Annotated in this window: 60 protein-coding genes and 7 pseudogenes (2 of these 67 running past the window's edge); 18 read left to right on the top strand and 49 right to left on the bottom strand. The window is 65.7% G+C overall.

Annotated features, from left to right (window positions below):
• From ACTIF6_RS20675 to ACTIF6_RS20750, 16 genes are all read right to left on the bottom strand, one after another.
• On the bottom strand, positions 1-302 hold the start of the coding sequence (locus tag ACTIF6_RS20675) for a BMC domain-containing protein (RefSeq protein ID WP_291210662.1). It extends 328 nt beyond the left edge of the window; only the first 302 of its 630 coding nucleotides appear in the window; it begins with the start codon at positions 300-302; its stop codon lies off the left edge, out of view.
• 14 nt (positions 303-316) lie between these two features.
• Complete coding sequence (locus ACTIF6_RS20680) at positions 317-2,671, bottom strand: nitric oxide reductase activation protein NorD (RefSeq protein WP_439589771.1); 2,355 nt, start codon at positions 2,669-2,671, stop codon at positions 317-319.
• Positions 2,672-2,697: 26 nt separating this feature from the next.
• Positions 2,698-3,612: a CbbQ/NirQ/NorQ/GpvN family protein gene (locus ACTIF6_RS20685; protein ID WP_291210668.1), complete on the bottom strand. Its 915-nt coding sequence runs from the start codon at positions 3,610-3,612 to the stop codon at positions 2,698-2,700.
• A gap of 33 nt (positions 3,613-3,645) precedes the next feature.
• Entirely contained in the window at positions 3,646-3,858 is a 213-nt protein-coding gene (locus ACTIF6_RS20690) for a hypothetical protein (protein WP_291210671.1), read from the bottom strand.
• Complete coding sequence (gene parA, locus ACTIF6_RS20695) at positions 3,855-4,490, bottom strand: ParA family partition ATPase (RefSeq protein WP_291210673.1); 636 nt, start codon at positions 4,488-4,490, stop codon at positions 3,855-3,857. The genes ACTIF6_RS20690 and parA overlap by 4 nt, the downstream gene beginning before the upstream one ends.
• 2 nt (positions 4,491-4,492) lie before the next feature.
• Positions 4,493-4,753 (bottom strand): 4a-hydroxytetrahydrobiopterin dehydratase, encoded by a 261-nt coding sequence (locus ACTIF6_RS20700; RefSeq protein WP_291210676.1) that lies wholly within the window; start codon positions 4,751-4,753, stop codon positions 4,493-4,495.
• The gene (locus ACTIF6_RS20705) at positions 4,746-5,183 is read right to left on the bottom strand and encodes a ferritin-like domain-containing protein (protein WP_291210679.1); all 438 of its coding nucleotides are present in this window, start codon (positions 5,181-5,183) and stop codon (positions 4,746-4,748) included. Before ACTIF6_RS20705 ends, ACTIF6_RS20700 begins: the two co-directional genes overlap by 8 nt.
• 33 nt (positions 5,184-5,216) lie before the next feature.
• On the bottom strand, positions 5,217-5,567 hold the full coding sequence (locus ACTIF6_RS20710) for a BMC domain-containing protein (RefSeq protein ID WP_291210682.1): 351 nt from the start codon (positions 5,565-5,567) through the stop codon (positions 5,217-5,219).
• A 57-nt stretch (positions 5,568-5,624) separates the two neighbouring features.
• Entirely contained in the window at positions 5,625-5,921 is a 297-nt protein-coding gene (locus tag ACTIF6_RS20715; RefSeq protein ID WP_291210685.1) for a BMC domain-containing protein, read from the bottom strand.
• A 57-nt stretch (positions 5,922-5,978) separates the two neighbouring features.
• Positions 5,979-6,275, bottom strand: a complete 297-nt coding sequence (locus ACTIF6_RS20720; RefSeq protein WP_291210687.1) for a BMC domain-containing protein — start codon at positions 6,273-6,275, stop codon at positions 5,979-5,981.
• 98 nt (positions 6,276-6,373) lie between these two features.
• Positions 6,374-6,619 carry a carboxysome peptide B gene (locus tag ACTIF6_RS20725; protein ID WP_291210689.1) on the bottom strand — a complete coding sequence of 82 codons (246 nt, stop codon included), beginning with the start codon at positions 6,617-6,619 and terminating at the stop codon, positions 6,374-6,376.
• Positions 6,619-6,876, bottom strand: a complete 258-nt coding sequence (locus ACTIF6_RS20730) for a carboxysome peptide A (RefSeq protein WP_291210692.1) — start codon at positions 6,874-6,876, stop codon at positions 6,619-6,621. Before ACTIF6_RS20730 ends, ACTIF6_RS20725 begins: the two co-directional genes overlap by 1 nt.
• 25 nt (positions 6,877-6,901) lie before the next feature.
• Positions 6,902-8,389, bottom strand: coding sequence for a carboxysome shell carbonic anhydrase (locus ACTIF6_RS20735; RefSeq protein WP_291210694.1), 1,488 nt, complete (start codon positions 8,387-8,389; stop codon positions 6,902-6,904).
• A 26-nt stretch (positions 8,390-8,415) separates the two neighbouring features.
• Positions 8,416-10,740 (bottom strand): CsoS2 family carboxysome shell protein, encoded by a 2,325-nt coding sequence (locus ACTIF6_RS20740; RefSeq protein WP_305683765.1) that lies wholly within the window; start codon positions 10,738-10,740, stop codon positions 8,416-8,418.
• Between the two features lie 65 nt (positions 10,741-10,805).
• Positions 10,806-11,132 (bottom strand): ribulose bisphosphate carboxylase small subunit, encoded by a 327-nt coding sequence (locus ACTIF6_RS20745; protein ID WP_182120515.1) that lies wholly within the window; start codon positions 11,130-11,132, stop codon positions 10,806-10,808.
• Between the two features lie 54 nt (positions 11,133-11,186).
• Positions 11,187-12,608 carry a form I ribulose bisphosphate carboxylase large subunit gene (locus ACTIF6_RS20750; protein ID WP_182120516.1) on the bottom strand — a complete coding sequence of 474 codons (1,422 nt, stop codon included), beginning with the start codon at positions 12,606-12,608 and terminating at the stop codon, positions 11,187-11,189.
• Between the two features lie 156 nt (positions 12,609-12,764).
• Here ACTIF6_RS20750 and ACTIF6_RS20755 point away from each other — a divergent pair, with 156 nt between their 5' ends.
• The 3 genes and pseudogenes from ACTIF6_RS20755 (at position 12,765) to ACTIF6_RS20765 (ending at position 14,386) form a co-directional block, all read left to right on the top strand.
• Positions 12,765-13,679 (top strand): LysR family transcriptional regulator, encoded by a 915-nt coding sequence (locus ACTIF6_RS20755; protein ID WP_182120517.1) that lies wholly within the window; start codon positions 12,765-12,767, stop codon positions 13,677-13,679.
• Between the two features lie 6 nt (positions 13,680-13,685).
• Positions 13,686-13,862 (top strand): annotated as a pseudogene (locus ACTIF6_RS20760) (transposase); the annotation flags it as partial.
• 14 nt (positions 13,863-13,876) lie between these two features.
• Positions 13,877-14,386 carry a site-specific integrase gene (locus tag ACTIF6_RS20765; protein ID WP_371133054.1) on the top strand — a complete coding sequence of 170 codons (510 nt, stop codon included), beginning with the start codon at positions 13,877-13,879 and terminating at the stop codon, positions 14,384-14,386.
• Positions 14,387-14,532: 146 nt separating this feature from the next.
• On the opposite strand, the pseudogene ACTIF6_RS20770 reads toward ACTIF6_RS20765, so the two are convergent.
• Positions 14,533-15,012 (bottom strand): annotated as a pseudogene (locus ACTIF6_RS20770) (acetaldehyde dehydrogenase (acetylating)); the annotation flags it as partial.
• A gap of 8 nt (positions 15,013-15,020) precedes the next feature.
• Between ACTIF6_RS20770 and ACTIF6_RS20775 the strand changes: the two are divergent.
• The 5 genes and pseudogenes from ACTIF6_RS20775 (at position 15,021) to fba (ending at position 17,814) form a co-directional block, all read left to right on the top strand.
• Positions 15,021-15,302: a thermonuclease family protein gene (locus ACTIF6_RS20775; protein WP_182120518.1), complete on the top strand. Its 282-nt coding sequence runs from the start codon at positions 15,021-15,023 to the stop codon at positions 15,300-15,302.
• 41 nt (positions 15,303-15,343) lie between these two features.
• Complete coding sequence (locus ACTIF6_RS20780) at positions 15,344-15,502, top strand: hypothetical protein (RefSeq protein WP_371133055.1); 159 nt, start codon at positions 15,344-15,346, stop codon at positions 15,500-15,502.
• Between the two features lie 36 nt (positions 15,503-15,538).
• A pseudogene (locus tag ACTIF6_RS20785) lies at positions 15,539-16,351 on the top strand (type I glyceraldehyde-3-phosphate dehydrogenase); the annotation flags it as partial.
• A gap of 39 nt (positions 16,352-16,390) precedes the next feature.
• A pseudogene (pgk, locus tag ACTIF6_RS20790) lies at positions 16,391-16,906 on the top strand (phosphoglycerate kinase); the annotation flags it as partial.
• 2 nt (positions 16,907-16,908) lie between these two features.
• On the top strand, positions 16,909-17,814 hold the full coding sequence (gene fba / locus ACTIF6_RS20795) for a class II fructose-bisphosphate aldolase (RefSeq protein WP_246331037.1): 906 nt from the start codon (positions 16,909-16,911) through the stop codon (positions 17,812-17,814).
• Here the strand turns inward: fba and ACTIF6_RS20800 are convergent.
• From ACTIF6_RS20800 to ACTIF6_RS20915, 24 genes are all read right to left on the bottom strand, one after another.
• Complete coding sequence (locus ACTIF6_RS20800; protein WP_182120520.1) at positions 17,805-19,151, bottom strand: sensor histidine kinase; 1,347 nt, start codon at positions 19,149-19,151, stop codon at positions 17,805-17,807. The two genes, fba and ACTIF6_RS20800, sit on opposite strands and share 10 nt — an antisense overlap.
• Before the next feature lie 148 nt (positions 19,152-19,299).
• Positions 19,300-20,757 (bottom strand): nickel-dependent hydrogenase large subunit, encoded by a 1,458-nt coding sequence (locus ACTIF6_RS20805; protein ID WP_182120521.1) that lies wholly within the window; start codon positions 20,755-20,757, stop codon positions 19,300-19,302.
• A complete protein-coding gene (locus ACTIF6_RS20810; RefSeq protein WP_182120522.1) occupies positions 20,754-21,755 on the bottom strand; it encodes a HupU protein in 1,002 nt (333 codons plus the stop codon). The genes ACTIF6_RS20805 and ACTIF6_RS20810 overlap by 4 nt, the downstream gene beginning before the upstream one ends.
• 1 nt (position 21,756) lies before the next feature.
• A complete protein-coding gene (locus ACTIF6_RS20815; protein WP_291210716.1) occupies positions 21,757-23,199 on the bottom strand; it encodes a sigma-54-dependent transcriptional regulator in 1,443 nt (480 codons plus the stop codon).
• Between the two features lie 8 nt (positions 23,200-23,207).
• A complete protein-coding gene (locus ACTIF6_RS20820) occupies positions 23,208-24,959 on the bottom strand; it encodes an enoyl-CoA hydratase-related protein (RefSeq protein WP_291210719.1) in 1,752 nt (583 codons plus the stop codon).
• A complete protein-coding gene (locus tag ACTIF6_RS20825; RefSeq protein ID WP_291210721.1) occupies positions 24,956-25,435 on the bottom strand; it encodes a hypothetical protein in 480 nt (159 codons plus the stop codon). The genes ACTIF6_RS20820 and ACTIF6_RS20825 overlap by 4 nt, the downstream gene beginning before the upstream one ends.
• Before the next feature lie 26 nt (positions 25,436-25,461).
• On the bottom strand, positions 25,462-26,574 hold the full coding sequence (gene hypE, locus ACTIF6_RS20830) for a hydrogenase expression/formation protein HypE (RefSeq protein WP_291210724.1): 1,113 nt from the start codon (positions 26,572-26,574) through the stop codon (positions 25,462-25,464).
• On the bottom strand, positions 26,571-27,740 hold the full coding sequence (hypD, locus tag ACTIF6_RS20835; RefSeq protein WP_291210727.1) for a hydrogenase formation protein HypD: 1,170 nt from the start codon (positions 27,738-27,740) through the stop codon (positions 26,571-26,573). Before hypD ends, hypE begins: the two co-directional genes overlap by 4 nt.
• A complete protein-coding gene (locus ACTIF6_RS20840; RefSeq protein WP_182120526.1) occupies positions 27,737-27,985 on the bottom strand; it encodes a HypC/HybG/HupF family hydrogenase formation chaperone in 249 nt (82 codons plus the stop codon). Before ACTIF6_RS20840 ends, hypD begins: the two co-directional genes overlap by 4 nt.
• Positions 27,976-29,121: a Kae1-like domain-containing protein gene (locus tag ACTIF6_RS20845; protein WP_182120527.1), complete on the bottom strand. Its 1,146-nt coding sequence runs from the start codon at positions 29,119-29,121 to the stop codon at positions 27,976-27,978. The genes ACTIF6_RS20840 and ACTIF6_RS20845 overlap by 10 nt, the downstream gene beginning before the upstream one ends.
• A 13-nt stretch (positions 29,122-29,134) precedes the next feature.
• Positions 29,135-30,127, bottom strand: a complete 993-nt coding sequence (hypB, locus tag ACTIF6_RS20850; RefSeq protein ID WP_182120528.1) for a hydrogenase nickel incorporation protein HypB — start codon at positions 30,125-30,127, stop codon at positions 29,135-29,137.
• A 100-nt stretch (positions 30,128-30,227) separates the two neighbouring features.
• On the bottom strand, positions 30,228-30,569 hold the full coding sequence (locus ACTIF6_RS20855) for a hydrogenase maturation nickel metallochaperone HypA/HybF (RefSeq protein ID WP_182120529.1): 342 nt from the start codon (positions 30,567-30,569) through the stop codon (positions 30,228-30,230).
• Positions 30,562-31,746 (bottom strand): hydrogenase formation protein, encoded by a 1,185-nt coding sequence (locus tag ACTIF6_RS20860; RefSeq protein ID WP_182120530.1) that lies wholly within the window; start codon positions 31,744-31,746, stop codon positions 30,562-30,564. Before ACTIF6_RS20860 ends, ACTIF6_RS20855 begins: the two co-directional genes overlap by 8 nt.
• Positions 31,743-32,294 carry a [NiFe]-hydrogenase assembly chaperone HybE gene (hybE, locus tag ACTIF6_RS20865; protein WP_182120531.1) on the bottom strand — a complete coding sequence of 184 codons (552 nt, stop codon included), beginning with the start codon at positions 32,292-32,294 and terminating at the stop codon, positions 31,743-31,745. Before hybE ends, ACTIF6_RS20860 begins: the two co-directional genes overlap by 4 nt.
• A gap of 156 nt (positions 32,295-32,450) precedes the next feature.
• Entirely contained in the window at positions 32,451-32,681 is a 231-nt protein-coding gene (locus tag ACTIF6_RS20870; RefSeq protein ID WP_182120532.1) for a rubredoxin, read from the bottom strand.
• 24 nt (positions 32,682-32,705) lie between these two features.
• The gene (locus tag ACTIF6_RS20875; protein WP_182120533.1) at positions 32,706-33,587 is read right to left on the bottom strand and encodes a hydrogenase expression/formation protein; all 882 of its coding nucleotides are present in this window, start codon (positions 33,585-33,587) and stop codon (positions 32,706-32,708) included.
• Positions 33,588-33,611: 24 nt separating this feature from the next.
• A complete protein-coding gene (locus tag ACTIF6_RS20880; protein ID WP_182120534.1) occupies positions 33,612-34,112 on the bottom strand; it encodes a hydrogenase in 501 nt (166 codons plus the stop codon).
• Positions 34,113-34,139: 27 nt separating this feature from the next.
• The gene (locus ACTIF6_RS20885) at positions 34,140-34,445 is read right to left on the bottom strand and encodes a HypC/HybG/HupF family hydrogenase formation chaperone (protein WP_182120535.1); all 306 of its coding nucleotides are present in this window, start codon (positions 34,443-34,445) and stop codon (positions 34,140-34,142) included.
• A gap of 1 nt (position 34,446) precedes the next feature.
• Positions 34,447-35,118, bottom strand: a complete 672-nt coding sequence (locus ACTIF6_RS20890; protein ID WP_182120536.1) for a HyaD/HybD family hydrogenase maturation endopeptidase — start codon at positions 35,116-35,118, stop codon at positions 34,447-34,449.
• Between the two features lie 22 nt (positions 35,119-35,140).
• A complete protein-coding gene (locus ACTIF6_RS20895) occupies positions 35,141-35,512 on the bottom strand; it encodes a HigA family addiction module antitoxin (protein WP_182120537.1) in 372 nt (123 codons plus the stop codon).
• A gap of 149 nt (positions 35,513-35,661) precedes the next feature.
• A complete protein-coding gene (gene cybH / locus ACTIF6_RS20900; RefSeq protein ID WP_182120538.1) occupies positions 35,662-36,411 on the bottom strand; it encodes a Ni/Fe-hydrogenase, b-type cytochrome subunit in 750 nt (249 codons plus the stop codon).
• Positions 36,412-36,437: 26 nt separating this feature from the next.
• Complete coding sequence (locus ACTIF6_RS20905; protein WP_182120539.1) at positions 36,438-36,659, bottom strand: hypothetical protein; 222 nt, start codon at positions 36,657-36,659, stop codon at positions 36,438-36,440.
• Between the two features lie 148 nt (positions 36,660-36,807).
• Positions 36,808-38,667: a nickel-dependent hydrogenase large subunit gene (locus tag ACTIF6_RS20910; RefSeq protein ID WP_182120540.1), complete on the bottom strand. Its 1,860-nt coding sequence runs from the start codon at positions 38,665-38,667 to the stop codon at positions 36,808-36,810.
• Between the two features lie 20 nt (positions 38,668-38,687).
• On the bottom strand, positions 38,688-39,779 hold the full coding sequence (locus ACTIF6_RS20915; RefSeq protein ID WP_182120541.1) for a hydrogenase small subunit: 1,092 nt from the start codon (positions 39,777-39,779) through the stop codon (positions 38,688-38,690).
• 361 nt (positions 39,780-40,140) lie between these two features.
• On the opposite strand from ACTIF6_RS20915, the gene ACTIF6_RS20920 reads away from it, so the two are divergent.
• The 3 genes and pseudogenes from ACTIF6_RS20920 to ACTIF6_RS20930 form a co-directional block, all read left to right on the top strand.
• Positions 40,141-40,545 (top strand): type II toxin-antitoxin system RelE/ParE family toxin, encoded by a 405-nt coding sequence (locus ACTIF6_RS20920; RefSeq protein WP_291210742.1) that lies wholly within the window; start codon positions 40,141-40,143, stop codon positions 40,543-40,545.
• Between the two features lie 360 nt (positions 40,546-40,905).
• Positions 40,906-41,220, top strand: a complete 315-nt coding sequence (locus tag ACTIF6_RS20925; protein ID WP_439589772.1) for a hypothetical protein — start codon at positions 40,906-40,908, stop codon at positions 41,218-41,220.
• Between the two features lie 18 nt (positions 41,221-41,238).
• Positions 41,239-41,454 (top strand): annotated as a pseudogene (locus ACTIF6_RS20930) (ABC transporter substrate-binding protein); the annotation flags it as partial.
• A gap of 423 nt (positions 41,455-41,877) precedes the next feature.
• Here the strand turns inward: ACTIF6_RS20930 and ACTIF6_RS20935 are convergent.
• The 6 genes and pseudogenes from ACTIF6_RS20935 to ACTIF6_RS20960 form a co-directional block, all read right to left on the bottom strand.
• A pseudogene (locus ACTIF6_RS20935) lies at positions 41,878-42,312 on the bottom strand (tyrosine-type recombinase/integrase); the annotation flags it as partial.
• A 111-nt stretch (positions 42,313-42,423) separates the two neighbouring features.
• Positions 42,424-42,774, bottom strand: coding sequence for a hypothetical protein (locus ACTIF6_RS20940; RefSeq protein WP_439589773.1), 351 nt, complete (start codon positions 42,772-42,774; stop codon positions 42,424-42,426).
• A 22-nt stretch (positions 42,775-42,796) separates the two neighbouring features.
• The gene (locus tag ACTIF6_RS20945; RefSeq protein WP_439589774.1) at positions 42,797-43,189 is read right to left on the bottom strand and encodes a TerB family tellurite resistance protein; all 393 of its coding nucleotides are present in this window, start codon (positions 43,187-43,189) and stop codon (positions 42,797-42,799) included.
• 48 nt (positions 43,190-43,237) lie between these two features.
• Positions 43,238-43,504, bottom strand: a complete 267-nt coding sequence (locus ACTIF6_RS20950; protein WP_322316276.1) for a zf-TFIIB domain-containing protein — start codon at positions 43,502-43,504, stop codon at positions 43,238-43,240.
• A gap of 20 nt (positions 43,505-43,524) precedes the next feature.
• Entirely contained in the window at positions 43,525-44,241 is a 717-nt protein-coding gene (locus ACTIF6_RS20955; RefSeq protein ID WP_204735874.1) for a Bax inhibitor-1/YccA family protein, read from the bottom strand.
• A gap of 27 nt (positions 44,242-44,268) precedes the next feature.
• Positions 44,269-44,610: an HPF/RaiA family ribosome-associated protein gene (locus ACTIF6_RS20960; protein WP_204735873.1), complete on the bottom strand. Its 342-nt coding sequence runs from the start codon at positions 44,608-44,610 to the stop codon at positions 44,269-44,271.
• Positions 44,611-44,811: 201 nt separating this feature from the next.
• Between ACTIF6_RS20960 and ACTIF6_RS20965 the strand changes: the two genes are divergently transcribed.
• The 3 genes from ACTIF6_RS20965 (at position 44,812) to ACTIF6_RS20975 (ending at position 47,823) form a co-directional block, all read left to right on the top strand.
• On the top strand, positions 44,812-45,900 hold the full coding sequence (locus ACTIF6_RS20965; protein WP_439589775.1) for a DUF3616 domain-containing protein: 1,089 nt from the start codon (positions 44,812-44,814) through the stop codon (positions 45,898-45,900).
• Between the two features lie 211 nt (positions 45,901-46,111).
• Positions 46,112-46,630 carry a YqhA family protein gene (locus tag ACTIF6_RS20970; protein ID WP_204735871.1) on the top strand — a complete coding sequence of 173 codons (519 nt, stop codon included), beginning with the start codon at positions 46,112-46,114 and terminating at the stop codon, positions 46,628-46,630.
• 185 nt (positions 46,631-46,815) lie between these two features.
• Positions 46,816-47,823, top strand: coding sequence for a diacylglycerol/lipid kinase family protein (locus tag ACTIF6_RS20975; RefSeq protein ID WP_204735870.1), 1,008 nt, complete (start codon positions 46,816-46,818; stop codon positions 47,821-47,823).
• A 68-nt stretch (positions 47,824-47,891) separates the two neighbouring features.
• Here the strand turns inward: ACTIF6_RS20975 and secD are convergent, their stop codons facing one another.
• Together secD and ACTIF6_RS20985 are read right to left on the bottom strand one after the other, a co-directional pair.
• The gene (gene secD, locus ACTIF6_RS20980) at positions 47,892-50,444 is read right to left on the bottom strand and encodes a protein translocase subunit SecD (protein ID WP_439589776.1); all 2,553 of its coding nucleotides are present in this window, start codon (positions 50,442-50,444) and stop codon (positions 47,892-47,894) included.
• 922 nt (positions 50,445-51,366) lie between these two features.
• Positions 51,367-52,248: a LysR family transcriptional regulator gene (locus tag ACTIF6_RS20985; protein ID WP_439589777.1), complete on the bottom strand. Its 882-nt coding sequence runs from the start codon at positions 52,246-52,248 to the stop codon at positions 51,367-51,369.
• Between the two features lie 229 nt (positions 52,249-52,477).
• Here ACTIF6_RS20985 and ACTIF6_RS20990 point away from each other — a divergent pair.
• The 4 genes and pseudogenes from ACTIF6_RS20990 to ACTIF6_RS21005 all read left to right on the top strand — a co-directional run.
• Positions 52,478-52,825: pseudogene (locus ACTIF6_RS20990) on the top strand (TerC family protein); the annotation flags it as partial.
• Between the two features lie 151 nt (positions 52,826-52,976).
• The gene (locus ACTIF6_RS20995; RefSeq protein ID WP_439589778.1) at positions 52,977-53,453 is read left to right on the top strand and encodes a CopD family protein; all 477 of its coding nucleotides are present in this window, start codon (positions 52,977-52,979) and stop codon (positions 53,451-53,453) included.
• 99 nt (positions 53,454-53,552) lie between these two features.
• Entirely contained in the window at positions 53,553-53,747 is a 195-nt protein-coding gene (locus tag ACTIF6_RS21000) for a putative inorganic carbon transporter subunit DabA (RefSeq protein WP_204735866.1), read from the top strand.
• 217 nt (positions 53,748-53,964) lie between these two features.
• Positions 53,965-54,433 carry the 5' portion of a DUF456 domain-containing protein gene (locus tag ACTIF6_RS21005; protein WP_439589779.1) on the top strand. It continues 14 nt past the right edge of the window, so 469 of the gene's 483 nt are visible here — the first part of the coding sequence; it begins with the start codon at positions 53,965-53,967; its stop codon lies beyond the right edge, outside the window.

A 54,433-nucleotide genomic window follows, 5' to 3' on the forward strand; every position in this document is an offset into this window, starting at 1 on the left:
CCCTCCTGGGCACCGAGCTGCTCCAGCATGATGCGCCCGGCCTCCTGCACCTCGCTCTGGTTGCGGTAGTGAATTTCCATCGAGCCGAACGAGCGCTCCACGACCTGCTCGCCCATGCGCACATTGGTGCGCTTGAGCGCGATGTCGGACAGCCGGTGCACCGCCATGCCGGGCGCGACTTCGACCCACAGGCAGGCGTCGCCCGGTATCGGCAGAAAGCCCTGGGACGAGGTGGCCAGGTACGAGGCCAGTTGCGGCTGCAACGAGTCGATGAATACGAAGGCGCGCAGGCTGATGTCCATGGATCGCCTCGGCCTCAGCGGGTCAGGCCCATGTAGAGCAGCGGCAGCTTTTCGGGCAGGCGCTCCACATGATCGATGACGGTGAAATTCTTGGCGCCAAAAATGCGCGCCACGTACTGGTCGGCGTGCGGGTCCAGGCTCAGGGCATAGACGGTGATGCCATCGCGCGCAAGCTCTTGCACCGCGCGCTGGGTGTCCTGGCGCAGGTACTGGGGGTCGCGCACGTCGTTGTCGGCCGGTTCACCGTCGGTGATGATGAACAACACCTTCTTGCGCCTGGGCTGTAGCTTGAGCGCCGCGCCTGCGTGGCGCAAGGCCGCACCCATGCGGGTGGAGTAGGCGCCCTTCATGCCCGCCAGCCGCGCCTTCACGAGGGCGTTGTACGGTTGGTCAAAGTCCTTGAAGCGGTGGTAGTGCACATCGTGTCGGCCGTCGGAGCAAAACCCGTGCAACGCGAAGGGGTCGCCAATGCGGTCCAGAGCGTCCGACAACAGCACCGTGGCGGCGCGCGACAGGTCCATGATGCTGTAGTCCTGCCCGCGCACCTTGTCGTTGCACGACTCGGACATGTCCAGCAGCACCATCACCGCCAAGTCGCGCTCGCTGCGCTGGTTGCGCATCATGATGCGGGTATCGGGTTGCTGGCCCATGCGGATGTCGATCATGGCGCGCACGGCTGCATTGATGTCCAGCTCGTCACCGTCTTCGACCCGCCGGATGCGCTGCATGCCCTGCGGGATCATGGAACCGATCAGGAACTTCAGGCGCGACATCACCGGCTTGTGGTCGCTCTCAATCTGCTCGATCAGCGCCAGCTCGCCCAGCGGCGGCTGGCGCTCCAGCACCGTCACCCAGCTCGGGCGCTCTAGCTGGATCTGGTGGTCCCACTCGTGGTAATGCACCGGGTCGGCCACGGGCGGGCGGCCCTCCAGCGAATTGATGCTCACGCCTTCCTGGTCGAGGTAGAACTCGCTCGGCAGCACCCAGATTTCCTGCGCGTCATCGCCGGCAAATTCGTTGTTGGTCTCGTTGACCATCTCCATCAGGCGGACCTTCTTGCGCACCTGCTTCGGGGCCCAGGTGGCTTCCAGCGCCGCCGCCTCGTCGTAGGCCTCGGACGCCCAGACGGTGCGGTTGTCGTCGCGGTAGAGCGCGCGCAGGCCGTCGGTGCGCTGGTTGTATTCGGGCAGGTCCAGCGGGCCCAGGCTGTGCGCCAGGGCCACGCCGATGTTCCAGCTCAGCTGGTTGCTGGACAGGTCGGCCTCGGCCCGGAACAGCGCCACGCCTTCCTGCACCCAGGGGTGCGGGTCGCTCGACTGTTCTTCCAGCAAAGCCCGCGCCAGGCGGTTCAGCAGGTCGCCCAGACTGGTGGGCTCGGCCGCATCGGAGGGCGCGTGAAACACCAGCCAGGCTGCCCGCATGTTGGGAAACCGGCTGCAGGCCAGCGCCTCCACGCGCGCATCTTCCACCACCTCGATGATCGCCTTTTGCGTGTTGTTCAGCGTCTGCAGCGACAGCGGCGCCTGCGTGAACATCAGGTGCGCCGCGCAGTGGTTGACCACGGCGCGGTAGACCTCGACCCCCGCCACCACGCCGCCGTCCGGCGTGTCATCGCCCTGGGGGCGGAAGTCGTCGTAGGCATCGGCGATGTGGACACAGAAGCGCTCGATGTACGGCTTGAGCCCGTCGCGGTTTTCGTAGTCGCCGGCGGTCGGGCGCAGAAAGACGTCGCGACCCCACATGGCGCGCAGATAGATGTTCAGGCGGCGCTGCACGTCCACGAACAAGGTGCCCTTGCGCTCTTGCTGCAGCACCGACAACGCATCGCCGCTTTGCAGCGAGAAGTACCTGACTTGGCCCTCAAAGTCGGCCTTGTAGGCCTGCGCGCCCCACATCACCCAGCGCCGCAACCCGCCCAGCGTGAGCTGGGACAGCAGGCGGTCCAGGTTCTCCAGCATCGGGCGCAGGCCGCGTGGCGCCTGTGCCAACACGATGGACAAGACGTTCAGGTAGTGGCGAAACAGCTCTTCGTCACCCAGGCGGCTGGCCGCCAGCGGCGCCGTGCCCACGATCAGCGCGAGCACCGCACCGGAGGTCTTGGACGCCATGCCGAGCAGGAAGTTGACTACGTCGGGCAGCACATCCTCGCCGATGGCGCGTGCCACCTCGGGCATGGTCTGGATGAAGCTCACCACCAGTTCTTCGCCGCGCCCCAGCTGGTGCAGGGCCACCGCGCCCTTGAGATAGTTGTCCAGCCCGCGCGCCGAAAACACCCGCGCCGCTTCGCCCCAGGCCGCGCGCAGCACCTCCTGTGCGTCTTGCGGCAAGTCCGCCAGAAGCTCAGCGTGGTCGTCGAGGTGGATGGCCATGGGACGGGTGCGGTGCGGCTGCCGACTCAGAAGTAGGTGGTGACGGCCGCGTCGAGCGCGTCGCGCATGTCGGGGTCGTCGGTGATGGGGCGCACCAGCGCCACCCGGCAGGCGGCCAGCGCCGACACGCCTTGGGCAATCAGCGAACCCGCGTAGATCAGCATGCGGGTGGACAGGCCCTCGTCCAGGCCGTGGCCCTTGAGGTTGCGCGCGCGCTCGCCGATGTGCACCAGCTTCTTGGCCACATCCAGGCCCACACCCGACTCGTGCGCCACGATCTCGGCCTCGGTGTCGTGCTCGGGGTAGCTGAAATCCAGCGCGCCAAAGCGCTGCTTGGTGGACTGCTTCAAGTCCTTCATCAGCGACTGGTAGCCCGGGTTGTAGGAAATCACGATCTGGAAGTCGGGGTGCGCCTGCAGCAGTTCGCCCTTTTTTTCCAGCGGCAGCACGCGGCGCGCATCGGTCAGCGGGTGGATCACCACGGTGGTGTCCTGGCGTGCCTCAACCACCTCGTCCAGGTAACAGATGGCCCCATGGCGTGCCGCTACCGCCAGCGGACCGTCCTGCCAGCGCGTGCCCTGGGCATCCAGCAGATAGCGACCCACCAGATCGGAGGCGGTCATGTCTTCGTTGCAGGCCACGGTGATCAATGGTTTGTCCAGCTTCCACGCCATGTACTCGACAAAGCGTGTTTTGCCACAGCCGGTGGGGCCTTTGAGCATCATGGGCATGCGCACCGAGTACGCCGCCTCGTACAGCTCGACCTCGTCGGCCACCACCCGGTAGTAGGGCTCGCTGCGCACCCGGTGCGGCGCTAGCACATCAGCGTCTGTGGAGGTGGCCGAGGCCTGGCGCAGCGAGGCCTGGGGCGCCTGCTGGCTGGCGCGCGCCAGCGCTTCCTGGCGCGGCGAATAGGTTCTGGAGTAGAAATCGTTAGGCATGGAGGGTCCCCTCAAACATCGTTCAACCTGGGTTCAATCGGGCCACACGCGATCCGGGAAAGCGATGCCGCTGTGGGTCGGCGCCTGGGTGGCCACTGGCTTTGCGGCAACGGGCTTGGGCGCCGTCGCCTTGGTGGCGGTAGGTACCGGGGAGCGACCGGTTTTGGCGGTGACAGGTGCAACCGGCTGCGTGCGGGTCTTGGCCTGGCGCACGCTAGCCGAGAGCTTGTCTTTTAGGTTGGTCATGGTTCAAGAATCTCGTGGATGATGGCTTCGATGTCTGCGGCGGCGGGCGCGCCACGCCCACCCATCTGGTAGACCGACACGCCGTCCAGCGCAGCGGTGCGAAAGGCGGCACGGCGCCGTACGGTGGCCTGCAGAACCGGCAGTCCGAAGTCGGCCAGGGCTTCGGTCATGGCCCCGGACAACGCGCTCTGCGGCTCCATCTGGTTGAGCACGAGGTAGGCCCGGATCTGAGGCCGCAGGCGGCGCGCCTCTTCGATCTCCAGCGGCAGGCGCAGACTGGCCCACAGGTCCACCGGCGAAGGCAACACTGGAATCAGCGCCAGATCGCAGGCACGCAAGGCCTGCACCGAAGCATGGCTCTCCAGCGACGGTGGACAGTCCAGCACCACGTGGGCAAAGGCCCGAAACGTCTGGCGCAGGCTGCGCGCATCCCACTTTCCTTGAAGCTGCTTGACCGACACCGGAAACGGCGCACTGCCCTGGCTGGCCCACTGCACCGAAGAGCCCTGGGGATCGAGGTCGATCACCACCGTGTTGCCGCGCCGGGCCAGGCCGGCGGCCAGGTTCATGGCCAGCGTGGTCTTTCCCGCGCCGCCCTTCTGGTTGATGACCGCCGTGACCTGGGTCGGCATGGTCAGACGCCCGCAGGGTGGTACAAAGCGTTGATACGCACCGCAAGATCGGCATCGGCCAGACCGGCCGCGTTCGGATCCAGCGTCACGTTCACATAGGTGCTGCCAAAATTGATGTTTTGCGGGTGCACGCCCTGGGCCTCGGTCAGCGCCGACAACGCGTCCACGAAGTCACGCGTCTGACCATAGCGCTCGAAATCAAAGCGCCGGAACAGCGTCGGCTGCTTGCCGCGGGACTCCCAGCCATCGGGTTGCTCAGCCATGGTTGATTTGCTCCGTCATGAGGTGATCCATGTCGGCCAGATGCGCCATTTCTTCTTCAAGAATGGACCTCATCAGCTCGGCCACATCCCCATCGCGCACACGGGTGGCGTGCAACAGGGCTTCTTGGTACAGGTGCACCGCGTCGAACTCCATTTGCCGGTTGGCCCGCAACAATTGTTCAACCGTGCGCCCCAGCCGGACAGGTGCCAGAACGCTGGCGCTGGGGGCCACCCCCAGCAAAATCAAACGCTCCATGAGCCGCTCGGCATGCCCCAGCTCCTCGGCCGCTTCGCGCTGCAAATGCCCGGCCAGTTGCACCTCGCCCCAGAGTCGCGCCAACGCGCTTTGCGCCAGGTACTGCTGAACGGCACCGAGTTCATGCGTCAGTGCCCGACTCAGCCAGCCCAGGGTGCGGGGATCTGCGTTCATGGTCCAAGGGTGTCAGCGGCGACCGACAGGGCGTTAGCTGCGCACCATGGTGATTTCACCGTCGAGGCCACCACCTTCGCCATCGGGGGCGGTCGGCAGCATGCCTTCGACTTCGGTGTGCACGCGAGCGATGATGTGCGCGGCCACCAGGCCATCGCCCACGCGCTCGCAGGCGTCGGCACCGGCGCGCACCGCGGCGTTGACGGCACCGGTCTCGCCACGCACCAGCACCGTGACGTAGCCGCCGCCGACGAACTGGCGACCCACCAGACGCACCTCGGCGGCCTTGGTCATCGCGTCCGCCGCTTCAATGGCGGGCACCAGGCCGCGCGTTTCAATCATGCCCAGGGCAACACCGCTCACCGCAGCTCGTACATTGGCCATTTGGGTTCTCCATCGCTCCGCAGAGCATTGTTGTGGGTATCGGATCTGGGAGCCAGATCAGGGGGTCGGTGCGGACGGCAGCATGCCTTCCACTTCGCTGTGCACACGGGCGATGATGTGCGCGGCCACCAGGCCGTCGCCCACGCGCTCGCAGGCATCGGCACCGGCGCGCACCGCGGCGTTGACGGCACCGGTCTCGCCACGCACCAGCACCGTGACGTAGCCGCCACCGACGAACTGACGACCCACCAGACGCACTTCGGCGGCCTTGGTCATCGCGTCCGCCGCTTCAATGGCGGGCACCAGGCCACGCGTTTCAATCATGCCCAGGGCAATGCCTCTGTTGTCAGCCATGTCTATCTCCTCGTTGGGGGTGATGGGGGGTGCCCAGTCTGCGGGGGTGCAGAACGTTCAGGCGGAAGGCGTGGAGGGCAGCATGCCTTCCACTTCGCTGTGTACACGGGCGATGATGTGCGCGGCCACCAGGCCGTCGCCCACGCGCTCGCAGGCATCGGCACCGGCGCGCACCGCGGCGTTGACGGCACCGGTCTCGCCACGCACCAGCACTGTGACGTAGCCGCCACCGACGAACTGACGACCCACCAGACGCACTTCGGCGGCCTTGGTCATCGCGTCCGCCGCTTCAATGGCGGGCACCAAGCCACGCGTTTCAATCATGCCCAGGGCAATGCCTCTGTTATCAGCCATTTCAATACTCCTTCATGAACAAAAAGAACCAGAACTAAAACCAAACCACCTCGAAGTCTCAAGGCCTTCGTCTACCCCACCGCCCGTCCATCGCGGTCTCACGGATCCCACTGATCAATGATTCCGCAAATGGTCAGGTCGGTGATGACCTGCGGGTCGCTCATCGCCAGCCGCGCCGCGCTGCCGCTGGTGGTGAACACCCATTTGCCCTCCGGCACGCCCACCGCATCGGTGGCCACCGACAGATCACCCTGCTGACTCTGAAGCACCCGAAGCGAAGCCGAGCGCAAGCCCGGCACCCGGCGCGTGCACACCAACTCGTCTTTGACGCGCATGATGTCCATCAGACCGCCTCCCCTTGCCAGTGATCGATGATCCCGACGATGGTGAGATCGGACGGAAACTCGCGGCTCCCCGCAGCATCCCGCGCTGCCGACGAACCGACACAAATCACCCAGTCTCCGGGGATGCAACCCACGGCGTCCACCGCCACGCTGCGCGCGCCGCCCGCCTTGTCCTGCACCACCAGCAAAGGCCGGTGTCCAAACGCGTTGATCCGGTTTGTCGACACCAGCGTTTTCTCGACTTTCATGATCTTCATAAATGCCTCTTGTCGGCTGTGGACTTCAATGACCGCTGGTAACGGTGGACGCGTCGATCCAGGCGCAGCGCTCGCTGCCGTCCTGGTCGCTCACCGCCATCTGGCAATGCAGCAGACCCTGTGCATGCAGGGACGCGTAGCGCGACTCGATGGCCGACCTGACCCGCCGACAGCGGCTGATCGCGCGTTCGCGGGCACCGGGCACGCGGGACGCATAGTGGAAGTGCACCAGCACCGGCACCGGCAGGCCGCGGCTGACGTTGAGCCCGGTGAATATCTTGATGCCCACGTCCAGGTCGGGCGCTCCCTCTTCCACGGTGTCGAGGTGGGCGAAGTAAAACTTGTTGCGCAACTGCAGCTCGCTCATGGCCTCGCCCGCGCAAATGAAGCGTTCGTTGTGCCCGATGTCGGCGTAGCGGCCTTCGTGGTGCTGGATCACGTATTCGATCTGCGACAAGTTGGCCTCCAGCAGGCGCTCGACGAGCTGGCGCATGCCGGGACGCAGGCCGCCATCGCGCGCGGCGCTCTCCACGGCGCGGGCAATCGCCTCGCGCGCAGCGGGCGCGCTCAGGCCCAGCGTGTCGCGAAAGAGCTGCGCACTCTCCGCATAGCGCAGCGGGCAGTTGGCCGACTGCTCATCGGGCAGGTGCACGCGAATCGCATCGGTGTCGGTGTCCATGCCGATCAGCAGCGTCTCGGGCGCAGCGCCCCGGCCAAAGCTGTTGTCCACGGCGGCGCGCAGTTCATCGAGCTTGGCGGTTGCCGCCATGGTGGCCAGGTGGTCCTGGCTGCCGTGGGCGGCGCAGCCCTGGTGGCAGGGGTTGGAGGTGCTGTAGTGGTAGACCGCGATCTTCAAGTAGTTGCAGCTCTCGGCACCCACCATGCCACCGCTTAGACGTTCCAGCTCGCGGCGCGTCCAGTCGACCACGTCGGCCTCGACATCGAACAACGCACCGGCGTAAGCCTTGACGGTGACCGCGTCGTTCGGCGCAATGCGGAGCACGAATGGCAGCAGACCTTGCAGGCGACCGTCGGCACAGGGACTGAGATCCACCGTGTGGTAACCACACGAGCGCAGGAACGCTTCATTGATCGCCATGCGCTCCAGCCAGGGCGCCTGGTCGACCGCAGCACCTTCAATGCAGGCCTTGAAACTGCGAAAGATGCAGTGCGCATGCAGGGCACGCAGATCCAGACCGCTGATCCAGGCGTCGTTCAGCAGCGCTTGCGGCAGCGCATAGCCCAGCTGGGCTTGCGCCAACTGCTGGGCACGCACCGCGAAGTCCAGCTCATGCTGCAACGCGGACAAGGTCTTGAGCAAGCCACCGATAGGAGCGAAGCGCCCGCGCACCCGCTGCTCGTAGGCATACAGGCGCTCGTTCAGCGCTTGGTCCACCAACGCGTGTTCGCAGCGCTGGTTGGCACCCACGACACACGCCGGGTTGTCCAGGTCCTGCGGCTGGCGCAGGCCTGCGACTGAGCGCATGGCGGCAAGGCGTTTGAGCGTGTTCACCGTGGTGTCCCTGGAGCCTTGGGTACTCAACCGCGCGCGCCGCCCGACAGGGTCACGGCAGCACCCTTGGCGGTGTTGCCGGACGAACCGGTGACCCGGCTCTGCGGCTGCTCGACACGTTCGACCTTGCGGAACTGCAGCGCCGACATGCCCTGGCCACGCGCCTCACCGCGCTGCGACGGGTTGCGGGCCAGCGATGAAGTGCCTTCGGTCCCGGTCACACGACCGGAAGTCTGCCAGGCCGAGCCACTGATGCGGGCACCCGACTGGCTGCCTTCACCGGTGAGCCGGGTGGCCGCAGCCGCGCTGACCTCTTCCTGCTGCGGCGCTGCCACGGGCTCGCTCTCGCGGTGGCGAAACTCGGGGGTGCCGGTAATGAGGCCACCGCCTTTGTTGACCGTGCCGGTGATGCGCTGACCACTGAACGCCGAACCCGTGACGGCGCCCGAGGCCCGTTCTTGCGCCTGGCGCGATGGTGGGCGGATGCTGAAGTCCTTGGCCGCGGCGGCTGGCGTGGCGGTTTTTTCCGGGCGAGCCGGGACCACAAAACGACCGCTGGTGCTGCACTGCTTGGGCAGGTTGTCGGCGCCAAAATAAGGGGTGCCACTGATGGGGCCACAGGCGCCGCGCTGGTCACCCGTCATCGCGCTGCCACCGGCCCCCGGGCGGTCGCCCGTCACGGTGGCGGCAGAGATCAGCGTTTCGCGGCGACCGAGTGCCTGCTGGGAGTCCCGTTGCGCGGGTTCGCAAAAGCCCTGGTACTGCTGCGTGCCAATGTATGCCGTGCCGCTGATCGGTGCGCAGCCGCCGTGCTCGTCGCCGGTGACCTGCTTTGAGCGCCCGAGCCGGGTGCCGGTGATGGTCTGGTTGTTCCAGGTCTGGTCCTGCCCCACCTTGCGCACGGGCTGCACCAGCTCGGTGGTGGCACACACCGCCCCCTGCTGGCGGGCGCTGATGTAATCGGTGCCCGTGACGGCACGGCATCCGCCGCGGTCGTCACCGGTCACTTTGGAGCTCAGGCCGACTTTGGTGCCGGTGACCGTGCTGCCCGCCAGGGTCTGCACCGTGGCCACTTTCGGGGGAGCCTCGCGACCGGCGGGTTGGCCAAAGTCGGTGGCGTTGAAGTACTGGCTGCCGGTCAGCTGCCGCGTGGCACCGGGCTCGTTGCCCGTGACCTTGACGGAACGCCCGACCTCGACACCCGACACCGCTTGTCCGCCTTGCGACGACATGACACTGACCTTGCGCGGGCCGGGCAGGGGCACGGCATCACAAACCGTCTGCTGCTGCTCACGCGACAGGTACTCTGTGCCGGTGACGCTGCGGCACGATCCGGCCTCGTCACCCGTCACATGGGCCGAACGACCGACCTCGGTGCCCGTCACCTTCTGTTCGCGCAAGGTGCTGCTCACCGCCACCTTGGCCGGACCTGGCGCGGGCCGGGTGCCACACACGGAGCTGAACTGCTCCAGACTCAGGTATTCGGTGCCGGTGATGCTTTTGCAGGCACCGGCTTCGTTGCCGGTCACTTTGCGGCTGCTGTCCACCGGGGTGCCAGTGACGGACTGGCCGGACAGTGTGTGACCGATGGCCACCTTGGGCGGCGCAGCAGTCGTTTCATTTTTGGCGCGCATGCGGCCATTGGGCCGGGGTGCTGCCGAGCCGGTGTCTTCGCGACCAACCAGCGCACGCACCAGGCGGCGTTGCTTGGCCACTTCGCGGCCCGACGCACCTTTTTCAATCGCCTGCTGCCAGTCTTGCTGGGGCAGCACGGCGGCCAGCCGGGTGGCTTGGGCCACGCGAAGCATGGCCTTCTTTCCATCGGTGGCCAGGGCAACACGGCGGGCGCGGGCCAGCGCACGGGTCGAACCCGTGTCCATGGCGGGTGCATATGGAGCGTGTGCCCCACTGAAAGCGGGTTGCACAACAGACGACTCGAGCGGACCTGAAGCGGTCGCGCAGCCCGCACCCTTGCAACCACAGCCGCAGTCGGCAGCCAGCGCTTGCTGCGGCAAGGCCACCGGTGCCCGTGTCCGCGCCGGTCGCGTGGCCGCAGCCTGCACACCCAACGCCGATTTTCCCGACTGACTCAAGGCCTGACGGCGCTGGCGGGCCGCGCTCGTCGTCGGCGCCATGACCGCTGCCGAACGCTCGACAGCAGCCACGGCGGTGCGTGGCGTCGACCTGGCCATCGCCATCGCAGGCCTGGGCACTGCGGCAACCGCCGACTGCGCTGCAGCGGACCTGACCACACCGGCCTTGCCGCGCAAAGCCATGGCCTGGCGCCGCTGCAGGGCCAATTCGCGACCCGAAAGGGTCACTTGAACTGCGCTTGAGCCAATGGATGTCATGTCAAACCTCTTGCAATGGGGATCGGTTCAGTTCTTGGGTGCGGCCAGTGGCCGCACCTGTTCTCTCAGCGATAGACGACGAAAGACATGCCCTGACTCTGCGAGTAGTTGTCATAGGCGATCACACGCACCAGGTGGTTGGGGAACTCGCGGTGGCAGGCCTCCACCTCGGCCAGCACGGCATCCACCGACTGCTCGCCAAACAGCGGCAGCTTCCACATGTACCAGAAGTTGCTTGTGGCGGATGTGCCCTTTTCGGTGTGCTCCACCGCCGGGTTCCAGCCCTGTGCGATGGAGTAGGCGATCTGCCGACGAACCTGCTCTGCCGTCATGGGCGGCAGATAAGAGAAGGTCTCGTACTTCTGGGTCGATTTGTAAGCCTGGACAGCCATGTCAGTTTCCTTTCAGAGGGGATGAGGGGTGGGGTCGGACGCGCTGTGAACTGATCACTTGTTGGCGATGTCGAGCTTGTCCACGGTATCAAACTCGAACTTGATCTCTTTCCAGGTCTCCATGGCGATCTTGAGTTCGGGCGAGTGCGCTGCGGCAGCAGTAAGGATGTCCTTGCCCTCTTTTTCCAGCGGGCGGCCTTCGTTGCGGGCCTGCACGCAGGCCTCCAGTGCCACGCGGTTGGCACAGGCGCCGGCCGCGTTGCCCCAGGGGTGACCCAGGGTGCCACCACCGAACTGCAGCACCGAGTCGTCGCCGAAGATGCTGACCAGCGCAGGCATGTGCCAGACGTGGATGCCGCCTGAGGCCACTGCGAGCGCACCGGGCATAGAACCCCAGTCCTGGTCGAAGAAGATGCCGCGCGAGCGGTCTTCGGGAACAAAGGATTCGCGCAGCAGGTCGATCCAGCCCAGTGTCGAGTTGCGGTCGCCTTCGAGCTTGCCCACCACGGTGCCGGTGTGCAGGTGGTCACCGCCCGACAGGCGCAGGATCTTGGTGAGAACGCGGAAGTGGATGCCGTGGTGCGGATTGCGGTCGATCACGGCGTGCATGGCACGGTGGATGTGCAGCAGCATGCCGTTCTCGCGGCACCAGTTGGCCAGGCCGGTGTTGGCACAGAAGCCGCCGGTGATGTAGTCGTGCATGATGATCGGCGCGCCGATCTCTTTGGCGTACTCGGCGCGGCGGTACATCTCTTCGGGCGTGGGGGCGGTCACGTTTAGGTAGTGTCCCTTGCGCTCACCGGTCTCGCGCTCGGCCTTCAGGGTGGCTTCCTGCACGAAGTCGAAACGCTGGCGCCAGCGCATGAAGGGCTGGCTGGTGATGTTCTCGTCGTCCTTGGTGAAGTCCAGACCACCGCGCAGACACTCGTACACGGCACGACCGTAGTTCTTGGCCGACAGACCCAGCTTGGGCTTGATGGTGCAACCCAGCAGCGGGCGACCGTACTTGTTCATGATGTCACGTTCGACCTGGATGCCCATGGGAGGACCGCCGCAGGTCTTGATGTAGGCGATGGGGAAGCGCACATCTTCCAGGCGCAGGGCGCGCAGCGCCTTGAAACCAAACACGTTGCCCACCAGCGAGGTGAACACGTTGACCACCGAACCCTCTTCGAACAGATCGATCGGATAGGCCACGAAGGCGTAGAAGCAGGTGTCGTCGCCCGGAACGTCTTCGATGCGGTAGGCGCGGCCCTTGTAATAGTCCATGTCGGTCAGCAGGTCGGTCCACACCGTGGTCCAGGTGCCGGTGGACGATTCCGCCGCCACGGCGGCCGCCACCTCTTCGCGATCCACGCCAGGCTGCGGCGTGATCTTGAACACCGCCAGGATGTCGGTATCCAAGGGGGTGTACTCGGGCATCCAGTAGGTTTGGCGGTATTCCTTGACGCCGGCGTTGTAAGTCTTGACAGCCATGTTCGCTCCTCGTTGAAAACTTTGGGGGTTGCAAATGGGGCGCCCAGTGCGTCCCGTTTTGGGGTGGATGTGCGCTGAACTGGTGCGGATTGTGTGCGTGGTGCAGAATAAGAAAAAGTAAAATGTTTGTATTGTTATCTTTTACTAGAATAAATCATGAACCTGCGCCACGCCACCCTGCACCAGCTGCGCATCTTTCTGGCCGTGGCGCGCCACAACAGCTTTGCGCGCGCAGCGGAGGAGCTGCACCTCTCGCCGCCGACCCTGTCCCTGCAAGTCAAGCAACTGTCCGAGACGGTGGGGCAGCCCCTGTTTGAACAGCTGGGCAAGAAGATCTTTCTGACCGCGACGGGTCAGACCCTGGCCGACGCCTGCGCCGACATCGAGTCGCGTATGGAGCGCCTGTCGCAGGACCTTGCGGCCCTGCAGGGCGTGGAAAAAGGCAGCTTGAAACTGGCCATACTGACCACGGTGAAATACACCGTGCCCAAGCTGCTGGGCGGCTTCTGTGCGGCCCACCCGGGCATCGACGTGGCGATGGTGGTGTGCAACCGCGAGAACCTGTTGCTGCGGCTCGCCAGCAACCAGGATGACCTGTACATCATGGGTCAGCCTTCTGAGAATATGGACGTGGTCTGCGAAGACTTTGCCGACAACCCGCTGGTGCTGGTGGCGCCGCCAAGCCATCCGCTGGTGGGCAGGCAGCGACTGTCGCCGAAGCGGTTGAAGGACGAGCCCTTCGTCCTGCGCGAGCCCGGTTCGGGCACCCGGCTGACTACCGAGAAGTTCTTCGCTGGCCAAGGCGTCAGGCTGAAAACGCGGCTCGAAGTCGGCAGCAACGAAGCCATCAAGCAGACCGTGGCCGGCGGCTTGGGGCTGGCGGTGCTGTCGGCCACCACCGTGGTGTCGGAACTGGCGCTGGGCGAGTTGGTGTTGCTGGACGTGGTGGGGTTCCCGCTGATCCGTCGCTGGCACGTGGTGTACCCGCGCGGCAAGCGACTCTCGCCCGCAGCGCTGGCGTTCAAGGACTGGCTGTTCGAGCACCGTCCACGGCCGGGTCCGTCACGCTGAGGCGGACGCGGCACCTGCGAGAACACCAACGGGCTCATCCGTCAGTACTTACCCAAGGGCACCGGCCTCAGCGTCTTCATCTTCAGCCAGGCCGAACTCGATGACATTGCCGATAGCTTGAACACCAGACCGCGCGCTACGCACGGTTGGCATACTCCGATTCAGACCGTGGCCGAAGGCCTGGAATTGGGACATGGATGGCAAGCGCCAGCGGCGCAGCGCCTTCGCTTCGTGCTGGATTTCGCGTACGCGACGGGCCTACGCATCGGGGAATTGGTGGGGCCACGCTGGGGCAGATTGAGGTCGATGCGCATGGGGACGACGGGCTGCACCTGGTGGGCAAGGGCAGCAAACCCGGCAAAGTGGCGTTGCCGTCGCTGGCCCGTGCGGCGCTGTCTCGCTACCTGATGCAGCGCAAGTTGCCGATCACGCCGGCGCGCTGGGACCCGCGAGCGCCGCGCATTGGCAGCCTCGATCAGGAGGATGCAGCTGGCATCACTGCCTCACGGCAGTGGAGTGTTATGCGCCGTTTCTTCACGAAGGTGGCGGAAGTCGTCCAGGCGGACAATCCGTCCACGGCTGAGAAACTGCGGCGTGTCAGCCCGCACTGTATGCGCCACACCCATGCCACTTATGCGCTCGCGCTCGGGGCCAAACTTACCACCGTGCGGGACAACCTGCGGCATGCGTCGCCTGCACGGCGATGAGATCAAGCGGGCGCGCCAGAGGGTGGGCGCTCCTTCACGACGGCCGGGCCATGAACGCTTCGCCGAGCAGAAATTAGAACTAACAGTGACGATTGGCATAGCCGCCGTCCTTGATCTTCAGGCATGCCCAAGGGAAGACGGACCCCAGGCCCGATGCCGGGCGCGTTCAGCGGTGCGTGCGGCGGCACCACCTCGAACGGGACTTCTTGCATGAGGCGGTAGCCCGGCACGTAGGCACGCACGTCCGCCACCATGTCCAGAATGCATTTCTCCACCAACGCCTGGTCGACCAGTTCGGACAAACCGAACACGGTATCGCGCATGATCAACGGTGGCTCTGCCGTGTTGAGCACGATGATGGATTTGCCGCGTTCGGCCCTGCCGAGCTTCTCGATCACCGCGCGCGTGGTCTCCGTGAACTCATCAATGTTGGCCCGCGTTCCGGGGCCCTCCGACTTGCTCACGATCGATGCGACGATTTCGCCGTAGTGCACTTTCGAGACCCGTGAGGCGGCTGCCACGATCGGGATCGTCGCCTGCCCACCGCAGGTCACCATGTTTATGTTGTCGATGACTTGCACGCCGTGTGCCTGCAGCAATTCGTTGTGGCGCTTGTGGGCGCTGGAGCAACGACATGAAGACGCACTGTGGCCGGCGTGGAAGTTTTAGTGAGCCGCAAGCATCTGTCTTTTTGCAAGTGGGTGCCCTGCTGTGTTTGGTTGTAGCTGCCTCCGACGGTGACACCCTCAAGGCACGTTGCGGGGAGCCCGGCGCTTACGAAAAGATCACCATCCGCATCAGTGCCATTGATGCGCTTGAGAAAGCCCAGGACTTCGGGAGCGTCTCTCGCCAGCACCTCGCGTCCCTGTGCTTTCAGCAGATTGCCAAGATCACTCCGAAACGCACCGACCGGTAGAAGCGCACGATCGCCGATGTCGCTTGCAAGGACGAGGACGTGTGCGAGGGTTCGTCGGCGATTCGTCCATCGACGTCGCCACGGCGCGCAACGCCGGTGTCTGCGTATGGGCACTGCCCTATGGCTACAACATGGGCGACCCCATCGCCGCGTGTGCGCCCGACCACGTCAGTGAAGACATCTCAGCCCTGTTGCACTGATTCCCTTTCCGCCCCACGCCCCACGCCCCACGCCCCATGACACAGACCACACCGCTCAAGATCGGCATCAACGGCTTCGGCCGCATCTGGCGCAACGTGCCGCGCAGCGCCATTGAGAACTTCCAGGATATCGAAGTGGTGGCCATCAACGACCTGCTCGAGCCCGACTACCTGGCCTACATGCTGCAGTACGACAGCGTGCACGGCCGCTTCAAGGGCACGGTCTCGGTCGAGGGCAACACCCTGATCGTCAACGGCAAGAAGATCCGCCTCACGCAAGAGCGCGATCCCTCGAGTCTGAAGTGGAATGAAGTCGGCGCCGACGTCGTCATTGAATCCACCAGCCTGTTCCTCGACAAGGTCACGGCCCAGAAACACCTGGACGCCGGCGCGAAGAAGGTCATCCTCTCGGCTCCCTCCAAGGACGACACCCCCATGTTCGTCTTCGGCGTCAACAACAAGACCTACAAGGGCGAGGCCATCATCTCCAACGCTTCGTGCACCACCAACTGCCTGGCGCCGATTGCCAAGGTGCTCAACGACAAGTGGGGCATCAAGCGCGGCCTGATGACCACCGTGCACGCGGCCACCGCCACCCAGAAGACCGTGGACGGCCCGAGCAACAAGGACTGGCGCGGCGGGCGCGGCATCCTGGAGAACATCATCCCCAGCAGCACCGGCGCGGCCAAGGCCGTGGGCGTGGTGATCCCCGAGCTGAACAAGAAGCTCACCGGCATGAGCTTCCGCGTGCCCACCAGCGACGTCTCGGTGGTGGACCTGACGGTGGAGCTGGAAACCGAAGCCAGCTACGACGAGATCAAGGCGGAGATGAAGGCCCAGTCCGAAGGACAAGTGCCTTGAGATGGTGCGCGTCGTGGGCGCCCGATCATGACGGCCTTGCGCTTCAGCGATGTGTGCGCGAGCGGTTTTTCGCTCGCCACGCGCGTCTTCATCCGCGCCGACCTGAACGTGCCGCAGGACGACACGGGGCGCATCACCGAGGACACCCGCATCCGCGCCAGCATCCCGGCGATCCAGATGGCGCTGGACGCGGGCGCGGCCGTCATGGTCACCAGCCACCTGGGCCGGCCCACCGAAGGCGCGTTCAAGCCCGAGGACTCGCTGCAGCCGGTGGCCGCGCGCCTGGCCGCGTTGATGGACCGCCCGGTGCGCCTCGTCGCCGACTGGGTTGACGGTGATTTTTCGGTGGCTCCCGGCGAGGTGGTGCTGCTGGAAAACTGCCGCCTGAACGTGGGCGAGAAGAAGAACAGCCCCGAACTCGCGAAGAAGCTCGGCGCCCTGTGCGACATCTTTGTGCACGACGCCTTCGGCACCTCGCACCGCGCCGAGGGCACCACCTACGGCATCGCCGAGTCCGCGCCCGTGGCCTGCGCCGGCCCGCTGCGGTGATCCTGCAGGCCTCGGCCGGCGCTCGCAAGTACGCGGGCGAGGCCTACCTGCGCCACATGGTGCTGGCCGCCGTGGAAGCCCACCCCGACCTGCCCGTGGTGCTGCACCAGGACCATGGCACCACGCCTGCGGTGTGCATGCAGTCGATCCACTCGGGCTTCACCAGCGTGATGATGGACGGCTCGCTGCGCGAGGACGGCAAGACCCCCGCGAGCTACGACTACAACCTGGAGGTCACGCGCCGCGTCTGCGACATGGCGCACGCCGTGGGCGTGTCGGTGGAAGGCGAACTGGGCTGCCTGGGCTCGCTGGAAACCGGCGAGGCGGGCGAAGAGGACGGCGTGGGCGCCGCGGGCACGCTGACGCACGACATGATGCTGACCGACCCCGAGCAGGCGGCCGACTTCGTGCAGCGCACCGGCGTGGACGCACTGGCCATCGCCATCGGCACCAGCCACGGCGCCTACAAGTTCACCCGGCAACCCACCGGCGACATCCTGGCCATCGACCGCATCGCGGCCATCCACGCCAGGGTGCCCAACACCCACCTGGTGATGCACGGCAGCTCCAGCGTGCCGCAGGAATGGCTGGCCATCATCCGCGAGCACGGCGGCGACATCAAGGAAACCTACGGCGTGCCGGTGGAGGAAATCCGCCGCGGCATCCGCAACGGCGTGCGCAAGGTGAACATCGACACCGACATCCGCCTGGCCATGACCGGCGCCATGCGCCAGACCTTCGCCCGGGAGCGCAGCGAGTTCGACCCGCGCAAGGCGCTGATGGCGGCCAGGAAGGCCGCGCGCGCGATCTGCCAGCAGCGCTTCGAGGCCTTCGGCAGCGCGGGACAGGCGGGCCGGATGAAGGCGGTGTCGCTGGACACCATGGCCGCCAGCTACGCCTGAGGCAGTTCCAGCAGGAACTCGGCCCCGCCCCCGGCGGCGTTGCGCGCGCTCAGTCGCCCGCCATGCTGCTCGACGATGCCGTAGCTGATCGACAGCCCCAGGCCCGTGCCCTTGCCCACCGGCTTGGTGGTGAAGAAGGGGTCGAAGATGCGCAGCAGGTGCTCGGGTGCAATGCCCGGGCCGTTGTCGCGCAGCGCCACGCGCACCTGGCCGTCGGCGACCTCCACCGACACCCAGACGCGGGGCGAGGGGCTGTGGCCCACCGCGTCGAAGCCGTTCTGCAGCAGGTTCATCATCACCTGCTGCAACTGGCCCGCGCTGCCCATCACCATGCACTGCCCGCCCGGCTGCCAGCGCACCTCCACCGGCGTGGCGCGGCCTTTTTGCACCCAGTGGATCGCTCGCTCGATCACCTCGATCAGGTTGACCGGCTTGCGTTCCTCCGGGTCCATGGCGGAGAAGCGCTTGAGCCCGTGCACGATGTCGGCGGTGCGCTGCGCGCCTTCGAGCGTGCCCTCGATCAGCGACGGCAGGTCGCCCATGAGGTGTTCGATGCGCAGCATCTGGCGCAGCGCCTGCAGCACCGGCTCGGGCTCGTGCGCGTGCGCGTGCGCGTGCACGGCGGTTATGTAGGTCTGTAGCCGGTCGCAGTACTTGCGCAGCGCATGCACGTTGCCCAGCACGAAGCTGATCGGGTTGTTGAGTTCGTGCGCCACGCCGGCCACGAGCTGGCCCAGCGAGGCCATCTTTTCCGAATGCAGCAGCTGCTGCTGGGTGCGCTTCAGGGCCTCGTGGGCGGCGCGCATCTCGTGGTACGCGCGCTTGAGCTCGGCCGTGGGCCGCCCGACCCAGACCGTGCCCACGCGCCGCCCGTTGCCGCCGATGCGCGGCGTGCAGTTGGCGTCCACCGACACCGCCTGGCCCTGCCGGTCCAGCAGGTTGAGTTCGATCGCCTCGCCCGCGCGCGGCGCGTCGGCCTTATCCATGGCCGCGCGCGCCAGTGCCACGCTGGACGCGTCGGCCAGCAGCGCGTACAGCTGCGTGCCGCGCAACTGGTCCTCGGGCCGTCCGGCCAGCTCGCACAGCGCGGCGTTGGCCTGCTCGATCAGGCCGTTCGCGTCGCACACAACCAGCACGTCCGACATCGAGGTCAGCACGCTGAAAATGAACTGCTGCGACTGCTCCAGCTCGGCGTTCTTTTTCTCCAGCTCCACCTCGTCGTCGATCAGCCGGGTGTAGACCTCGTCCATCTTCTGGATGACGTCCATCCAGGTGGACTCGTCCACACCCTCCATGGGCGCGGCGGGCAGGGGGATACGGGAGTGCTTTTCGTTCATCTGGACACTCCAGCGCGGCCCTCACCCCAACCCTCTCCCAGAGAGAGAGGGGGCAAGACGGCCCAAGATGCCATCCCCCCTCCAAGCGCCGAAGGCGCGCCAGAGAGGGGGGAAGCCGCGAAGCGGCGCAGAGGGGGGGCCATGCCCATCAGTGCACCGTGCAGACCATGCAAGGGTCGAACGAGCGCACGATGTGCTGCACGGCCACCGGCGTCTTCTCGCCCTCACGCACCGGTGCGCCGACCAGGGCCTGCTCCAGCGCGCCGGGCGTGCCGGCGGCGTCGCGCGGCGAGAAGTTCCAGCTCGTGGGCGCGACGATCTGGTAGTTGGCGATGCGCCCGCGCTGCACCACGACCCAGTGCCCCAGGCTGCCGCGCGCCGCTTCCGACAGGCCGATGCCGCTGCCTTCGGCGGGCAGGTCGGACGGCACGCAGAAGGGCTCGGTGGGCCGCAGCGCGCGCAGCCAGTCTTCCATCAGCGGCACCACGCGCGCAAGTTCGAGCAGGCGCGCCAGCACGCGCGTGTAGACCGTGCCGCCGTGCCGCGCCACCGCATCGCGCACCAGCGGGTGGCCGGCCGCGAGCTGGCGTGCGATGGCACCGGTCTCGACCACCTCGCCGGCCAGCCGCGGCGCCTTGTTCCAGGTGTAGCCGCGCGCCTTGTCGGGGTCGGGTCGGGTCTGGCCCACCAGCGGGTGCAAGGGGCCACCGGCGTCAGCCAGCCATGCGTGGGTGGCGTCTTCGGTGATCGCGACCGCGTCCACCGCGTCCAGCCGCGCCGCATCGGCGCGCCACAGCCCGCCGGGCAGGGCGAAGCCGCCTTCGGGCTGAGCATAGGCGCCGTAGCTCAGGTAACGGCCCGGGCCGGGGCCCAGGGCCTGCAAATGCAGGTCGCGCATCAGGGTGAGGAAGATGCGCAGGTCACCCCCCAGCGGGTCCCGCGCATGCCAGTCCCACAACGCGTCCTCGCTCTCGATGCCGATGATGGCCTCCAGCGGTGCGCCGAACAGCTGGCGCTCCAAGAACGATCGGAACTCGCGCACGCGCGCGAGCAGGCGCACGCGCTCGGCCGCGTCGATCGGCCGCGTGGAGCCGCCCGGCTCGATGGACTGCGTGTGCGGCCACTTGCCGCCCAGCGTGCCCATGAGGGTGAGCCAGCGCTGGCGCGCCGCCGTGGCCGCGCGCACCTGCTCGCCGTGGTTCGGCGCGAAGCGGCGCACCGCCTCGGCGTGCCAGGCATGGGCCGCGTACACCGGGCGCGTGAAGTCCGGCATGAAGAACAGGTAGAAGTGCGTGAGGTGGTCGGCCAGGTTTTCCGTGGCCAGGATCACGTTGGTCGCGTGCTGGCCGTTGGCCGGCATCTCAATGCCGCCGAGGTGGGCTAGCGCGCGCGCCGACGCCACCGACTGCGACACCGAGCAGATGCCGCAGATGCGCGGCACGTAGACCAGCGCATCGTGCGGCGCCTTGCCCTGCAGGATCTGCTCGAAACCGCGGTACATGGTGGCATTAACCTGCGCCGAGGCCACGCGGCCATCCTGCACGTCGAGCTGCACCTCCAGGTCGCCCTCGACACGGTTGAACGGACCGACAAGTAGGCGGCTCATTTGAGGGGGGTTTTGCGAACGGCGGGTTTGACCACCAGGTGGTCGGACACCGCGTTCTGTTTGACCCGTTTGGGCGTCGCGCTCTTGGACAGGGAGGCCAGCGCGACGAACCAGGCCTTGGGCATATCGGTCGGCAGGCCGATGGGGATGCCCGCGAGCTTGGGCGTCTGGTGGAACGGGTGGCCGGGCTCCTGGAAGCCGGGCTCGGTGCAGGCGATGCAGGCGTAGCCACCTCGCGTGCAGGAGCCCTCGCCGTTCCAAAGGCGGGTGTTGCAGTCCGCATGCACCTGGGTGCCCTTGCAACCCATGTGCTCCATCATGCAGCCCAGGTCCGACGGTTTCTCGGCGCTGGCCTTGAACTCGTAATACTCGTTGCGCGTGCAGCCGTGGTGCACCAGCTGGTCGGCGTAGAAACGCGGCCGGTTCAGCGGGTCGAGATCGCTGGCGGCAAAGGTGTCCGCGGCCAGTGCCATCAGCGTGTCGATCACCCAGCTCGGGTGCGTCGGGCAGCCGGCGACGTTGATGACCGGCAGGCCGTTGCTGGACCGGAAGGGCGCGCCCAGCAGGCCGCCGGGCTCGTCGTCCTGGTACTGCAGGCCGCAGGCATCGGTGGGGTTGTCACCCCCGGCGGTGATGCCACCCCAGGCCGCGCAGCTGCCCACCGCCACCACGTGCCGTGCGCGCGCACTGAGCCGGCGCACCCACTCGATCATGGGCAGTTGGGTGCCGGCCAGCATGTGAAAACGGCCGGTGCCGTTCGGCCCGCGCAGCAGCGAACCTTCCACGCACAGGGCGTCGAGCCGGAGGCGGCCCTCCAGCACGGCATTGAGCAGGTCCAGCAACTCGTCGCCGCTCTCCATCGACAGCGAGGGGTGCCACAGCAGGTGGATGCCGGCGTCGCGCAGGTGGCCTTGGAAATCGGGCGTGTCCGCGCAAAGCAGCGACATGCTGCAGCCGCCGCAACCGCCGCTCTGCAACCACAACACGTTCAAGGGCATGTCATTTCTCCAGGCCGAGACGTTGCATTTTGCCGCGCAGGCCGACGCGAGACAGGCCCAGTTCCTGCGCCACCCGCGTCTTGTTCCAGCGCTGGCGCTGCAGCGTCTCGCGCAGCACCATGGCCTCGATCACATCCAGCCGCTGCGCAAGTGTACCGTGGGCGGGCAGGGCGGCCTGCAGATCGCCGCTGCCCTGGCCGTGGCCTTGCAGCACGCGGCTGGAAAACGACGCGGCCTGCAGCTCGGGACCGTCCTGCAAGGCCAGCGCGCGGGCGATTTCGTTGCGCAGCTCGCGGATGTTGCCCGGCCAGGGGTAGCTCACGAGGCAGGCGAGCGTGTCGTCGGGCAGCGTCGCACCGGGGTGGCCGAGTTCGCTGGCCACGTCCTGCACCAACTGGCGCGCGATGGGCGCGATGTCGGCCACGCGCTCGCGCAGGGGCGGCACGGTGATGGTGATGCCGGCGATGCGGTAGTACAGGTCTTCGCGGAACAGGCCGTCGCGCACGCGCTGCTCGAGCTGGCGGTGGGTGGCGGCGATCACGCGCACGTCCACCGGCTCCGGCCGAACGCCGCCCACCGGCCGCACCTCGCCCTCTTGCAGCACACGCAGCAGCTTGACCTGAAAGGCCTGCGAGGTCTCGCCGATCTCGTCGAGGAACACCGTGCCGCGGTGCGCGCGCTGGAACAGGCCGGGGTGGTCTTCGTAGGCGCCGGTGAAGGCGCCGCGCTTGTGGCCGAACAGCTCGGACTCCAGCAGCGTGTCTGGAATGGCGGCGCAGTTCTCCACCACGAAGGGGCCGCTCAGGCGCGGCGAGGCGTAGTGGATCGCGCGCGCCATCAGTTCCTTGCCGGTGCCGGACTCGCCCAGCACCAGCACCGAGAGGTCGTAGCGCGCCACCCGGTGCGCCATGGCGCAGACCGCGTCGATCGGGCTGCCGGGCGCGCGCACGATGTGGTCGAAGCCGAAGCTGGCGCGCGCGCGGTCGATCTGGCGGGCGGTGCGCTGGCGCAGCACGCCGGTGCTGGTGCGCAGCTCCAGGTCGAGCCGGCTGGTCTGGCGCTGCAGGGCCTGCGCCTCCACCGCGTTGCGCACCGAGTCCAGCAGATGGTCGGGCGCCCAGGGCTTGAGGATGTACTGGTAGATGCCGGCCTCGTTGATGCCGGCAATGATGTCTTCGCTGTCGGTGTAGCCCGAGATCACGATGCGCACCGCGTCGGGCCACTGTTCGCGCACTTCCTTGAGGAAGCTCACGCCGGTCATGCCGGGCATGCGCTGGTCGCACAGGATCACGCTCACCGGCTGGCGCTGCAGGAGGCCGCGCGCCTCGTCGGCGCTGCTGGCGGTGAACACGGTGAAATCCTCGTCGAGCGTGCGGCGCATCGCGTCCTGCGACCGCACCTCGTCATCCACCACCAGCACGGTGGGCAGGGCGTCGGGGGACAAATGGGATTTCAACGGTGCGTGGCCAGGTGTCGCGGCGTCCAGGCGTGCGGCTGCTTGTGCACGAAATGGTGGCGCGCCACGTGGTAGCTGGGATCGAAGCCGTAGAAGTTGCGGTGCATGCGCGCCAGTTCCTGTTCTCGGTGGTGGGCCAGCGGGCGGTGGGCTTCGTCGCGCTCGCGCGTGGCCTGCTTGGCCGCCAGCCTCTCAGGCAGATTGTAGGAGGCTGCAAGCGCCAGTGCGCGTTGTAAGCAGCGCGCTTCGAAGCCCGCGCGCGCCTGGTCGTCGCAAAGGTCGATCAAGCCCATGCGCGCGGCCTCGCCGGCCAGCAGCGGCAGGCGCTGCGCCATCAGCGCCTTCGCGCCGGCCTCGCCCAGGCGGCGCGGCAGCAGGTAGGTCCAGTACTCGGAGCCGTACAGGTTGCCCATGTTCTTGTAGTGCGGGTTGAGCACCACGCCCGCGTGCGCCCACATCGCGTCGGCCGCGAGCGCGAGGAATGCGCCACCGGCGCCAGCGTTGCCGCGCAGCACGCTCACGGTGAGCCGGTCGGTGGTTTCCAGCACGGCCAGGGCGGCGTCGTTCATGGCCTGGATGTTGCGCCACGAGGCGTCGGCCGCGCTGTCGCCCGGCCGGTGGGCCGCGGCCTCGATGCTGTTGAGGTCGATGCCGTTGCTGAAGAAGTCCGCGCCACCGAGCAGCAACAGCACCCGGGTCGGCCGCTCGCGCACCGCCAGCAGGGCGGCGCGCAGGCGCTCGCAGCGGTCGGTGGACATGGCGCCGTTGTAGAAGTCGAACGCCAGGCAGCCCACGCGCGCGCCCTCGGGGCCGTGTTCGGTGTAGCGCAGCTCGCCCCACTCGTCCTCGGGCCGATCCAGCGGCGCGGGGTTGTCGGGCAGCGCGGCGGCTTGGGCGGCGAAGGCCTGGGCCGCCACCTGCTTGAAGCCGACCCGGCTCGGGTCGGCTTCGAGCGCCGCGGTGCGCCGCACGTGGCCGATCCACACGCCGCCGTCGCGCGTGCGGCGCAGCAGCGCGCCATCGCGCACCGCCAGCACCCGGCCCGGTTCGGCACCGGCAAACCCGGCCATCAGCGCGGCGCTGGCGGCGTGGCCGTCCATCAGGTGGCAGGCCTGGCCCCACAGCGCATCGAGCACGCCGGGCTGGCCGTCGGCGCAGCGCAGCCGCGCCAGCACCTCGGCCGTGCTGTGGCTTGCCCAGTCGATGGCGCGCTCGTCCTGGCGCATGGCGGGCCGCCAGCGCGCGGGGGGCGGCGGGCCGGCTTCGCGATCACCCTGCGCGAAGCGCTGCACCGCTTGCAGCGTGGCCTGCAGCGCGGCCTGCGTGACCTCGCCGCGGTACAGGCTGCCCTTGCTGGCCGGGCGCATGGGGAAGGCCGCATGCGCCCACACCGGGCCGGCATCGAAGTCGCCGGTGGCCTGCAGCACGGTCACGCCCCAGGTGCTTTCGCCTTGCAGCACGGCCCAGTCCAGCGCCGAGGGGCCCTGGTCGCCCGGCGGGCCGGGGTGCACCACCAGGCAGGGCAGGCGCTGCCACACCGTGGCCGGGATGCGGCGCTTGAGGAAGGGCGCGAGCAGCAGGTCGGGCCGGAACAGCGCGACCGCTTCCTCGGTCACGCGGTCGTTGATGTCGAGCTCCACGCTCACCGTGTGGCCGCGCGCGCGCAGCTCGGCGAACAGCCGCTGCGCCAGGCTGTTGAAGCTGTGGCACAGCAGCAGGATGCGAAGGCCCTGGGACACGGTGTTCACGGTGGCGGCCGAAGCCCCTGCAGTTCGCGTGCGGCCTGCTTGCGGCCCATGTAGATGGCGAGCTTGGATTCGATGTCGTCGAGTGCCTGGTTGAACTCGGCCGCCGTGCGCGCGGCGCGCAGGGCCTGGGCGACGGTGCCGGTGTCGGGGCCGAAGTGAGGCTTCAGGCGGGCCAGCACCTGGCGGCGCAGCGCGTCGAGTTCGGGCACGGGTGGCGCGGGCGGCGGCGGTGCCACCGCGGGGGGAGGCGGTGGGGGGGGAGGAGGCGTCGGCGCCACCACCTCGATCAGGCCGAGCGCGAGCAGCTGGCGCAGGTGTTCGCGCATATCGGGCAGGCCGCGCGCGGCCAGCGCCGCCACCGTGTCCTGGCTGTTCACCATGATCAGCACCGAGCGCGCCGCCGCCTGCAGGCCGGCCGAGCGCTGCGCGATCTCAGCGCGGCCGCGCTCGGTTTTCTGGAACACGGGGTCGGGCATGCGTTCCTCCGGTGTGGGGTGCCGCGTCAGCAAATGCGTGGGAGCTGCTCGCCGCTGAGCCAGTCCACCACGCGGCGGCCGCCGAAGCGCGTGGCCATCTGCACAAAGTGGTGCGGGTCGGCCGTCACCGCGCCGATGCGCGCGGCATCGGTGCCCAGCGGGTGCGCGCGCATCGCGGCCAGCACCGCGTCGGCCGCCTCCGGTGCACACACCGCGACCAGCTTGCCCTCGTTGGCCACGTACAGGGGATCGAGCCCGAGCAGCTCGCAGGCGGCGTCCACCTGCGCGCGCACCGGAATGGCGGCCTCCTGCAGCAGCATGCCCACGCCCGACTGGCGCGCGATCTCGTTGAGCGTGGTGGCCAGGCCGCCGCGCGTGGGGTCGCGCAGCACGCGCACCGCGCCGGGCGCGGCCGCCAGCAAGGCCGCCACCAGGGTGTGCAGCGCGGCGGTGTCGCTCTGGATCGTGGTCTCGAAGGCCAGCGACTCGCGCTGCGACAGCACCGCCACGCCGTGGTCGCCGATGCTGCCGGAGAGCAGCAGCACGTCGCCGGGGCGCGCATGGCGCCCGCTGATTTGCACGCCCGGCGGCAGCACGCCCACGCCGGTGGTGCTGATGAACACGCCGTCGCCCTTGCCCCGCTCCACCACCTTGGTGTCGCCGGTCACCACCGGCACACCGGCCTGGCGCGCCGCAGCCGCCATGGACTTGACGATGCGCTGCAGCTCGATCAGCGGGAAGCCTTCTTCGATGATGAAGCTCGCGCTCAGGTACAGCGGCTGCGCGCCCATCATCGCCACGTCGTTCACCGTGCCGTGCACCGACAGGCAGCCGATGTCGCCGCCGGGAAAAAACAGCGGAGAGATCACATGCCCGTCGGTCGCCATGACAAGGCGACCGTGAGCCGGGTCGAACGCAGGCAGCGCCAGCACCGCAGCGTCGTCGCCCTGGCGCAGGAACTCATTGTCGAAGGCGGCGAGGAACAGCTCCTCGATCAGCTGCGCCGCGGCCTTGCCGCCCGCGCCGTGGCCCATGTCGATGCGGCCGTGTTTGATGTCCAGCGGACGGATGTAGTTCTTTTTCACCGGCTTGGGTGCGGGCGCCTCGCCAGCGGCGGATGGGTCGCTGTCGGCCCTCATGCGATGGTCACTGCGATGGCAGGGGTGGTGGCAGGGACAATGGGGATGTCGCGAAAACGGCCGTAGGTGTAGTGCGCGGCGCAGGCGCCTTCGCTCGACACCATGCAGGAGCCGACCGGGTTTTCCGGCGTGCAGACGGTGCCGAAGATCTTGCAGTCGGTCGGCTTCTTCACGCCGCGCAGAATGGCGCCGCACTCGCAGGCCTTGTTGTCGGCCACGGTCGTGTAGCTGAGGTCGAAACGGCGCTCGGCGTCAAAGGCGGCAAAGGCTTCACGGATCTTGAGCGCGCTGTAGGGCACCTCGCCCAGGCCGCGCCACTCGAAGCTCGGCCGCAGCTCGAACACCTCGGACACCAGGGCTTGGGCCTTCTGGTTGCCCTCGGGCGTGACGGCACGGGTGAATTCGTTTTCCACGTGGGCGCGGCCTTCGTTGACCTGACGCACCAGCATCAGGACAGCCTGCATCACGTCCAGCGGCTCAAAGCCGGCGATCACCACCGGTTTGCGGTACTCCTCGGCAAAGTGGTCGTAGGGCGCGGAGCCGATGACGATGCTCACGTGTGCCGGGCCGATGAAGCCGTCGATGGGCACGGTACCGAGTTGGCGCACTTCGGGCGATTCGAGGATGTGGGTGATGGCCGAGGGCGTGAGCACGTGGCAGCACAGCACACTGAGGTTGGCCAGGCCCTCGCGCGCCGCGTCGCGAATGGCGAGCGCCGTGGGCGGCGTGGTGGTTTCGAAACCGATGGCGAAGAACACCACCTCGCGCTGCGGGTTGGCCCGCGCGATGGCCATGGCGTCGGCGGCGGAATAGATCATGCGGATGTCGCCGCCGCGTGCCTTGGCCCTGATCAATGACAGGCTGTCCGACGCCGGCACGCGCATGGTGTCGCCGTAGGTGCAGACGATGGCATCGCGTTCCAGTGCGAGGCGGATCGCCAGGTCGATGCGGCCGATGGGCAGCACGCAGACCGGGCAGCCCGGGCCGTGGATCATGCGCACGTTGGGCGGCAGCAACTCAAGCACACCGTAGCGCTGAATAGCGTGGGTGTGACCACCACAAAACTCCATGAAGCTGTAGCTGCGCTCGGGATGGGCTTCGGCGGCGATGCGCGCGCCAATCTGGCGGGCGAGCTCGCCGTCGCGAAATTCGTCGATGTATTTCATGCGGGTGTCACAGGTGTGGGATCAGACGCGAACTGCGCGATTTCGGCGAACAGCGCCAGCGTGCTTCGCGCCTCCTCCGGGTCGATCACCCCAATGGCGTGGCCGACGTGCACGATCACGTAGTCGCCCACTTGCACATCGGCCACCAGGGCAATGGAAATTTCTTTGCGGATGCCCCCGAGGTTGACCACGGCCTGGTCGTTGGGGCGCAACTCGACCAGTTGGGCGGGAATGGCTAGGCACATGATTCGGCTTCCTTTGTCGAGATGTTCTGCGGCGTCGTCGCCATTTGTTGCGCCGCGACCCAGGCCTGGCCCAGCGCCAGACCGGCGTCGCCGCAGCCCTTGTCCAGCGGGCGGTGCACGCGCAGCCCAGTGGCCTGCAGGCGCTGCGTGAGGCGCTCGCGCAGCACGCGGTTGAAAAAGCAGCCGCCACCGAGGCACACACTGCGACAGCCGCGTTCGTTGGCGGCCCGCGTGGCCCAGTCGGCCAGGGCGTCGGCCAGCGCGAGGTGAAAGCCCGCAGCGGTGGCGTCCACGCCATCGGCGGTGGCTTCGAACAGCGCGGGCATGAGGCCGCGCAGGTCCAGGCGGTTCAGCGCGTCGATGACCGCGCCGGGCAGGGCTGTGGTGTGTGGGGTTTGCGCAAGCCAGCGCGCGGCGGCGGCTTCCAGCGCAATGGCGGCCTGTGCTTCATCGGTTTGGCGAACGCTCAGACCCAGCGCAGCGGCGGCCGCGTCGAACCAGCGCCCGGCGCTGCTGGTGGCCGGGCAGTTCAGGCCGCGCACCAGCATCTGCTGCACACCGGCGGCCACGGCCGCACCGACCTGCGGTGCAAAGCGTGGGGTGATCTGATCGCCATCGCCCATCGCGTGCAGCACGCTCGCGGCCATGCGCCAGGGCTCGCGCGCGGCGCGGTCGCTGCCCGGCAAAGCCAGCGGCATCAAGTGGCCCAGGCGTTGCCACCGTGCGCCGTCCACCCACAACAGTTCTCCGCCCCAGGCCTGCCCGTCTGTGCCCAGGCCCACGCCGTCGAGCGCCAGGCCGATGACCGGGCCTTCGATGCGGTGCTCGGCCACCACGGCGGCGATGTGCGCGTGGTGGTGCTGCACGCCCATGGCGGGCACACCGAGCGCGTGTGCGGTGGCGATGGCCAGCTGGGTGCTGAAAAAATCGGGATGCAGGTCGTGGGCGATGGCCTGCACCGGCGCGCCGACCGCAGCGGCCTGCTGCAGCAGCTCCTGCACCGATTGCTCCAGCGCCGCGCAGGCGGTCGGGTCACTCAGGTCGCCATGCACCGGCGACCAGTGCACCTGCCCGCGCAGCACCAGGCAGGCCGCATTCTTGAGCCAGGCGCCGACAGCGAGCACGGTGGTGGACATGACAAACCGTCCGTCAGGCGGCGGCGTCGGCGGGCAGCGCGGCTTTGGCGCGGGCCAGCTCTGCTTCGAGCCGCTGCACGCGCTCGCGCAAAACCGCTTCTTCGGAAGCTGGCTCGTCGTGGTGGTGATGCTGCGCGCCCATGGCGTGGTCCAGCCAGTGCAGCCAGGCGTCCATGCCTTCGCCGGTAGTGGCCGAGAGCTGGATGACTTCGATCGTCGGGTTCACGCGGCGCGCCAGCTCAATGCAGCGCGCGACGTCGAACTTCACGTGCGCCAGCAGGTCGATCTTGTTGAGCACCATGAGCGAAGAGGCGGCGAACATGTCGGGGTACTTGAGCGGTTTGTCCTCGCCCTCGGTCACCGAGAGAATGGCCACCTTGGCGGCTTCCCCCAGGTCCCACACGGCGGGGCAGACCAGATTGCCCACGTTTTCGATGAACAGCAGGCTGTGTTCGTCGTGGTGGTTGTGATCGTGCGAGTGCTCTTTTGCAGGGTCGTGGCCATGGTGATCGTGGCTGTGCAGTTGCGCGAAAGCTTGCGACACCATGGGCGCGTCGAGGTGGCAACCCTTACCAGTGTTGACCTGGATGGCGGGGGCGCCGGTGGCGCGGATGCGGTCGGCATCGAAACTGGTCTGCTGGTCGCCTTCGATCACGGCGAGGTGCAGATCAGGCGAGCGGGCCTTCAAGGCTTCGATGGTGGCGCAAAGCAGCGTGGTCTTGCCCGAACCGGGGCTGGACACCAGGTTGAGCGCGGTCACGCCGTGCGCTTCGAAATGCGCCCGGTTCTGCACCGCCACGCGGTTGTTGGCGCCCAGGATGTCGGTCTCCAGCTTGATGGCGCGCGCCTGGCTCATGCCGGGCACCGACACGCGGGCCGCACCGGTACCGAAGTGCAGGTCGCCGTTGGCAGGGTTCACCTGCACCACGCTGGCGTCGCCGGCCTGGGTCTGAACATGCCGGGCATGGGCCGGGCTGTTGTTACTGCATCCACACACAACACACATAGTCTGTCTCCTGTTCAATCGTGATGCTAGGCGCCGCAGACCGTCTGCGTTGCCCCAAGGGTTTTCTGGCGGTCGTGAAGCGGCACAGTGTGTTCCGTTTTCATTCCACCTGCATGTCCAGCACACGCAAGGCCATGCCGCCGGTGGGCTGGAGCTGGTAGCCACCGCAAAGGGGACAGGCGTCGCCGCGCTGGGCGATCTCCACCGTCTGCGCACAGCCCAGGCACCAGGCCTGACCGGGTGGTTCTTCGATGTCGATCTGGGCGCCTTCGAGCACGGTTCCTGGTGCCAAGCAATCCAGCGCAAAACGCAGGGCGCGCACATCCACCCCCGCGAGCTGCCCGGCCTCGATCCGCAGCGACAACAGACGGGAAAAACCGTCGCGTGCGGCGGTGCTTTCCACCAGCTGCAACACGCCACCGGCGAGGCTGGCCTCATGCATGTGGCAGCTCCTGCCCGGCGCGCACCGGGTGCGTCACGTCAAACGGCACGCAAGGGTCGAACGCCGCCATGAGCAGGCGCACGCGGCGCTCCACGGCGGCCGGTGGTTCGGCGGCGTCCAGCGCGGCGATGCGCTGCGCCACCACACCCTGCGGATGAAAATTCCACTCGGTCGGCGCGAGCACGCGGCAGGCAAGCACCCGCGCATCGCGCCCCGTGCTGTCGACCTCGACCTGGTGCACCAGCAGGCCACGCGCCATTTCCACCCAGGCCAGACCCTGGCGTGGCCCCGTGGCCAGCGAGCCGAAGGACAGCCAGCCCGCGCCGCTCTGGCCCGCTGCGTCGGGCAGGCACAGGCGGATCAGCTCGGCGACGCGGCTGCCCAGCAAGGCCCAGGGTGTGAGGGGTCGGTATGGCGTCGGATCGTTCAACCGGGTCCAGCTGCCGCTTTGGGCGCAGGCGCCGTGCCACTGCGGGCGCAAGGCAAAGCCGGGCTCAAGGGCCAGCGCCGCGGCCAGGGTGCGCTGGCCCGAGGCATCCGCATGGGCGCGCAGCGCGCTGGCTGGGTCCAGCGGCACGCCGTCGTCGATCTGGCGGGCGGCGCTGAGCAGTGGGGCCAGCCAGCCGTCGTGGCGGTGGCTCCAGTCCAGCAACCAGTCGGCGCCGCTGGTTTGCCAGGCGCCGTGCCAGGTGGTGGCGGGCTGGTGCAGCAGATGGTCTTGCAACCAGACGAGCGTGGCGTGCCAGGGATCGGCCAGCGCGCTGGCAGCGGGGGCCAGCAGTGGGCAGGCCCTGAGCGCGGCCTGTGCCTGGGCTGCCAGCAACTCATCGCCATCGTTGGCCAGCAGGCGCGGCCAGTCCAGCCCGATGCGGCGGATGTGTTCCTGCGCGGTCTCGGTGCGCAGGCGCTGAGCCACCTGTTGCGGCGCAGGGAGCAGACCCGGCGCCGCCGCTTCGATGGCGAGCTGCGAGCACAGGCGGTGCGCGTGGCCGCAGAGATTGAACAGGCTGGCCATGAGGCCGGGCACGGCGTTCACGGCCTGCGCCCGGGCCAGGCGCGGCGCCCAGTCCTGGCGGCTGCTTTGCAGGGCCATGGGCGTCGCCACACCGGGTGCCACGCGCAGGGCACCGGCCAGCTGCGACAGGCCGGTTGACCCGGTCAGACCGAGCGCGTTCACGACGTCGCCCCGGTGTCCGGCCGACGGGCCAGGAAAAAGGCCCGCCGCGATGGCAGCGGCTCGGCCACGGGCGCTCGGGTCGGCTCAGGCACGGGTGCCGGTCTGACCAGGGCCAGCGAAGCCAGTGCGGTCTCGCGCGCCAGGTCCTGGCTGGTGAAGCCGTTCATGGGGGAAAACAGCGCGCAAGTCTCGTGGTAGCCGATGGCAGGGTCGTGCCCACCGATGAATTCAAATCGTTCGCTGCCAAAGTCGCGCACGGCTTTGCGGCCCACGCGGTTGCCGTGCGGCCCATTCACCGACGGCAGGCGCAGCAGGCTCATGAACCAGGGGGTGATCAGCACACCCTCGGCCACCTGTGGGTCGCCTGACTCGACCGGATTCGCCCATTCGAACCCCACCGCCTCGACCTGCAACGCCGGGTTCAGCAAAGGAATGCCCTGCATGCGCTCGGTCTGAACGTGACGGTAGAAATTCACAAGGCTCTGCACGCGTTCGGCCAGTTGGGCGGGCGCCGCTGAGGGGGTGTCCATGAGGGTGAGCGGGCTCATGGGTTCTTTCTATCGTGCGGTGCACTGCCTGCGACACACGCGTTTGGCGCGGCTGGCCCCTCACCCCAACCCTCTCCCCAGAGGGGCGAGGGAGTCAAGCCCCATCTCCCTCCAGCGGGAGAGGGTCTTTGAACCCAGCGGCGCAGGGGGTTCATCTCAATCCACCAGCATCAGGAACTGCTCGGCATCGCAGTCGCAGTTCGGGCAGCGCCAGTGCGCAGGCAGATCCGCGAACGGTGTGCCGGGCAGAATCTGCCACTGTGGATCGCCCAGGGCGGGGTCGTAGACCCACCAGCAGATTTTGCATTCGAGGCGCGAGCCGGGGCGCAGCACATCGCGGTTGCCCAGGTACGAGCCTTCAAAGCCTTCGAAATGGTCATTGCTCATGGTGCGCCGGGTGGACGGGAAACGTCACACCGACTCCAGGTAGGTGATCACATCGAGCAGCCGCTCGTGCGAATCGCGCAGGTCTTCGGGGGCGGCCATCGCTACCTCGGGCATGTCCACCACCTCGACCGTGTTGAGGATCACCTTGTCCATCGAGTTGTAGTACACCACGCGCCAGCAGTTGGGCAGGCGCGTGTTGGAGATGCGGCAGTTGCCGTAACCGCGCGAGAGCATGAGCACGCGGCCGGTACCGAGATGGTGGTCGAGGAAACCGATGTCTTCGGGCGTGACCGGCAGCAGTGTGAAGTTGACCACGTGCGAGACCTGGCCGGGTTTCCAGCCGAGCACCTGGTCGCGGATTTCTTCCACCAGCAGGGGCGCGTTCTGCACGTTGGGTGGCAACGGACCAGCCCAATGCGGCATGGCGTCCTGCGGCCACACGTCGTCCACCGCCATGGCGCGCAGCAGCGCCGGCACCGGGCTGACCTCAATCACGTCGTCAATCATGGTGCGCTCGCCGTCCACGGTGCGGAACGTGATGAGGCGCCACACGCCGGCCAGCACCGCTTCCTGGATGCGCACCTCCAGCGCGCCGTCTTCTTCGCGCACCAGGGCGCTGACCTCGCCCTCACCCATGATCTGCTTGATCAGCTGCAGGTCCTGCGCAGGCAGCGTGGTCAGCGCCACCTGGCCGCCCGGGCCACCTTGCGCAGTGCGGTCCAGCAGCGCCAGCACCTGACCCAACACCGCGCGCGCGGCTTCGCGCCCGGCCAGCTCTTCGGGCTCGGGCAGCACGGGTGGGCGGTAGGTGCCCATGTCTGTGGGCATGTGCACATAGTCCAGCTTTTCGTCTTCGGGCTGGGTGCCCGGGCCGATGGCCACGAGGGGGATGGGGAAGTCTTTCATGGGGTGTCCTCGGTGTCGGTCGGTTCAATGGCAGCCGCTGTCTTTGCTGGTGCTGCCCTGGCTCACCACGGGGATGCCGATGGTGGGCGGGCGTGAGGGTGGCATGGCAAGCGCGGCGGCCACACCGCTTTGGTACACGTCCCAGTCCTGCATGCCGGCGATGGCGGTGACGTACTGACCGTCGCGAAAGAACAGCAGGGTGGGCCAGCGCTGCGAGCCGTAACGGCGCGCCAACGCGTCCTCGTTGTCTCGCGGCACCACGGCCACCTGAAAGCGGTTTGGAAAAACCTTCATCAGTTCGGGCAGCACGGCCGCCACGTCCTGGCCTTCGGGGAACCGCACCGGGTCGCCCGCGAGCAGCACCAAGCGGTCGCCGCCGCCCGCGCTCCATGCGGCCACGCTGGTTTCGTCCACCCAGGCGGCATCGAAGTCGCGCACTAGGCGCATCACCAGCGGTGGCGCGGGGTTGGTGTCGGGCAGTGGCAGGGCAAAAGCCCGGCCGGTGGTGTCGGTGGCGGTGTTCATGTCATCTCCTGTGTGTGGGGGTGGGTGTCAGGTCTGTCCGGACAACTGCCTGAGTTGTTCGGTGGTCATCTGTGAAGGCAGTTCAAAGCCGGCATCGCCACGGGCTCTCCGGCCCTGCATGGCGTCTTGCACTAGGTCCAGCGCCGCGTTGACTTCGGCGGCACGCTCGGTGCTGATGTGTTCGCGCGCGTCACCCAAGAACACCAGCAACCAGTCGCCGGGCTCACACGGACCGACCAGCGCGGTGTTCACCCGGCGCCGCTCGCCACGGCCTTCGCACCAGGCGTGTCCGGGCTCGATGGCGCTGACCTGCATGGGGATGCCGATGCACATGTCAGAGGTCCTTGGGGAAAAAGCGTTCGTCACCCGAACGGCAGGCTTGCTCAGGCGCGGGACGCTGCGTCTCGTAGGCGGCCAACGCGAGCTCGTCCAGGGTGACCGCTTCGCGTTCGCCCAGCGGCGTGCGGCGCGGCACGGGCTCGCCACCCCAGCGCGCGATCTGGTCCACACCCAGGGCCAGCGCGTCTTCCATCGCAGCCTTCACCACCGGGCGCAGGCTGCCGCCGTAGTCTTCCAACTCCTGGGGCTGGCAGCCGATCAGCAACATCTGGGACGGGAACTTGCCGGTGAGCTGCGCCAGCGAAAGCACTTCCTGAAAACCGGTCTGGTGCAGGCTCATTTTTTTCGCGCCCATGAAGCGCGGCACAGCGTCGTCGCGCACCTGCTTCAGGGTACCGGGCTCCAGGCCGTAGTCGATGGCGTCGAAGATCAACAAACAGTCCGCCGCCTGCACGTGCTGGATCAGGTACAGCCCCTGCGTGCCGCCGTCGATGAGCGACACATGCCCGGCGAACTCGTAGCGGCGCTGCAGCGTCTCAATGCAGCGCACGCCAAAGCCCTCGTCGGCCCAGAGCAGGTTGCCAATGCCCAGCACCACGATCGCTGGCGGCTGGGCAGGGCTGTCACCCCTGGGGTGACAGGTGGTTTCGGACGGATGTCTGCTCATGTGGGGTGGTCCCGATAAACGCTCAGGGAGAATCAGAAGAAAAGGGTGCGGCACCGCTCGGGGATCTGTGCGCCACCGCATACAGGCGCTTCCAGGCATGGAAGCTGTCCCAGGCGGACTGGTGTGCGAGCCAGAAGGCCGTATCGATACCGAACTGCCGCGCACAGCGGATGGCGGTGTCGGGCGACATGGCGCGCTGACCGTGCACCAACTCGTGCAGCCGGCGGCGCGACAGTCCAAGCAGCCGGGCCGCCTCGCTCTGGTTGAGCGAGAGCGGTGCCAGGCAGGTGCGCGCCAGCAGCCGACCCGGGTGCATGGGCGTGCGCACCGGCACCCCCTTCGGAGGAAGCACCGAAGCAGCAGCGAGCCAGCGGGGATGAGCGGAGAGCGACATCTAAATCGAATGAACGTTGCGCGACCAATAAAAATAAACTCGGAGCGAAATGCCTCAACCCAGGGTTCCGCGGAACCGTCCATCGACAAGCTCAGGACGGGCCGCCAATAACGCCCCTTTGGGGAGGGCGCCGAAGGCGGCGCGGGGGGTTAATCCTTGAACGTGCGGTGGCCGGAGATCATCGTGCTCACGATACTCTGGCGACCCATGATGTCCTCGCGGATCGCAGCGTAGATGTGGAAGATGATGAAGATGACCATGCCCCACATGCCCAAGCGGTGCCAGGTGTGCACATCCTGGCTCTGGCCGAACAGCGGAATCACCCAGGTGGTGAACAGCGTGTGCGCCCAGGATCCCGGCTGTGTGCCTTCCCCGTACAACGCAAAGCCGGTGACGATCATGAACAGGCCAATGCCGAGATACAGGGTAAACATGGCGAACCTGGCCAGCGGGTTGTGTCCCACGTACTGGTTGGGCTTGGGAGCGATAAACAGGTACCACGCCAGCACTTGAATCACCTCACGCCAGTAGGCTTTCTGGAAAAGCGGGACCCAGAACAGTTCGCGAGCGTGGTGGTTGCCGACGATCGCCCAGTAGGCGCGCCCGAGCAGGCCCACGGCCAGGATGTACCCAGCGGTGAAGTGCGCGAAGCGGATGTAGCCCATCAGGTAGTTGTCGCTGGCCTCGCCCGGCATGGTCGGCAGCGGCACGCCGATGAAGTAGCCGGTAATGGCCAGCACGGTGATCGCTGCGGCGTTGATCCAGTGCCAGATGCGCACCGGCGCTTCATAGACGTAGACCGACTTGATGGAATCGCCGAGCAAGACGGCGTTGTTGTCGATGCCGGTGGCATCGGCCTGGCGCTGCTGGGCCAGTTCTTGGGCAGACAGAGTGGACATGATGTGCTCCGAGTGGGGAACGACGGTCACTTCGACACGGCCTGGCCCCGGCGTGCGCGCCACTGGCGCACAGCCATCACACCCAGCCCGATTCCGAACAGCGCGAGCAGTTGCTCGACGCCGACGGCGTGGGTGAGCATGTCCCACAGCTCGTGGGGGCCGTGACCATCGTGGGCCTGCGCGGCGCCCGTCAGGCCCAGCAGCAGTGCGGTTGTGCCCAGTTGGCGCAGGTTTTTTTTCACTTGCATGTTTATCTCCTCGTGTGGGTTCATTTCATTTCCGGGATGGGCGCCGTGCCCGCGTGCCCCGATCCAGCGCACGCAGAGAATCCGGCTTTGCCGGTCCCGGGGCGTAGTCTCCCTGAGGGGAAGACGCGAAGCGGCGCAGGGGGTCATCTCACCTCACCGTGACGCGGGCCATTTCCTGACCGTCTTCGCTCATCACGTGCGTGGAGCAGGCCAGGCAGGGGTCGAAGCTGTGCAGCGTGCGCAGAATTTCCAACGGCTGCTCCGGGTTGACCATGGGCGTGTTCATCAGCGAAGCTTCGAAAGCGCCGATCTGACCCTTGGTGTCGCGTGGCGAGCCGTTCCAGGTGGTGGGCACCACGCACTGGTAGTTCTCGATTTTGCCGTCCTTGATCTTGATCCAGTGGCCCAGCATGCCGCGCGGCGCGGCCACTGTGCCCACGCCTTTGGCTTCTTTGGGCCAGGTGGCCGGATCCCACTTCTCGATGTTGGCGGTACTGGTGTCGCCAGCCTTGATGTTGCCAATCAGTTGCTTGAAGTCGTCCAACATCATCTCGCCGCTGTACTGGCTCTCCAGCGCGCGGGCCAGGGTACGACCGATGGTGGTGGGCAGCAGTTGCTTGAGCGTGTAGTTGGTTTCCGGCAGGCCCAGTGCTTTGGGCAGGGCCCTGTTGATCGCGACGGCAGACTCGTCCACCTGTTGCTTGACGCGCTGGCAGTATTTGTTGCCCTGCACCGCATGGGCGTAGCCCAGGATGTAGCGCGACAGCGGACCGACCTCGACCGCGTGGCCACGCCAGCGCGGACTCTTGATCCAGGAGTATTTTGCGGACTCGTCGAGCTGCTCAATGTTGGTGCGCGTGCCCTTGAAGTTGGGACCTTCGGGCTTGTAGTTGGCCTCTGTCACGCCATCCCAGGGGTGCAGACCCTTGCTTTCGTCGGCGTATTTGTACCAGCTGTGGTTCACGAATTCCTGCACCTGCTCGGGGTCGCGCGGATCGATCTCATGGATCTTGTCCCAGTTGCCATTGAGGATCACGCCGCCGGGCAACTGTTGTGTGCTGCGGTCGTTGGGCACTTTCTCATAGGTGCCGTAATCGGCGACATTGGTGGCCGAGAGGCCGCCGCCGTAGAGCCAGCCAGCCTGTTTGTAAATGGTGCCAATGGCCAGCACGTCAGGTACATAGACGTTCTTGTTGAACTCGATGATCTCGTTGATGCGTGCCTCGACGAAGTTCAGACGCTCCATGTTGATGGGTGCGCCGGCCGCGCCGTCGCCGTCGATGTTGATCGCGCAGGGAACCCCGCCCACGAGGTAGTTCGGGTGCGGATTCTTTCCCCCAAAAATGGTGTGGATCTTCACCCACTCTTTTTGCAGATCCAGCGCTTCGAGGTAGTGCGTGACCGCCATCAGGTTGGCTTCGGCTGGCAGCGCATAGGCCTTGGAACCCCAGTAGCCGTTGGCGAAGGGGCCGAGCTGACCGCTGGCAACAAACTTCTTCAGGCGGTTCTGCACGTCTCGGAAGTAGCCGGGCGAGGAAAGCGGGTGCGAGGGCGACACCATCTGCTGCAGCTCGCTGGTTTTCTTCGGATCGGCGTTCAGGGCCGACAGCACGTCCACCCAGTCCAGCGCGTGCAGGTGGTAAAAGTGCACCGCGTGGTCGTGCACCTGCAGCGTCTTGGCCATGATCTCGCGGATGAGATAAGCGTTGAGCGGAATCTGAATGCCCAGCGCATCCTCCACCGCGCGCACCGAGGCCAGCGCGTGGCAGCCGGTGCAGACGCCGCATATGCGCTCCACGAAGGCCCAGGCGTCGCGCGGGTCGCGACCCTTCAGAATCACCTCCAGACCGCGCCACATGGTGCCGGTGGAGACCGCGTTGCGGATCACATTGTTGCTGTCGAGGTTGACCTCGCAGCGCATATGGCCCTCGATGCGCGTGACAGGGTCGACGACGATGCGCCGGCCGGTGTTGTCCATGCGAAAGCCTTGAGTTTCGTAAGCACCCATGTTCTTGTTCCTCGGTCGTGTCAGTGGTTGGTGGGTGTGGAGGCGTCGGGCTTGCGCGCGTTGTCGCGGGCACGCTTGGCCACCGAGATGGCGGCGTGCGCCGCCACCGCCGCCCCCACCACACCGGCGGCGGTGCCACCGATCTGGTCTGCGTTGGCCTCGATGCCGAAGGCGTGGATGTCGGTCAGGCGGTCGTAGAACGAGCCCTTGTCCCAGAAGCCGTCTTCCGAGCAACCGATGCAGCCGTGACCGGCCTTGATCGGGAAGCTGGTGCCCTCGTTCCACTGCACTGTGGAGCAGGCGTTGTAGGTCGTTGGCCCCTTGCAGCCAACCTTGTAAAGGCAGTAGCCACGGCGCGCGGACTCGTCGTCCCAGGCCTCGACGAACTGGCCGGCGTCGAAGTGAGGACGGCGGTAGCACTTGTCGTGGATGCGCTGGCTGTAGAACATCTTCGGCCGACCCTGGCGGTCCAGTTCGGGGATGCGGTCAAACGTCAGCATGTAGGTGATCACGCCCGTCATCACCTCGGGGATGGGCGGGCAACCCGGCACCTTGATGATGGGCTTGTCCGTGATGACCTTGTGTATCGGTGTGGCCTGCGTCGGGTTAGGCTTGGCGGCCTGCACGCAACCCCAGGAGGCGCACGAACCCCAGGCGATGATGGCCTTGGCGTCCTTGGCCACCTTCTGCAGCTTCTCGACGAAGGGCTTGCCCGACTGGATGCAGAACATTCCATCTTCATTCAGCGGCGGGTTGCCTTCCACCGCCAGGATGTACTGACCCTTGTACTTGGTGATGAGTTCTTCGAGAAGGGCCTCGGCCTGGTGGCCGGCGGCGGCCATCAGGGTGTCGTCGTAGTCCAGCGAGATCATGGACAGCACCACGTCTTTTGCCAGCGGGTGCGCCGAACGGATGAACGCTTCGGTGCAGCAGGTGCATTCCAGCCCGTGCAGCCAGATCACCGGGGTGCGCGGCTTGTTTTCCATGGCGTGCGCGATCTGCGGCACGAACGAGGGCGCCAGCCCGAGCGAGGTGGCGGTGAGCGAGCAGTACTTCAGAAGGCTGCGGCGCGAGATGCCCTTGCGGCGCATGACTTCGTAGAAGGTTTCCATAGAGTAATGTCTCCAGTTGCTTTTTGATGATCGCCACGTCCCGTGCAAGGAATGCAGAGAGAACGCGGCGCACTTTTCAGGTGGGGGCGCATGTTCATCGCAAGTCGTGCGCCAACGATCCCGCATCGCGGGAATACCCTGAGCGACCCGCTTAAGTGCTTGTTTCCGTTGGCATTCAGCGTGGGCCGATTCAGCCTAATAGATCAACACGCGCAGAGACTGAAATAACAAGATCCATTTTCTCGATCGAAACGGAAATAAACTATCCAGCAGGAACATTCCATACGCTGTACAGCGTATGGTTGACGCGTAGTCAATACTTGGTCCGTCTCGCCTTTGGGCCTTTGGTCTTGCGGGCGATGTGGAACTCGTAGGGCAGGGAATCAGCGAATTGCGTGTTCACCATGGCCATGGATACCGCATCTACTTCCAGAAGAGAGGAAGCACGATCATCGTCCTGCTGTGCGGCGGAGACAAAAGCACGCAAGTGAAGGACATCAATGCCGCAAAGCGCCTGGCTGAAGCATGGAGCGAATTGCTGGGCGTCTACCTGCAGCGCCTGCGTTGCCTCAGCATGCAGTACGCACAAGGAACCCATTTCACCGTCCCGACCCGCGAGCCCTTTTGCAGTCGGACACCTGGCGCACCAAATCAGCGATCTGGTGGTACTTGGCCTGAGCCCCGGCCGAGGTGCGTGCACACGCGCTCGACCGTGGGCCGCTCGCTCCGGGCGAGCACGTCGTCGGCAGCGGCCCAACCCCATTGACTTGGATGCCTTGGGACACTCTCGTACTTTTGGTTTGCATCGCCCTCTTCCGTGATGTAAATTACTTTCGATAAGATATAGTTATTGAAACTTATCTCCCCGACAGCTCAGAAGGAGCGAGCGCATTTTTGTCGCTTCACAACTCTCACCGGGCGACTGCTCACGCTACAGAAAACGTCTGCGCCCCGTTCGCAGAAACTGATCGATGCTACTTCGCACGCAATTTCTCTGCGGGACTTTTGCGGGACTGGGCTCTGAAATACATGTCTAAACAGAGTAGTTTTGGTACATTGGGCGGTCACAGAGCCTATATAAATCAACAACTTAAATATGATCTGGTAGCACACGACCAACCAGGCGGTGGTTTTTGTCGATTTGGAGTCGCCTGCGATCGCTGCCGTATCGGGTGTGATGATTGGCTCACCCGTCCCTCGCATAGCCAACTGGCGCACGCTCGCCTTGTGGGTCTACGACGAACTGATCGCGAAGGGAGACGGAAACGCGATCCTCCCCCTCATCGGTATCAGCTACATCTCGACTCTCCAGGACTGCACCGGGCGCAACTTCGCGATTTTCGAAGAACGCCGGGATGCGCACATCCACCGTGGCGCGCCACCAGCATCCCAGGTCCCACTTGACCTTGCCGAGCTTCAACGTCTGTGGGCCGCAGCTTGATCGCTGATTTCAAGGCCAGTGCCTATCTTCGCGGACACCACTGGCTACGGTGAAGCTGGCCTCAAGGACGTGGAGGCGGCTTTGGCCAGCAAGAACCTCAAGGCCACGCATGTGGCGCGGTGTCCTCTTGGTGTGAAGGTCCTCAAGGAGTCGTTGGCCGCTGCCCGCGCCGCCGGTGCCAACGTTGTCTTCAGCTACACGGTGGGTCAGGAAAACGCGGTGATTGCTAACGGGTGCGTATTTCGGTCGCTGCTGGACACTCATTTCGGTTTCTCTTGGACAGCGGGAACGGCGGGAGATGGGCACCCAGTTCGGCACTCGTGGACACGCACAATGTGCTGCCAGTAGGCGTCGACGCTGCGGCGCCCAGTTGCCATGTTGGTTTGCCGGGCAGGTGCGCGGCCGGCTAGACTTCACCAATCGGCCATCAGCGGCCGTTCACGTCTCCGTGCCCATCGTCAAGTCAAGACTGGTCTCGGACGTTCGTCGGCAAGGCACCGAATCGTCACGACGTTGCCCTCCGGTCATTGCAGCAAGCAGCGCTCGAACGGCCGCAGGGCCTTCCATACCTGTCGTTCCACCGCGCTCGGTGGACTGGGACGTTCAAGTACCGCTTGCAACGATGGACCACTGCGTCGTGCACCGTACCTGATCAAGTTACCTCACGGTTGATTTCAGCTTGGAGTGCCCGAGAAGCAGCTGAACCGCGCGAAGGTTCTTTGTGCGCTTGTAGATCAACTTCGCCTTGGTTCTGCGCATCGAATGGGTGCTGTAGTCCGCACGGTCCAGGCCGAGGTGATCGACCCAATGTCCGAGGATTCGCGCGTGCTGCCTGGTCCCGAGGTGGCGCGAGTCGTGTATCCGGCTTGGGAACAGGAAACCTTCTGGCCTCAGCCCAGCTTGCTTGATCCAAGCGTGCATAGCCTCCTGAGGGGTTGGTGTGATTTCAAACTGAACCGGGCGCTGTGTCTTAAGTTGCATGACGGTGGCGCGGGTCGCGACCCGGTCGCCGTGACACACATCTCGAACCTTGAGGTTCACGAGAGCGCAACCGCGCAGTTTGCTGTCAATGCCCGGGTTGAAGAGCGCGACCGATACTGGACATGAGTCCCACGTCACCCGCGTCATCGCCTGTTCGATGTCCAGGCAACTCCCCTAGCAGGCATCCCGCGGCCACAGTCATCAATGCGAACTGAAAAGATGTCACTCTGTTAGTCCCTTGCTGTGAGATTGCACACGAACCGGTTTAAATGCCTCGCGAGGTGATCCGACCAGCGCATTGACAGATTTCCACGACCGCTCTGTGGCACGTCTCAGTAACGCTCCCAGCTTGCGCTGACGTTCACTGACAGTTGCAACTTGTCCATTGGGCAGATGCACTTCCACCATGCATTCCCTCAAGGTCGAGCCCGATCGTGGTGTCTCACTCACGCGCACCGCGATCCGCACGATTCTGTGTGCCAGTTTTGCAAAGATTGTTCTCAAGCGCTGAGCCATCTCCAGACTGTGAGCGCGGGACAGCTTGGTGTTCGGGGTACGAATATCGATATGCATACTGCTCTCCTTGATGAATGAATCAACTGAAATGAGAGCCGGGGTTGACCAGACGCCAGTGTTCGGCAAGCGTGTTGACCAGGTTCTCTTCGGAATCTGCACTGTGAAAATCGGCTCGAATCACCGCAACACAGAGTTCAAGCGTTGTTTGCTGAAGTATTGGATCGGTGACTTCAGCCATGACCGATCGAAGTGCCTCTTTGTCAATCTGGCACGTTGATCCCCAGACGGCGTAGGACGAGGTCATGAGGTCTTCAGACAGAAGTCGAACCACTTCATTGAACTGTTCGCGAGTCAAACCCAGACGATTTGCCGCGTTCATCCGCTCTAGCAAGCCGAGCTCGCTGGTACTTAAATGTCCATCGGCCAGAACAGCTAGTGCGATCAACCGGGCTGCGGCCTGCGGGCTGTTCACGGGATAACTACGCATCATGGGTCTCCCTTGGCTGCTGTGGGTCGCGCGTCAGTCGAAAATGTTGTTCAGCCAGGACTTCTTGCGGTTCCCCTGCTGGCCTCGGTCATGCTCGTAGTCGGAGTCTGCGAATTGAGGTTGTGATTGCACTGCCGTGCGGGCGGCAGGGGCTGGCGTCATCGTTGCCGAACGCTCAATCAGCTTGTCGAGTTCGCCGCGGTCCAGCCAGACCCCGCGGCATTGCGGGCAATAGTCGATCTCGACGCCCTGGCGATCGCTCATCACGAGTGCGGTGTCGGTGCAGGTGGGGCATTTCATGAGGGGTTCCTTGTGTGGGTTCATTCATCCGAGCTGCCGAAGCCGAACAGGCTGAGCAGGCTCGTGAACAGGTTGAAGATCGAGACGTACAGCCCGACGGTGGCCAGCACGTAGTTGGTTTCGCCGCCGCTCACGATGCGGCTGGTCTCGAACAGGATCAGTCCAGCAGAGAGCAGCGCGACCATCGCAGCCACGGCCAGGCCCAGCGCCGGCATCTGCAAGAACACCGCGCCCAGACCCGCGATCAGCGCGATGACCATGCCGGCAAACAGAAAGCCGCCCATGAAGCTGAAGTCGCGTCGCGTCGTCAGCACCCAGGCAGACAACGCCAGGAAAGTGGCGCCCGTGGCCGCAAGAGCCATGGTCACGACTTGCGCACCGCCGGGCATTGCCAGCGATTTGGCCAGCACCGGCCCCAGCGAGTAGCCCATGAAGCCTGTCAGTGCGAACACCGCCGGCAGCGCCCAGCCGCTGTTCTTGAACTTGTAGACGGCGAAGAGCAGGCCGAAATAGCCGCCCAGGGTCAGCAAGATACCCGGCGCCGGCAGCTGGAACACCACGCTGGCAGCGGCGATGGCTGCACTGAAGAGCAGCGTCATCGACAGCAAGGCATAGGTGTTGCGCAGCACACGGCGCGTTGCGGCGCCATCCGTGGGTGTCGTGCTGCCTGCGCCGCTCGGGGCCGAAGGTGCGGCTTGCGGGCGAGCGGTGGTGGGGATGGGCGTCATGGAGTTCATGGTGTCGGGTCCTCGGGTCGTTCGAGATCAGGGTTCGTGGCTGATGAAGCGTTGGCGCAGTCGGCGGGAGTCATCGCCTCGGCGCCACAGGCGCATGAGGAACCGTGCAGCGCGTGCCAGCGCGTTGTCCAGCGCGGTGCGCCAGTCGCCGGCCACGGAGGCAACGACCACCGAGCCTGCACCATCGGTCCGAAGTTCTACCTGGCAGCGCTTGTCGATCCCGCCGCGAGGTCCGTTCACGTCTGACAACTGCACCTCGGCGCGCGGCACCAGCCAAACCAGGCGACGCAGCACGAAGCGAACTCGCTGCTCCGTCAGATCGCGAAGGTCGGCGGCCTGGGGGTGACGGGACTTGAAGAGCACTTGCATCACGGATCTCCTTTGATTGGTAAGGGACCAAAGTCTGTGGCCACTGACGATTCCGGAAAAGCAGCATTTGGAGGACACGAACATCGGATAAACCTGAACGCACGATCAGACTTCTGCCGCAAACTCCTACGTTCACTGGTTGCGGCCGGCGCGCATTGCGGAGCGTGAAATTTCCTGCCAACCCATGCTTTGAGAAACGCGATGCCCAAAACTCGAACCGCCAATGCCGTCCGTCTGGAGTTCGCTCCTGACTCGCTGGTTCAATCCAATCTGTCCGGCGCGGCCTTCACCGGCGACTGGCTCTGGGTGGCGGGCGACGAAGCCTGCGGACTGGACCGCCTGCGCCGGCTCGATCCCGTGGGGCGCGAGGCGTTGCGCTTTGGCGAAGTGCGCGACTTCCCTCTCGCAGATCTGCTGGACCTGCCGGGCGCACCCGACGAAGAGGCCGACCTGGAAGGCATGGCCGTCGCAGACGGCTTCCTGTGGGTTGTGGGCTCGCATGGCCTGAAGCGCAAGAACGCCAGACCGGACCGGGACCATGCCGACAACGCCAAACGGCTGGCGAAGGTGGCACTGGACGGCAATCGGCGTTTGCTGGCCTGCCTGCCCATCGAGCCCGACGCCAAGGGCGAGCCCTGCCTGGTCCGGCAGGCCCAGGACGGCCGACGGGCGCTGCGCTTGAAGGGCGATGCGCAAACGAACCTGCTCACCCGTGCGCTCGCCGATGATGTCCACTTCGGGCCATACATGACCATCCCCGGCAAGGACAACGGCTTCGACATCGAAGGCCTGGCAGTGGACGGCCGCCGGCTGCTGCTGGGCCTTCGCGGCCCGGTGCTGCGGGGTTGGTCGGCGCTGATCGAGATCGCGGTAGAGCCCCGTGGTGACCAGCTGCGCCTGGCGCCTCTGGACGACAGCGGCATCTTGATCCGCAAGCACTTTCTGCAGTTGGACGGCCTCGGTGTGCGGGACCTGCACTTCTCCGGCAATGACCTCTACATACTGGCCGGCCCGACGATGGTGCTCAACGGCGATATCCGCGTCTTCAGGTGGCCCGCTGCCCGGACCATTCTGGCCTCCAACCGCGAGCCCGTGCGTTTCGAGGAAGCATTGACCGAGTCGGTGTCACTGCCGCACGGGCGCGGCACCAACCGCGCTGAAGCTATCTGCGACCTGCCGCCTGCACTGTCGGGTGGCACGGCGAGCTGGCTCGTCCTGTACGACGCCCCCGGTGCCGACCGAAAGGAAGGCGAGCACACCGTCTTCGGTGACCTGTTGCGCCACGATTGAAATCGCTCAACGCCGTCTGTCGCGCCCGGCCCATGGCCGCCGAGAGCAGCTCAGCTGAGCCACCCTCAGACGTTCGTATTTCCGCAGTCAGTCTGCGTCCGACCCACAGGCTGTCGACAATCGCCCTGAGTCTGGCCAGGGCGCTGTTCGGCGAAGCGCTTGGCGCGCAACGCTACTTGATGTAATTGGTTGAATCGTTTCGAGGTAAAAAATGGAAAAGCTTCTTTCAGGGGTCGGGTCACTGCTGTACGGCATGCGGTTCACCATGCTGTTCTTTTATGTTGGTCTGGTCGCAATCATCTTCGGCATTTTGGGCAAGTTCCTGCTGGAAACCTACAAGCTGATGACCACCTTGCTGTTTGGTGACCTGGAAAAGATTGACCTGATCATCAAGGTACTTGAACTGGTGGACATGACGATGGTGGCGCAGCTCGTTTGGGTCGTTGCGCTGGCGGGCGTGTCGCTGTTTGTGACGACCGGACACTTTGACAAGAAGGACATGAAAAAGCCGGACTGGCTGGACCACGTCAATACCTACAACCTCAAGCTCAAACTCGCATTCGCCATCATCTCCATTTCGGGCGTTCACGCGTTGAAAACCTATTTGAGTGGCGACCTGAATCTGGAGAACATTCAGATAGTGACGATGGTGGCTGTCATTCACTTCACGTTCGTACTTTCTGCGATAGGAATCTCTTTTGCAGAGAGACTGACACGGGAAAAGATGTAGAGCCGGACCAAGGGGTTGGCCAAGAGAGAGTCGGCGTCTGCTGACGTGCCGGCCGACCGAGACGGTCTGGCTGCCCTGTGGATGCGCTACAAGATGCGCCGATCACAAGGACAGCGGGCACGCCGTCTTGAGTGACCTGCTGCCCCACGATTGAATGCATTCACCGCGAGTTGTCTTGTCCAGTCATGGCTGATTCCCCCAAGCTCGATCCTTCTGCGCCGATTCAATTCGTCATCAATGCGGCTGCTGGCAGCAGCGCCGCGCACACGAAGCGCGAAGTCATCGAGTCAGTGCTTCGGGCAGAAGGACGGTGCGGTGACTTGCACTTCTGCACACCCGTCCAACTGGCTGCCATGGCGCGTGAGTCGGCGCAGCGGGCTCTGTCGACCCACGCGGCCGTGGTCGCCGTCGGCGGCGACGGCACCCTCAACACGGTAGCGCAGGCCGCTCACGCTGCGGGCTGCGCCATGGGGGTGGTACCGCAGGGCACGTTCAACTACTTCGCCCGCACCCATGGCATCCCCGCTGATCCTGCCGCGGCGACACGCCTGCTGCTGCGTTCGGAGCCAGCGCCGGTGCAAGTGGCCTGCATCAATGACCGCGTGTTCCTGGTCAACGCCAGCCTCGGGCTCTATCCCGACCTGCTGGAAGACAGGGAAACCTACAAAGCCCGCTTCGGTCGCAGCCGCTGGGTCGCGTTTGTCGCAGCCTGCGCAACGCTGCTGCGTGCACAGCGCAGGCTGCGACTGCACATCGAGATGGGGGGCGGGGTTCGGGACGTGGAGACCTTGACGCTCTTCGTAGGCAACAACCGCCTGCAACTGCAGCAGTTCGGCGCGCAGCCGCAAGACACCCTGCCCGGTACGCCCGGCCACGGCAGCATGGCCGCGCTGATGCTGCGGCCCATCGGCACGCTGTCGATGATCGGGCTGATGCTGCATGGAGCCATGGGCAGGCTGGGTGAAGCCGCCGGCGTGGATGGCTTCGAATTCCAGCACATGGTGGTGCGGCCCACCCTCGCTCCCGGCCGCAGCGAGGTCGTCGTGGCGTTCGACGGTGAAGTGGCACGAATGCGCGCACCCATTGACATTCGTGTGCTGGACAAGCCCTTGTATCTGCTGATGCCACAGCTCGACCAATCCGCCATCGACACCAGCGCCGGGGTCACAGACGTGCAGCTGACCAGGACATGAGTGGGGCGCCAGCCTCAGGCGAAGGGCGCAGCGCAGACCCTGACGCGATCTGCGCTCTGCGCACCGGCTCACGCTGCATCCGCGGGCCCGGTCCGGGTTGAGGTCTGTCCTGAAGGATCGGGGGCAACGGCTGCAAACATGACGACGCCACGGCGCGCTCGCCAGTCCCCCAGGAACAGCAGGATGGGCGCCGCGATGAAGATCGATGTACACGCTGCGATGACAATGCCGAAGGCCATCGGTACGGCGAAGCTGGCCACGGCCGAACCACCCCAGATGGCCAGCGGCAACACGGCCAGGAATGCCGTGACCGATGTGTAGAGGCTGCGCGTCAGCGTCTGGTTGATGGACAGGTCGATCACCTCGCGCAGCGAGCGCTTGCGATGGCTGCGCAGGTTCTCGCGCATGCGGTCGTAGACCACCACCTTGTCGTTCACCGAGTAGCCCACCAGCGTCAGCAAGGCGGCAATGGCCGTCAGGCTGAAGTCCAGGCCAGTCAGGGCGAAGACCCCCAGGGTCAGGATCACGTCCAGCACCAGCGTCAGGATGGCGCCCACCGCAAAAGGCCACTCGAAGCGCACCCAGATGTAGATGAGCATGGCGATGCTGGCCAAGATGACGGCCAGCACACCGGCGGCGGCCAGCTCGCCGCTCACCTTGGGCCCCACCACCTCGGTGCGGTCGAAGGTGGCTTGCGGGTCGATCGCAAGCACGGCGCTCTTGAGCCGCTCGACGGCCGCAGTCTGCTGTGCCTCGCCGCCGGGCTGCAACTCCACCCGCACCAGCAGGCGGTCTTCGCCACCGATGGCTTGAAGCGAGACCTCACCCAGGCCCAGCCCGGCCAGCTGCGCGCGGTAGGGCGCCAGGTCGGCCGGCGCAGTGGCCGCCACCTCCATCTGGATGCCGCCCCGGAAATCAATACCGAAGTTCAGGCCGGGTTTGAACATCAGCAGCACACAGCCGACCACCATCAGCGCCGACAAACCCAGGCTGGCAAAGCGCGCTTTCATGAAGTTGAACTGCGTGCCGTCGGGCACCGGGCGAAAGCCAAACAGCGGCCGGATCTGCATGGTCTTCAAGCGGCGGCGCCGTGCAATGGACAGCATGATCACCTTGACCACCGACACGGCTGTGAACATCGAGATCACGATGCCCAGCGCCATGGTGATGGCAAAGCCCCGCACCGGCCCCGAGCCGAACATGAACAGCAGCAGCGTGGCGATCAGCGCGGTGACGTTGCTGTCCATGATGGTGGCGTAGGCGCGCTGAAAGCCCGCGTCGATGGCCGTCATGGCCGGCTTGCCTTTCAGCGCTTCTTCGCGAATGCGCTCGTTGATGAGCACGTTGGCGTCCACCGACAGCCCGATCCCGAGCACGATGCCCGCAATTCCCGGCAAAGTGAGGGTGGCGCCCAGCAAACTCATGCCCGCCACTGTGAGCACCACGTTAAGCGCCAGGGCAATGTTGGCCACCAGGCCCCAGCCGCCATACAGCACAAACATGAACAGGAACACCAGCACGAAGGCGCCGATACCGGCATAGACGCCCTTTTGGATCACGTCGCTGCCCAGGTCGGCGCCCACACTGCGCTCTTCGATCACCGTCAGCTTGGCCGGAAGCGCGCCCGCGCGCAGCAACGCCGACAGCGTGCCCGCTTCCTGCACGGTGAAGCTGCCCGAGATCTGGCCCGACCCGCCGGTGATGGGTTCGCGGATCACAGGCGCGCTCAGCACCTTGCCGTCCAGCACGATGGCAAAAGGCCGGCCCACATTGGCTTGCGTGATGGCGCCGAACTCGCGCGCACCGGTGCGATCGAACCGGAAGTTGACGACGGGTTCGCGCGTCTGGGGATCGAAGCCTGCACTGGCATCGGACAACCTGTCGCCGCTCAGCACGACGCTGTTTCGGACGGGATAGCTGTTGCCCTGGCTGTCCTGCAACGTCCGGATACCGTCAGGGCTGGACGTGTTGCCCAGCAGGTGAAAACTCATCTTCGCCGTCGACCCCAGCAACGCGCGCACCTGAGACGGGTCTTGCAAGCCGGGCAGTTGCACCAGAATGCGGTCCGCGCCAATACGCTGGATGGTGGGGTCGGCCACCCCCACCTGATCGACCCGCTTGCGGATGACCTCCAAGCTCTGCTCCACGGCGCGGGTGATGGATTGGCGCTGCCCTTCGGCCGTCAACGTGAGCTCGACGCCGTCGCTGCCATCGATCTGGCGGCCCGCCACGTCCAGGTCTGCGCGCGCTGCACCCACGGGGGTGGCCAGCGCGGAAAGCACGTCGATGGCGCGCGCCTGCTGGCCCGCATCGCGCAGCGCAATCGACACGCCGCGCTCGCCCGCCTGCACACTGCGCCAAGGAACATCCGCTTCGCGCAAGGTGCGCCGCGCTTCTTCGCCGAGGGTGCGTACGCGCTCACGTTGCAGCTCGGTACCGTCGACTTCCAGCACCAGGTGCGAGCCGCCGCGAAGGTCCAGGCCGAGTGACACGGGTTTGTCGGGCAGAACGCTGGGCCAGCGTTCGAGCACGGAAGCGGGCAGCACATTGGGCAAAGCGAACAGCAGGCCCGCCACGACGATGGCCAGGTACAGGGCCACCAGGTAGGGTGAATTCTTCATGAAGCAGTCTTGACGGGCGCGCGCAGCACTTCGGCATGCGCACGCGGGCTACAGGAGGGAAAGGGCTGCGCGCAGCAGGTGCGCGCACGGCGTTAAGCCACGAAGGGTGGGGCGCGGCTCGTGTGCGCGCTGCGGCGCTGCTTCAGATTCGGTTCGGTGGCCGAAAGCGATGGCTCGTACGCCCGCTGCGTATCGATCTGAAGTCCTACCTCACCTGCCGGCTGTGCCCCGTCTGTGAGATCCCAAACCAATGCTTGCGAGTCGCCCGCAACGTGCTGGACCGACATTGCCGCAGCTTGATCGCGCCGCACAGCTCGCGATGTGAGCGAAGTTCCACCGTGCAGCTGCAAATGCTGCACATTGGCCGTGAGCTTGTTGGAAAGGGACTGAGACGCGAGGCCCACAGTGCCGCCGATGCCGGTGCACACCACCGTTGCCCAGACCAACAAGGTGAAGAGGACTGCCCGAAGCCACGCACCCGTACTCAGGGTGCCGCTCGACAACTCGAGCGGTTCCCCTAGCACTGGCATGGTGCCGGAAGGGCAAAAGGAGGTAGTGGTCACAGCTTGGACTTTATGTCTTTTCAGGTTCGTATTTTCCTGAGTTCGAGTCTCGAAAGAACTCCTTCTTCCGAAGTCGTTACGGACCCACATTTCGCTGCTCCAACACTCTCAATTTATCTGTCATGAAGCTCTCGTCACGTTCCGCGTTTCTCGTACTTGCGTGGGTCGGAAAAAACCTGCAGTCGCTGCAGGAGTCAATCAGGGAATGGAAGCCACAGCCTGCGCCAGTGCTCGTACCCATCCCGATCCAGACCGAGCGTCGCGCACGCGAGCGAGTCGGCCGGCACCGTTGAAGGCATCGTCGATGCTGAGGAGCCTGGCGCCGAGACAGTACCTGATGGAATTCGATCAGGCGGCGATCAGAGGCGCGCCGCAGCCACTACCTGCATCACCAAGGGGTGATGCTGTCCGCGACGAGAGCGAATGGCATGAATCTCCTCCTTCACGCCTTCGCTGCTGCCCAGCAAGCGAAGTCCGCGCATCAGGCCGACGTCGTCCGCGCCAAGCCGGCTGACCGGGAACACGCCCAGCCCGCGGGCGGCGAAGACCGCCAGCAGCGCACTGTCTTCGAACTCACCGACGATGCGGGGCCGCAGACCCTGCGACTCGAACCAGTGATCCAGCGTCGGTCGCAGGGCCGAGTGTCCCGTGGGCAGCAGCACCGGTAGATCGTTCAAGCTTTGCGGAAAGCGGTCGCGCTCGGTCTTGCCGACCAGACGGGCGGGGCCGTACCACTCGACCGGCGAATCGACGAGTCGCTCGCTGGTGAGGCGCAAGTTTGGGTTGCGCGGAGCAGCCTGACCGGCCAGCACGAGGTCCAGGTGATGCAGCGCCAGTTCGCTGAGCAGCTGTTCGAACTCGCCCTCGTGGCATACGAGCCGAAGGTTGGGTGTGCTCAGAACGGGCTCCAGCAGAGCATGGGCTGCGAGCTTGGAAATGCCATCGGAGAGCCCGACCGCCAGGCGGGCCACCTTGCCGCTACCGGCTTCGCGCACCTCATCGGGGATACCCTGGCCCAACTGAAAGATCTCCTCGGCGCGCGCGAATGCTGCTTGGCCCGCCTCGGTGAGGGCTACGCCACGCCCCGAAGGTTTGAGGAGCTGGTGGCCCAACGCCTTCTCCAGTTCGCGTACCTGCGCGCTGATGGTTTGCACCGCCATGTCCATACGTTCGGCGGCACGGGCGAAACCGCCCTCCTTGGTGACGACCCAGAAGTAGTGGAGATGGCGGTAGTTCAGCATATTCGCTCCAGTGCGGAAAAACCGAAGTTTAAGTGTGTTTCAAGCTGGTTTGTTCGAAACGCATTGATCCCGACACTTCTGAGCATTCGAGCAACAAAGAAAGCCTGATCATGATCTGCGCGCTTAGCTGGTTCTTCTCTCTCGCTCTGCTGTCCCGACGCGTTTATTCAGCGGTTTGCTGAGAAAGCGTGCGTTTGTTTCTGCGATCCTCCCACTCTGAAACTAAGACATGGACTTCCTGATTCCCTTTTTCACGGACGACTTCCTGGGCAAGCCCGCCTGGGTCTGGCTCACCTTCGTCGGTATCGTCATCGCGCTGTTGGCGTTCGACCTGGGCGTCCTGCACAAGGACGACAAGGAAATCGGCGTTCGCGAGAGCCTGCTGCTGTCGGCCGGCTACATCAGCGTGGCACTGCTCTTCGGTGCCTGGGTCTGGTGGTTCCTGGGCGCGCAAAGCGGCATGGACTACTACACGGGCTTCATGATTGAGAAGTCGCTGTCGATGGACAACGTGTTTGTCATCGCGCTGATATTCAGCTTCTTCGCCATCCCGCGGCAGTACCAGCATCGGGTGCTGGGCAGCCTCCTGTCGCCGAGTCCACATGACACCGCCGATCTTGCAGCGCTTGCGAGACGCAGCCGCTGTCGTCCGGGACGAGCGGTTGTAGATGCAGGCCACAGCACAAGCCCACAGCTAGGCTGCGTTTGAAATTGAATGGGAGTATTCGATGATCTATGCGACCCTCAAGACTGTTCATGTGCTGTCCATCATCGTGTGGGTCGGTGGCATGGTGTTTGTCCACTTCTTCCTGCGGCCGGCAGTTGCTCAGTTGGATCCACCGGTACGGCTGCGCTTCATGCACGATGTGCTCGGCCGCTTCTTCAAGGCTGTTCTGGGGGCGTCATTGCTGACACTGGTCAGCGGTGTCTGGATGTTGGGACGCTTCGCCAAGCAGGTGGTTCAGTCGGGTGGCAGCTTCGAGATGCCGTTGGCTTGGACCATCATGGCGATGCTTGGGGTCGCGATGGTTGCGATCTTCATGCACCTCCGCTTTGCGCTCTTTAGGAGGCTCGGCCGGGCCGTGGCGGCGTCCGAGTGGGACGCCGGAGGAGCGATCCTAGTGCAAATTCGCACATGGGTAGCGATCAACCTCGGCCTGGGTGTCTTGGTGCTGCTTGTGACGCTGATGCGCTGGACAACTTGAGTCTGGACCTTGCAAACCATTTTCCTGGGCCGTAGAAGGTGCCGATGCGGTCGGACTAACCAAGCTGCCCGGCCAATTTCAAATACGGCGAAGGCATCCATGGTGACGTCCTTGAAGACGGCGGCCCGTAGCCGCAGCGCAAACTATCCCCACGCCGCAGGCCTGGACTGCGCTACCTGCGGTGGACAGACCGGCGAGGTAAACGCCCGCGCTCTGGCCGACCTGCTCAACACCCTCACGGTGCGCACGTACTTGCGTACCCAGGGAGTAGATGTGCCAGAGCGCATCCGTTAACGAGAATTTTTGAAAGGGTCCAACGTTGAGCAGCATCACCCAGCCAGCCAGCCGTGTGCGCCCAACGGGAAAACTCTGGATCCCATTCCCTGCAAAACGCGTGTCCATGTGCCCATGACTCCCAACTCGGCTGGGGGTGTTCAAGGCGACGCCGACCAACGAGAGCTTGGGCGCAACAGAGCGGATCACCTTGGTCCATTGATTCTGAAAGCTGAATGTGGAAACCACTGTGCTTTGGCTACTGAGTATTGCCTTGATTGTGCTGGGCTTGGCGGGCACCGTGCTGCCTTTGTTGCCAGGCACCTTGCTGGTCTGGGGCGGGATCTTGCTTGGGGCGTGGATTGACGACTTCGCCCGCGTGGGAACGACCACGGCGGTGATCGTCACTGTGTTGGCAGTGCTTGCCTGGAGCCTGGACTATGTGGCTGGGCTGCTGGGCGCCCGAAGGGTCGGTGCCAGCAAGAAAGCGCTTCTGGGTGCAGCAGTGGGGACTGTAGCGGGACTCTTCATGGGTTTGGTCGGCGTGCTCTTCATGCCCTTGGTGGGTGCCGCCATTGGAGAGTACGTGGTTCAGAAAGACCAGCGGCACGCCGTCAGGGTGGGCGTTGCAACCTGGGTCGGGATCATGGTGGGTCTGATTGCCAAGGTCGTACTGTCTTTCATCATGGTGGGGATCTTTGTGTTGG

This window comes from Hydrogenophaga sp. (genome assembly GCF_051860785.1).
Lineage (GTDB): Bacteria > Pseudomonadota > Gammaproteobacteria > Burkholderiales > Burkholderiaceae_C > Hydrogenophaga.

Coding starts and splice junctions, on each gene's coding strand:
- ACTIF6_RS20750 (WP_182120516.1), bottom strand. CDS start 12,608: ATGGCTGTCAAGACTTACAACGCCGGCGTCAAGGAATACCGCCAAACC.
- ACTIF6_RS20680 (WP_439589771.1), bottom strand. CDS start 2,671: ATGGCCATCCACCTCGACGACCACGCTGAGCTTCTGGCGGACTTGCCG.
- ACTIF6_RS20685 (WP_291210668.1), bottom strand. CDS start 3,612: ATGCCTAACGATTTCTACTCCAGAACCTATTCGCCGCGCCAGGAAGCG.
- ACTIF6_RS20715 (WP_291210685.1), bottom strand. CDS start 5,921: ATGGCTGACAACAGAGGCATTGCCCTGGGCATGATTGAAACGCGTGGC.
- ACTIF6_RS20985 (WP_439589777.1), bottom strand. CDS start 52,248: ATGCTGAACTACCGCCATCTCCACTACTTCTGGGTCGTCACCAAGGAG.
- ACTIF6_RS20705 (WP_291210679.1), bottom strand. CDS start 5,183: ATGAACGCAGATCCCCGCACCCTGGGCTGGCTGAGTCGGGCACTGACG.
- ACTIF6_RS20890 (WP_182120536.1), bottom strand. CDS start 35,118: ATGAGCAGACATCCGTCCGAAACCACCTGTCACCCCAGGGGTGACAGC.
- ACTIF6_RS20800 (WP_182120520.1), bottom strand. CDS start 19,151: ATGAACGAAAAGCACTCCCGTATCCCCCTGCCCGCCGCGCCCATGGAG.
- ACTIF6_RS20810 (WP_182120522.1), bottom strand. CDS start 21,755: ATGCCCTTGAACGTGTTGTGGTTGCAGAGCGGCGGTTGCGGCGGCTGC.
- ACTIF6_RS20740 (WP_305683765.1), bottom strand. CDS start 10,740: ATGACATCCATTGGCTCAAGCGCAGTTCAAGTGACCCTTTCGGGTCGC.
- ACTIF6_RS20965 (WP_439589775.1), top strand. CDS start 44,812: ATGCCCAAAACTCGAACCGCCAATGCCGTCCGTCTGGAGTTCGCTCCT.
- ACTIF6_RS20880 (WP_182120534.1), bottom strand. CDS start 34,112: ATGAACACCGCCACCGACACCACCGGCCGGGCTTTTGCCCTGCCACTG.
- ACTIF6_RS21000 (WP_204735866.1), top strand. CDS start 53,553: ATGGTGACGTCCTTGAAGACGGCGGCCCGTAGCCGCAGCGCAAACTAT.
- ACTIF6_RS20730 (WP_291210692.1), bottom strand. CDS start 6,876: ATGAAGATCATGAAAGTCGAGAAAACGCTGGTGTCGACAAACCGGATC.
- ACTIF6_RS20875 (WP_182120533.1), bottom strand. CDS start 33,587: ATGAAAGACTTCCCCATCCCCCTCGTGGCCATCGGCCCGGGCACCCAG.
- ACTIF6_RS20845 (WP_182120527.1), bottom strand. CDS start 29,121: ATGTCCACCACCGTGCTCGCTGTCGGCGCCTGGCTCAAGAATGCGGCC.
- ACTIF6_RS20915 (WP_182120541.1), bottom strand. CDS start 39,779: ATGGAAACCTTCTACGAAGTCATGCGCCGCAAGGGCATCTCGCGCCGC.
- cybH (WP_182120538.1), bottom strand. CDS start 36,411: ATGTCCACTCTGTCTGCCCAAGAACTGGCCCAGCAGCGCCAGGCCGAT.
- hypD (WP_291210727.1), bottom strand. CDS start 27,740: ATGAAATACATCGACGAATTTCGCGACGGCGAGCTCGCCCGCCAGATT.
- ACTIF6_RS20775 (WP_182120518.1), top strand. CDS start 15,021: ATGAAGACGCACTGTGGCCGGCGTGGAAGTTTTAGTGAGCCGCAAGCA.
- ACTIF6_RS20995 (WP_439589778.1), top strand. CDS start 52,977: ATGATCTATGCGACCCTCAAGACTGTTCATGTGCTGTCCATCATCGTG.
- hypE (WP_291210724.1), bottom strand. CDS start 26,574: ATGAGGGCCGACAGCGACCCATCCGCCGCTGGCGAGGCGCCCGCACCC.
- ACTIF6_RS20950 (WP_322316276.1), bottom strand. CDS start 43,504: ATGAAATGCCCCACCTGCACCGACACCGCACTCGTGATGAGCGATCGC.
- ACTIF6_RS20690 (WP_291210671.1), bottom strand. CDS start 3,858: ATGACCAACCTAAAAGACAAGCTCTCGGCTAGCGTGCGCCAGGCCAAG.
- ACTIF6_RS20960 (WP_204735873.1), bottom strand. CDS start 44,610: ATGCAAGTGCTCTTCAAGTCCCGTCACCCCCAGGCCGCCGACCTTCGC.
- ACTIF6_RS20940 (WP_439589773.1), bottom strand. CDS start 42,774: ATGCATATCGATATTCGTACCCCGAACACCAAGCTGTCCCGCGCTCAC.
- ACTIF6_RS20745 (WP_182120515.1), bottom strand. CDS start 11,132: ATGGCTGTCCAGGCTTACAAATCGACCCAGAAGTACGAGACCTTCTCT.
- hybE (WP_182120531.1), bottom strand. CDS start 32,294: ATGAGCCCGCTCACCCTCATGGACACCCCCTCAGCGGCGCCCGCCCAA.
- ACTIF6_RS20755 (WP_182120517.1), top strand. CDS start 12,765: ATGAACCTGCGCCACGCCACCCTGCACCAGCTGCGCATCTTTCTGGCC.
- ACTIF6_RS20905 (WP_182120539.1), bottom strand. CDS start 36,659: ATGCAAGTGAAAAAAAACCTGCGCCAACTGGGCACAACCGCACTGCTG.
- ACTIF6_RS20955 (WP_204735874.1), bottom strand. CDS start 44,241: ATGAACTCCATGACGCCCATCCCCACCACCGCTCGCCCGCAAGCCGCA.
- ACTIF6_RS20825 (WP_291210721.1), bottom strand. CDS start 25,435: ATGCCCGACCCCGTGTTCCAGAAAACCGAGCGCGGCCGCGCTGAGATC.
- ACTIF6_RS20970 (WP_204735871.1), top strand. CDS start 46,112: ATGGAAAAGCTTCTTTCAGGGGTCGGGTCACTGCTGTACGGCATGCGG.
- ACTIF6_RS20885 (WP_182120535.1), bottom strand. CDS start 34,445: ATGTGCATCGGCATCCCCATGCAGGTCAGCGCCATCGAGCCCGGACAC.
- ACTIF6_RS20870 (WP_182120532.1), bottom strand. CDS start 32,681: ATGAGCAATGACCATTTCGAAGGCTTTGAAGGCTCGTACCTGGGCAAC.
- parA (WP_291210673.1), bottom strand. CDS start 4,490: ATGCCGACCCAGGTCACGGCGGTCATCAACCAGAAGGGCGGCGCGGGA.
- ACTIF6_RS20975 (WP_204735870.1), top strand. CDS start 46,816: ATGGCTGATTCCCCCAAGCTCGATCCTTCTGCGCCGATTCAATTCGTC.
- ACTIF6_RS20765 (WP_371133054.1), top strand. CDS start 13,877: ATGGCAAGCGCCAGCGGCGCAGCGCCTTCGCTTCGTGCTGGATTTCGC.
- ACTIF6_RS20725 (WP_291210689.1), bottom strand. CDS start 6,619: ATGGACATCATGCGCGTCAAAGACGAGTTGGTGTGCACGCGCCGGGTG.
- hypB (WP_182120528.1), bottom strand. CDS start 30,127: ATGTGTGTTGTGTGTGGATGCAGTAACAACAGCCCGGCCCATGCCCGG.
- ACTIF6_RS20720 (WP_291210687.1), bottom strand. CDS start 6,275: ATGGCTGATAACAGAGGCATTGCCCTGGGCATGATTGAAACGCGTGGC.
- secD (WP_439589776.1), bottom strand. CDS start 50,444: ATGAAGAATTCACCCTACCTGGTGGCCCTGTACCTGGCCATCGTCGTG.
- ACTIF6_RS20840 (WP_182120526.1), bottom strand. CDS start 27,985: ATGTGCCTAGCCATTCCCGCCCAACTGGTCGAGTTGCGCCCCAACGAC.
- ACTIF6_RS20855 (WP_182120529.1), bottom strand. CDS start 30,569: ATGCATGAGGCCAGCCTCGCCGGTGGCGTGTTGCAGCTGGTGGAAAGC.
- ACTIF6_RS20710 (WP_291210682.1), bottom strand. CDS start 5,567: ATGGCCAATGTACGAGCTGCGGTGAGCGGTGTTGCCCTGGGCATGATT.
- ACTIF6_RS20805 (WP_182120521.1), bottom strand. CDS start 20,757: ATGAGCCGCCTACTTGTCGGTCCGTTCAACCGTGTCGAGGGCGACCTG.
- ACTIF6_RS20700 (WP_291210676.1), bottom strand. CDS start 4,753: ATGGCTGAGCAACCCGATGGCTGGGAGTCCCGCGGCAAGCAGCCGACG.
- ACTIF6_RS20910 (WP_182120540.1), bottom strand. CDS start 38,667: ATGGGTGCTTACGAAACTCAAGGCTTTCGCATGGACAACACCGGCCGG.
- ACTIF6_RS20895 (WP_182120537.1), bottom strand. CDS start 35,512: ATGTCGCTCTCCGCTCATCCCCGCTGGCTCGCTGCTGCTTCGGTGCTT.